This is a genomic window from Streptomyces sp. NPDC001219, assembly GCF_053597915.1.
Genome location: NZ_JBSFJF010000022.1, coordinates 56469 through 113006, shown reverse-complemented (window position 1 = coordinate 113006; position 56538 = coordinate 56469). Strand labels below are relative to the sequence as shown.

The window sequence follows — 56538 nt, the reverse complement described above, 5'->3', positions numbered from 1 at the left end:
GATCAGGAACCCACGGTTCCGGCGAGTTCGGGACCCGAGAGACCCGAGCGGCCGGGTGAGCGGGGCGGCGAAGCCGCTCCGGTGGAGCTGCGGGCCGACTGCATCGCGGACTCCGCGGGCGGCCTCACCTTCGACCTGAACGCCCCTCAGGACCTGCACACCACCTGGAGCGCGGCGCTGGTGTTGCGGCTGCGCGGCGGCGACGGCGCGGACGACGAGGTGCGGCTGCCGCTCGGGCCGAACGGCGCCGGGCGGCTGCGTGCCGTCCTGCCCAGCACCGTGGCGCTCGCCGAGGGCCGCTGGAACGCCTACGCCGACCTCGGCGACGGCCGGGACCCCCGGCGCCTGCTGCCCGGTGTCAACGACCTGCGGTCGCTGGTGGACCGCCGGCCGCTGGCGGGCATCGGCCGGCTCGGGGTGCGCATCCCGTACGCCACGAAGTTCGGCAACCTCGCCCTGCGCAGCTGGCTGCGCGGCCCGCACGCCGAGGCCGGCGACATCCGCGTCGCCCCCGACGGCATGACGGTCTCCGGCCGGCTCTACGGCGCCGCCCCGGCCTCCGGTGCCCGGGTGGAGGCCCGCGCGCGCCGTACCGGGGCCGCCCCGGACACGGCCCCGGTCACCGTCACCGTCCCGCTGACCGTCGAGGGCGTGGACTTCACCTTCACGCTGCCCTACGAGGAGCTGGCCGGGCGGTGGGAGCAGGGCAACGAGCCGTGGGACCTCTGGCTGCGCCTCGCCGAGGGCGTCCGGCCGGTGCGCATAGCCCGTCTGCTGGACGATGTCGCCGACAAGAAGCAGGTGTTCAGCTACCCGGCGCTGCCGGTGCCGGCCGCCGCGGGGGAGCTGAGGATCGGCCCGTATTACACCCTCGACAACGACCTGGCCCTCCGGGTCGCCGGGCCGGCCGGGAGCTGACGGGGCGGCGGCCGGGTCCCGGTCCGGTATCGAGGACCGCGGCTGTCCGCAAGGACTGGGAGACTCGGGCCATGTTGGAGACCTCGGCACGCCTGCTCCGCCTGCTCTCCCTGCTGCAGGCCCACCGGGAGTGGTCCGGCGCGGAGCTCGCCGGCCGGCTCGACGTCACCCCGCGCACGGTGCGCCGGGACATCGACCGGCTGCGCGAGCTGGGCTACCCCGTCCACTCCACGCCCGGGACGGCCGGCGGCTACCGGCTCGGCGCGGGCGCCGAACTCCCGCCGCTGCTGCTGGACGACGACGAGGCGGTGGCGGTCGCGGTCGGGCTGCGCACCGCCGCGTCCGGCGGCGTCGACGGCATCGAGGAGGCGTCGGTACGGGCGCTGGCGAAGCTGGAGCAGGTGCTGCCGCACCGGCTGCGGCGCCGGGTCGGCGCGCTGAACGCCGTCACCGTGCCGATGCTCGGCAGCGGCGGCCCCCGGGTGGACCCCGACGTCCTCACCGAGCTCGCGCACGCCTGCCGGGACTGCCACCGGTTCCGCTTCTCCTACACCGCCCATGACGGTGCGGTCTCCCGCCGCACCGTGGAACCGCACCGCCTGGTCTGCGCCCGGCGCTACTGGTACCTCGTCGCCTGGGACGTGGACCGCGCGGACTGGCGCACCTACCGCGCCGACCGCATCACCCCCACCCCGCCGCACGGGCCGCGCTTCACGCCCCGTACGCCACCGGCCGAGGACCTGGCCGCGTATGTCGCCCAGGGCATCTCCACCCGCGTCTACTCGACCCGGGCCACCGTGCTGCTGCACGCCTCGCTGGAGCAGGCGGCGGAGCGCGTCAGCCCGGCCGCCGGCGTGCTCGAGGCGGTCGACGAAGGGCACTGTCTGCTGCGTACCGGGGCGCACAGCCTCGAACTGCTGGTGCTCCACATCGTGCTGACCGGCTTCGACTTCGAGGTCCGGGAGCCGCCGGAGCTGCTCGGCCGGGTCCGGGAGATCAGGGACCGGCTGGGCCGGACGCTGGCAGCGTCACCGGCTGCTTCCCCACCTCCGGATGGTGCAGATCGAACGCCGGGGACTCGGAGCGGATACGCGGAAGGGTCGTGAAGTTGTGCCGGGGCGGCGGTGAGGAGGTCGCCCACTCCAGGGACCGGCCGAAGCCCCAGGGGTCGTCCGCCGTCACCCTGGCGCCGTAGCGGGTGGTCTTCCAGACGTTGTAGAGGAACGGCAGGGTGGACAGGCCCAGCAGGAAGGAGCCGATGGTGGAGAAGGTGTTGAGCGCCGTGAAGCCGTCGGCGGCCAGGTAGTCGGCGTACCGCCGTGGCATGCCCTCCACCCCCAGCCAGTGCTGGACGAGGAAGGTGGTGTGGAAGCCGACGAACAGCGTCCAGAAATGGATCTTTCCCAGGCGCTCGTCGAGCATCTTGCCGGTGAATTTCGGCCACCAGAAGTAGAAGCCCGCGTAGGTGGCGAACACGACCGTGCCGAAGACGACGTAGTGGAAGTGGCCGACGACGAAGTACGAGTCGGTGACGTGGAAGTCCAGCGGCGGTGAGGCCAGGATGACGCCGGTCAGGCCGCCGAACAGGAAGCTCACCAGGAACCCGATCGACCAGAGCATCGGCGTCTCGAACGACACCGAGCCGTGCCACATGGTGCCGATCCAGTTGAAGAACTTCACCCCGGTCGGCGCCGCGATCAGGAACGACATGACGGAGAAGAACGGCAGCAGCACCGCCCCGGTCACGAACATGTGGTGCGCCCAGACCATCACCGACAGCGCCGTGATGGCCATCGTCGCGCCGATCAGCATGACGTAGCCGAAGATCGGCTTGCGCGAGAAGACCGGGATGATCTCGGTGATGATGCCGAAGAACGGCAGCGCGATGATGTAGACCTCGGGATGGCCGAAGAACCAGAACAGGTGCTGCCACAGCAGCGCCCCGCCGTAGCGGGCGTCGAAGACCACCGCCCCGAACTGCCGGTCCGCCTCCAGGACCAGCAGCGCGGCCGCCAGCACCGGGAACGCCATCAGCACCAGGATCGAGGTGAAGAGGACGTTCCAGGTGAACACCGGCATCCGGAACATCGTCATGCCGGGCGCCCGGAGCACGATGACCGTGGTGATGAAGTTGACGGCACCGAGGATGGTGCCGAAGCCGGCGAGCGCCAGGCCCATGATCCACATATCGGCGCCGACCCCGGGGGAGCGGACCATCGAGTTGAGCGGGGCGTAGGCCGTCCACCCGAAGGCCGGGCCGCCGAACGGTGTGAGGAAGCTGCCCAGCACGATCAGCCCGCCGAAGAGGAACAGCCAGTACGAGAGCATGTTCAGCCGCGGGAACGCGACGTCGGGCGAGCCGATCTGCAGGGGCATGATCTCGTTCGCGAAACCGGCGAACGCGGGGGTGGCGAACAGCAGCAGCATGATCGTGCCGTGCATGGTCAGCGCCTGGTTGAACTGCTCGGCGTCGATGATCTGCAGTCCGGGCCGGGCCAGCTCGGCGCGCATCACCATCGCCAGCAGCCCGCCCACCAGGAAGAACCCGAACGCGGTGATCAGGTAGAGGTGCCCGATCTTCTTGTGGTCGGTGGTCGTCAGCCAGTCCACCAGCACCGAGCCGCGGCGCCGCGCCCCGGAGGGCCGCACGCGCGCCTGCCCGGTGTCCGTAACCATCCGCTGCACCTCGTTCGTCGACGGTGGACTGGGGACCGGGACATGATGCGCGCGCGGGGGACGCAGTGCGAGAGGGCGCTCCGGTCCGTTCCGGTGGCATCCGGCGGGGCGGTGGACCGGGAGCGCCCGGAAGGGGGTGAGCCCGGTAAGCGGGGGGATGGGCGATGTGCGGGAAATGTGTGTGGAGTGTGTCTCATCGGCCAAATTCCGGTCGACCGATAAAGGGCGCCGGGTAAAGGCGATCCGGAACTGGCGGGGGATTGTTTTTGGACGGCGCGTCGCGTTGACCGGACGGTTCGTGTCCGTTAGCCGTCCGATCCGGGCGTGAATTCGGGCCGGTTTATTTTCCACCCGGTTGCGCGGTCACGCGGCGCGTACGGGTGACGGAAGTTCCGGCAAACGCCGCCGGGACCGCTGTGACACAAGTGTGACCAAGGCCGGACGGGGGAGTCACCGGGGTGTGCGAGGGCGGGCCTTCCACCGGCCGTCGCGGGCGCCTACGGTGGCTGTCATGGACGTACCGAACCTCCCCGACAGCCCTCAGGACGACATCGAGGCGTATGTCGGCCTTGCCCAGCAGGACGCCGAGGAACAGGCGCGGGCGCGCGGCTGGACCACCGTCCGCTCGCTGCCGCCGGGCGCGATCATCACGATGGAGTACCTGGCCGGCCGGCTCAACTTCGAGGTCAAGGACGGCGAGGTGCACCGCACCTGGCAGGGCTGAGCACCGCTGACGACGACGAAGGCCCCGGCCGCTCCTGGGAGCGGCCGGGGCCTTCGCTGCGGGGGAGAGGTGTGCGTACCGGCCCCGCGGCTCGTGGGGCGGTCAGCCGCTCCCGTTGCGGCCGCGCCCGGACGTCGGGCTCAGCGGCGTGGTGCGCGGGGCGCGGTCCGCGTGCGGCGGCCGCCGGCTGCCCGCCGGGGTGGCCGGGGTGCGCTCCGAACGGATGGAGTACGGGCGCGACGGGTGGTGCGGCCAGCCGTCCGGGGTGTGTCCTGAGGCGGAACGGCCGCCCGTACCGGCGGAGATCGTCTCGCGGACGAGCGCCTCCCCGTCCGAGGCGAGGCGCTGCCGGGACACTCCCGGGGCCAGCGCGCCGGCCGGCAGCGGGCCGCGCAGCGAATCGGGGCGCAGCCGCAGCCACAGCCGCAGCAGGATGCCCATGAGGCGGTCCTCGAACCAGGTGATCCCGGGCTCCAGCCAGGGCAGCGCCAGCAGCACCAGCAGCCCCGCGGCCCAGCCGAGCAGCACATCACTGACCCAGTGCGTGCCCAGGTAGACCGTGGTCATGCCGACGCCCAGGGCGCCCAGGGCGGCGATCACCGACAGCGTGCGGCGGCGCAGCGAGGTGGTCGCCAGGTAGGCCAGCACACCCCAGGTGACCACGGCGTTCGCGGTGTGGCCCGACGGGAATATGTCGCCGCCGAGCCCCATCTCGTGGGAGCCGACCACGGTCGCGTAGTGCGGGCCGAGCCGGCCCATGCCGATCTTGGCGGCGCCCACGGTGATGTTCAGCAGCAGCAGCGAGGCGCCGAACACCAGCAGGGGGTGGAGGTTGCGCTGACGCCAGCAGCGCCAGCCCAGCCAGGCGGCCACGGCCACCGCGGTCGGTCCGCGCTGGCCCAGCACCACGAAGTAGTCGAGGAAGGCATGGATCTCCGGCCACTGCTTGTAGGGCCGGAAGAACATGACCTGCCAGTCGAGCGTGACCAGCCATGAGGTAGCCAGCACCCCGGCCACGATCGCGAAATAGACCGCCACGGTCCCCCAGAACAGCCACATGCGGGTCCGGGTCATGCTGGGCGGTCGGACGCGATCGGTGGGGCGCTCCTCCATCTGGTCGAGCTTGTCATCGGTACGCACTCAATCGACGTTACCGCGTGTGATGTAGGTGCTTGGTCAAACTGTGCGCTTTGTAATGACGATGTGATGTGGAATGCGTCTCAAACGGGGCTTCGGCGCAGGGATTTGGAAGCGAATTCGCGGCGATTTCCAATGGCTCCCCGCCGTGCGCGTGTCGTCGCGTCGAGCGCCTTATCCGCTTTTCCGCTCCGGAGTTTATCGGCTATTCGCTCGCGGGCCGTCCCGCGTTTCCCGCGGGTGCTCACGAGGTGAACTCACACGGTCGCACAGAGTGACCACACGGCTCACGGCGGGCCGGAACCGTTCAGCCAGAACGCCCCGTAGACCGCGGAGCCCGTCGCCAGCAGTCCGATGGCCAGCCAGGGCCACGCCCGGCGCCACCGCGCGAGGGCCGCCGCCAGGGGGAGCAGCAGCGGATAGGCCGGCATCATCAGCCGGGGCTTGGAGCCGAAGTAGCCCTTGGCGGTCAGCGCGAGCAGCAGCACCGTCCCGCCGTAGACCACCAGCGGCAGCGGCTGCCCCTGCCGTACCCCGCGCACCTGGAGCCAGATCACCAGCCCGACGCCCACGAGCAGTCCGGCTCCCGCCGCGAACACGGGCCCCGACAGCTGCTGCCAGACGAATGAGGCGAACGCGATCCCCCCGTCGAAGCCGTTGCCCCAGCCCTCCTGGACGTCCAGATAGCCGGTGAAGGAGCCCTGGTACGCCGCCACCCACAGGAAGTAGCCGCACCAGCCGAGCGGGGCGAGGAGCACGCCGGGCAGCAGTCCGGGATGCCGCCGCGCCGCCGTCCGCAGCGGTGCCCCGCCGGCCCGCTCCCGCCACAGCGTCACCGCCGCGGTGATCCACACCGCCGCCACCACCGCGGCACCCACCGGCCGGGTCAGCCCGGCCAGCGAGGCCAGCACCCCGGCCGCCACCCAGCGCCCGGTCAGCACGGCGTACAGCCCCCAGGCCGCGAGCGCGGTGAACAGCGACTCCGAGTACGCCATCGACTGCACGATCCCCACCGGCAGCGCGGCCCATAGCGCCGCGAGGGCGACCCCGGCCCGCGGCCCGTGCAGCCGCTCGCCGGTCGCGTACAGCGCCCAGGCCGCGGCCGGCGAGGCCAGCCAGGACACCACCATCCCGGCGTCGGCGGCCGACAGCGGGGAGAGCGCCGACAGCCCGCGCTCCAGCCAGGGCAGCAGCGGGAAGAAGGCCAGGTTGGAGTGCACCTCGCCGTTGGGCAGCGCGACGGTGAAGCCGTAGCCCTGCTCGGCGACCCGGGTGTACCAGAGCGCGTCCCAGCGGGCGGTCAGCAGGGTGTGCCAGCTCCGGCCCCCGGCCGCCGACCAGAGGGCGAGGACGACGATGCCCAGCAGCCGGATCGCCGCGAACGCGAGCAGCGCGGGCGCGGCCCGGCGCAGCGCGGCCCGGACGGCGGTGCCGTCGCACCGGGCCCGGCCGGGAACGGCGGCGGGGGCAAGATCGTTCATCGGGACGATTATCCAGGTGGCCGAAGAACGACTGCCGACGGCGGGTGGGGGAACGCGTGACGCTGCGATGAGCGTCTCATCGTGAGGTGAGCCACGCGGCACCGCACGGGACTCGCGTAGTCTGAGCGTCTCAACTCGCCCGTGCCGCCGGTTCGCCCGGGGCGTTTTCGCGCCCTGTTCCGTGGCCGCGAGAGCATGACTGGAGGTGCTATGTCCGGGACGACCGCGTCCGGCAGTGGACGGACGGCTGGTGTTCCCCGGCTCTCAGGCGGCGGTGTGAACCGCTGGACCGTGCTGATCGTGCTCTGCGTCAGCCTGCTCTTCGTCGCGCTGGACACCACGATCCTGTACGTCGCGGTGCCCTCGGTCACCGAGGACCTGCGGCCGGGACCGGTGGAGCTCCTCTGGATCGTCGATGTCTATCCGCTGATCGCTGCCTCGCTGCTGATCCTCTTCGGCACCCTCGGCGACCGCGTCGGCCGCCGCCGCGTCCTCCTCCTGGGCTACGGGCTGTTCGGCCTGGCCTCGGCCGCCGCCGCGCTCGCGCCCAACCCGCAGACCCTGATGGTGGCCCGCGCCCTGCTCGGCATCGGCGGCGCCATGATCATGCCGGCCACGCTCTCGATCCTCCGGCAGGTCTTCCCCGACCGGCGCGAACGCGCGGTCGCCATCGGCGTGTGGAGCGCGGTGGCCGCGGTCGGTGCCGCGGTCGGCCCGGTCCTCGGCGGCTTCCTCGTCGAGAACTTCTGGTGGGGCTCGGTCTTCCTCATCAACATCCCGATGATGGCCGCGATGCTGCTGATAGGCCGATGGCTGCTCCCGGAGTCGCGCGGTGAGCGCAACGGCCCCTGGGACGTCATCGGCGCGATCGTGGCGGCCCTCGGTGTGCTGGGGATCGTCCTCGGCGTCAAGCGGATCGGCAGCGGTGCGGCCGTGGTGGGCCCGACCACGCTGCTGCCCATCGTCCTCGGTGTCCTGCTGCTGGCCGTGTTCGTCCGCCGCCAGCGCCGGCGCAAGGACCCGCTGATCGATGTGCGGCTGTTCGCGGTGCCCGCGTTCGGCACCTCCGTGGTCTGCATCGTGCTGGCCATGCTCGCCCTCGTCGGGCTGCAGCTGATCGCCGTGCAGTACCTCCAACTCGTGCTCGGGCTGAGCCCGCTGGAGACCGGGCTGCGGATGCTGCCCCTGGTCTTCGCCGCGATGGCCGCCGGCCTCACCGGCTCGAAGATGCTGCAGGCCCTGGGGCCGCGCGCGATGGTCTCCCTCGGCTTCGTGCTGACCGCGGTCGCGGTGCTGTGTCTGACCGCGATGAGCAGCGAGGACCGCCCCTGGCTGCTGTCCCTGGGCTTCGTGCTGCTCGGCTTCGGCTTCCAGTCCACGCTGTTCGGGGCCTACGAGTCGATGCTCAGCGAGGCCCCCGCCGAGCAGTCCGGCGGCGCCGCCGCGATCGGGGAGACCTCCTACCAGCTCGGCGCCGGTATCGGTGTCGCGCTGCTCGGCAGCGTCATGAACGCCGCCTACGCCCCGGGTCTGAACCACGTCGACGGCGTCCCCGCGCGGGCCTCCGCCTCGGCGGCGCACTCCCTCGGCGAGGCCTACAAGGTCGCCGCCGGCCTGGGCGGAGCCGCCCGTGCCGCCCTGCGGGAGGCCGCCCGGGACTCCTTCGTCCGCGGACTGCACATCACCCTCGTCGCCAGCGCCGTGCTGCTGCTGGTCGGCGCGGGGATCGCGCTGCGGCTGCCGCGCCGGGCCGCGGAGTCCACGGAGCGGGCGGAGGCGGACGGTGAGCCCGCCCCGGGCGAGGGCATGGGCGGCCGCGGCAGCAGCGAGCCCGCCCCGGCGCGCTCCGGCCGCTGACCCCGGCCGTTCCGGCCGGGGCCCACCGGGCGTTCCCGTCCCCGTCGCGCGGCGGTGACCCTTGCCGCGCGACACCACGGGCCGTACCGTCGGAAAGCAAATAACTACCACTGCTAGTTTTTCGCGCTGATCCGCCGGAGGCCCCGCCATGCCCGCACAGCCGTCCTCAGAGTCCGCAGCGTCCCCGGCGCGTGCGCCGTTCGACCCCCGCGACCCCCTGGGCCTCGACGATCTGCTGACCGACGAGGACCGCGCCGTACGGGACACCGTCCGCCGGTGGGCCGCCGACCGCGTGCTGCCGCAGATCGCCGACTGGTACGAGCGCGGCGAACTGCCCGGCATCCGCGAACTCGCCCGCGAACTGGGGTCCCTCGGCGCGCTCGGGATGTCGCTGAGCGGCTACGGCTGCGCGGGCGCCTCCGCCGTCCAGTACGGCCTGGCCTGCCTGGAGCTGGAGGCCGCCGACTCCGGTATCCGCTCGCTGGTCTCCGTCCAGGGCTCGCTCGCCATGTACGCGATCTGGCGCTTCGGCTCCGAGGAGCAGAAGCAGCAGTGGCTGCCGCGGATGGCGGCCGGCGAGGTCATCGGCTGCTTCGGCCTGACCGAGCCCGACATCGGCTCCGACCCCGCCGCGATGCGCACCCACGCCAGGCGCGACGGCGGGGACTGGGTGCTCAGCGGCCGCAAGATGTGGATCACCAACGGCTCGGTCGCCGGTGTCGCGGTCGTCTGGGCACAGACCGACGACGGCATCCGCGGCTTCGTCGTTCCCACGGACACCCCCGGGTTCTCGGCCCCCGAGATCAAGCACAAGTGGTCCCTGCGCGCCTCGGTGACCAGCGAACTCGTCATGGACGACGTACGACTGCCGGCCGACGCGGTGCTCCCGGAGGTCACCGGGCTGCGCGGCCCGCTCGGCTGTCTCAGCCACGCCCGCTACGGCATCGTCTGGGGCTCCATGGGCGCCGCCCGCGCCAGCTTCGAGGCGGCGCTGGACTACGCGAGGACCAGGGAGCAGTTCGGCAGGCCGATCGGCGGCTTCCAGCTCACCCAGGCCAAGCTCGCCGACATGGCGGTCGAACTGCACAAGGGCATCCTGCTGGCCCACCACCTGGGGCAACGGATGGACGCGGGGCGGCTGCGCCCCGAGCAGATCAGCTTCGGCAAGCTGAACAACGTACGGGAGGCGATCGAGATCTGCCGCACGGCCCGGACGATTCTCGGTGCCAACGGGATCTCCCTGGAGTACCCCGTCATGCGGCATGCGACCAACCTCGAATCGGTGCTCACCTACGAGGGCACCGTCGAGATGCACCAGCTCGTGCTGGGCAAGGCGCTCACCGGTCTGGATGCCTTCCGGTGAGCGGCCTCGCCCGCTGAGCGGGACGCCGCACCACCCGGGGACCGGTGTGCCGGTGGCGGTTGCCGCGGGCGCCCGGACCCCCGGCAGGACACACGCGGGTCGTGCTCAACTCTGGTTGAAGAAGCCGCCGTTGCGGTGGGCGCGGGCCTCACCGCTGACCACCCGGTAGTCGGCGGGGGTCAGCAGGAACACGCGGGTGGCGACCCGCTCGATCGAACCGCGCAGCCCGAACGTCAGGCCGGCCGCGAAGTCCACCACCCGCTTGGCGTCGTCGGACTCCATGGCCGTCAGGTTGACGATGACCGGGACGCCGTCCCGGAACAGCTCGCCGATGCCGCGGGCGTCCCGGAAGCTCTCCGGGGAGACCGTGGCGATGCGGGTGCCCTGGTCCTGGGCGGCCTCGTCGGCCACCCGGACCCGGGGGTCGGTGACCCAGGGGTTGTCGCCCGAGTCACCGGCATCGGGTCCCTCGGCGTAGTCGTCGTCGTAGTAGCGCTCGTCATCACTGTCGTCGACGAGGCCAAGCCAGGCACTCGCCTTACGCACCGATCCCATTGACGCCTCCTCTCACCCGCGGTCTCTGCGTGTCCGCCCCTATCGTCGTTCATGAGGCGGAGGGTGTGCCAAGTGGATAGCCGCCGCACGGGGGGTTCGTGACACATCTGGTGCAAAGGGGGTGGCGCAGCATCAGGTCACGCGCCCCGTAACGAAACTGACAGTACGACGAACATCACGGTCGGTACTCTATCGGGTGAGAGGGGTCGGGCGCGCGGACAAAACGGAGCGGACTCCCGGGTCGGTTCATGCACGGGACCAGGGCAAATGCCAAGGGCTTCGGCGGGGGCCCGCGGGATAGCCCGATGATCGGGAGACTGGCCCATCGGAGGGGTGTTGACGCGGCGGCGGATTCCGACCTGTGTCCACCGGACCCGCTTCCCTCGAAAGTTGCCCAGGCCGATTGTCGGACGATGCCGGCCGGAATCCGGTGTTCCGGGCGGAGTTCGCGCCCCCCTTCCGGGGCGCAGGGCGCCACTCCTGACCCCCGTCTCAGTGGATCTCCGGCGGACTGATCCGGGAGGTCTTGATGGCCGAGGGTCCGGTGCCCCATTTCTTCAGGATGCGGCCGTAGGCGCCGTCCTTCCGCAGCCGGTTGACCGCGGCCCGGACGGCGGGCGCCAGCGGGGTGCCCTTCCTGAACGCGAAGCCGACGTCCAGCCGCTGGAACTCGTTGAGGAAGCGCAGGTCCGGCTGCTGTTTCACCGCGTAGCGCAGCCCGTTGACGGTCCGCGGGCGGCGGCGTCCCGTTCCAGGGCGTCGAGGACCCGCCGGGCCAGCCCGCGGCGGCGGTGCGCGGAGTGCGTCCAGATCCGTTTGAGCTCCGCGGTGCGGGCGTCGTGGCGGCGGTAGGCACCCCCGGCGACCGGGCGGCCGTCCTCCAGGAGCAGCAGGAACGCGCCGCCGGGCGGGGCGAACTCCTCGGCCGGGTACTCCCGGCTCAGGTCGACGGGCTTCCCGTACGGGTGCGGTACTCGTGGGTGAGTTCGTCCAGCAGGGGACGGGCGAGCGGGTCGCCGACGGTGGTGTGCCGGATCGTCAGACGGGTGGCCGGCAGCGGGCGGGGTGCGGCGGTCACCGGGCCGGCTCCGGGGCGCGGTGCGGCAGCGGGGGCGTGGCGGCGGGACGCCGTGGGTCGGGGGTGGGCAACTCGCCGTATATGCAGGGGAGTGCAGGGGGCCGCGAGAAGTCATCGACAACGGGCGGTACGGGAAGGTGCTGGCCCGCTGGGGACTGACCGGCGAGCGGCTGAGGACCGTGCAGATCAACCCGCCGAGCCTGCTCCGGACCGCCAACTGACCGGCCCCCGGCGCAGAAAGGAAGGCCCACCCATGCCCCTGCCCCCACGCCCGCTGTCCCTCGACGTCGCGCTGGACGCCCCGCGGCGGACCGGCGCCACGGCGCCCCACGAGGCGGCCCCTTATGACGCGGCGCACTTCGTGGCGCTCGCCCGGCTCGCCGAGCGCGGCACCCTCGACTTCGTCACCCTCGGCGACAGCTTCGCCCGCCCCGGACTCGACGCGCTCGCCGTACCGGCCCGGGTCGCACCCGGCACAGCGGCGCGGAGGCCGGCCGGGCCTTCTGCGCCGACGTCAAGGGGCGGCTCGCGGCGTACGGCCGGCGGCCCGAGGACCTCACGGTCATGCCCGGGGTCACCGTCGTCCTCGGCGACACCGCGGCCGAGGCCCAGGAGCGGGCCGACGGCATCCGCCGGCAGCAGGTCTCCCCGCAGCAGGCCCTGCTGGCGGCGGAGCAGATCTGGGGCGTCGACCTGTCCTCGTACGATCCCGACGGGCCGCTGCCGGACATCGATCCGGACCCCGGCGGCGAGCTCGCGCAGGGCCGGGTGCGGATCGCCGACCCGAAGGCCGTGGCGGACCGGTGGCGGGCGCTGTCGCAGGCCAAGGGCCTGTCCCTGCGCGAGACGGTCATCGAGGCGACCGGCCGGCAGTCCTTCATCGGCACCCCGGAGGCCGTCGCGGCGGAGATGGACTCCTTCGTGCAGACCGGCGCCGCCGACGGCTTCATCCTGGTGCCCCATCTGACGCCCGGTGGTCTGGACGCCTTCGTCGACCGCGTCGTCCCGCTGCTCCAGGAGCGCGGGGTGCACCGCACGGAGTACTCCGGCAGGACGCTGCGCTCACACCTGGCGGAGGGGCGGAACCGCGGCGTGCACTGATCCGTCCAACCCGCGACCGAGGGGGTCAGCGCCGCCCCGGCAGCCGTCAACAGGGCTGCCGGGGCGGAGTGTTGGGGAGGTGGCGGTGTTGCCGCCGGGTGTCAGCCGTGAGACATCCGTGCCGGACTCTTGCGCTGCGGGGGTGGCGCGCCCGACACTCCGCTCAGCGCTTGTCAGGGGCACGCTGAAAATGAACGTGCGGATTCCCGCGTGCCCTTCGGCTGCGCCTCACGGGCTGCCCACCGGCGGCCCCCCGATCCCCTCGGAGGAATCAGTGAGGAACGCGCGCACCATCCCCCACAGCGGCGTGGCGAGACGTACCCGGCTGATCGCCGTGGCGTCCGGACTGGTGGCCGTCGGTGCCATCGCCATCCCGTCCGCCAGCGCACAGAACCCCGCCCCCGCACAGAAGTTCAGCGCCGCCCAGCTCAGCGCCGCCGGCCAGGCGGTCCGTGCCGCGGACGTCCCCGGCACCGCCTGGCGGACCGACAGCGCGACGGGCACCCTGGTCGTCACCGCCGACCGCACGGTCTCCCGGGCGGAGATCGCCCGGATCGAGCGGGCCGCGGGCAGCAACGCCGACGCGGTCCGCATCGACCGCATCGCGGGCGCCTTCCGCAAGTTCATCTCCGGCGGCGACGCCGTCTACGCACCCAGCTGGCGCTGCTCGCTCGGCTTCAACGTCCGCAGCGGCAGCACCTACTACTTCCTGACGGCCGGTCACTGCACCGACGGCAACCCGCCGTGGTACACCAACTCCTCGCACACCACGAGCATCGGTCCGACCGCCGGCTCCAGCTTCCCCGGCAACGACTACGGCATCGTGAAGTACACCAACTCCTCCGTGGCACACGCCGGCACGGTCGGCAGCCAGGACATCACCAGCGCCGGCACCCCGGGCGTCGGCCAGTCGGTCACCCGCCGGGGCTCCACCACCGGCACCCACAGCGGCAAGGTCACCGCGCTGAACGCCACCGTCAACTACGGCGGCGGCGACATCGTCTCCGGACTCATCCAGACCACGGTCTGCGCCGAGCCCGGCGACAGCGGCGGCCCCCTCTACTCCGGGACCAAGGCGCTCGGCCTCACCTCCGGGGGCAGCGGCGACTGCACCTCCGGCGGCACCACGTTCTTCCAGCCCGTCACCGAGGCACTCAGCGCCTACGGCGTGAGCGTCTACTGACGCCGGCGGGCTGAGGCCGTACCGGCCCGGGAACGCGCATCCCGGCTCCGTACGGCAGGCACCCCGCACCCCACGCCGGACCCGGCTCCGGCGGCACGAAGGGCCCCCGTCCGCCGGCGGACGGGGGCCCGGCCGCGTCCGTCCGCCCCGAGCCTCGACCGCCTTCCAGACCCGGGCATACCATGGTAAGTGGCGTGATCCGGACATGTGCGGCACATCTTCAGGGAGCCGTGATGGTCGAAGAACTGGTGGCGGCCGGGGTGGCACTGGCCTCCGTGGGCGCGGTGTACGTCATGGCGGCGGCGCGGGTGATCAAGCAGTACGAACGCGGTGTGGTGCTGCGGCTGGGGCGGCTGGCGTCCGAGGTCCGGGAGCCCGGTTTCACCATGATCGTTCCGATCGTCGACCGGTTGCGCAAGGTCAACATGCAGATCGTCACGATGCCGGTCCCCGCCCAGGAGGGCATCACCCGCGACAACGTCACGGTGCGCGTCGACGCGGTGGTCTACTTCAAGGTCGTGGACGCCGCCGACGCGGTCATCCGGGTCGAGGACTACCGCTTCGCGGTCTCGCAGATGGCGCAGACCTCGCTGCGGTCGATCATCGGCAAGAGCGAGCTGGACGACCTGCTGTCGAACCGCGAGAAGCTCAACCAGGGCCTGGAGCTGATGATGGACAGCCCGGCCATCGGCTGGGGCGTGACCGTCGACCGGGTGGAGATCAAGGACGTCTCGCTGCCGGAGACGATGAAGCGGTCGATGGCCCGCCAGGCCGAGGCGACCCGCGACCGGCGCGCCCGGGTGATCAACGCCGACGCCGAGCTGCAGGCGTCGAAGAAGCTGGCCGAGGCCGCCGAGGCGATGTCCGACCAGCCCGCGGCGCTGCAACTGCGGCTGCTGCAGACCGTGGTGGCGGTCGCCGCCGAGAAGAACTCCACCCTCGTGCTGCCCTTCCCGGTCGAGCTGCTGCGCTTCCTGGAGCGCTCCGGGCTGCAGGCCCAGGCGCAGACCGAGGCGGCCGAGGCGGAGCGGGTGGGCGCCGAGCGGCCGCCTGCCGCAGCGCCGCCCCGGACGCCCCCGCCCGCCGTCGAGCACGGCGCGGAGGGTGACCTCCCGCCGGCGCTGGCGGACCTCCCGCCGGTGGAGGACCTCCCGTAGGAGCCTCGCGGAGCGGAGAGCCCGCTGCCCGGAGGCGGCGGCTCCCGTGAGGCCGGGGCGGGAGGCCTTGCGTCCCCGCCCCGATGTCCGTCCAAGCGCCGTATGTCCCCCTTGATGGGGTACATACGGCCTTTTCAGGGGCCCGGGGGGCGGTTCCCGGCCGGTGTTTTCCGGCCAGCTATAGTCCTCACACATTGCCGTCCGCCCGGTGTCCCGTGCGTCCGCTGATGTCCGCACGCGGAGCCGAGGTGCGCGGATGTCGGTGTGGCCTTCGTGTGACGAATTGGTGAACTCCCGCGGAGGAGACCGGAACTCGGTCTTGTGCGCGAGTGTGGCGGATGGGAATACTCGGCTCACCTTGGCATGGACGCGACTCCTCGGGGCGCAGTTTCCCGGGGCGGACCGGTGCCAGTCCCGACCCCCTCACTCTCCGGGCCCGGACAACTCCCCACGGTTTCCGGGTTCTTCCCCCACGGGAGGCTCTGACTTGAAGCACCGTCGCATACCCAACCGGCGCGCCGTCCTCGCGGGTGCGGGCGCGCTCGCCCTCGCCGCCACCGCCACCGTCACCCTCGCCAACGCCAACGCGTCCCAGGACCCGGCCCCCAAGCCGGCGCTCGCCAAGCTGACCTCCGCGGCGGCGACCACCCTCGCCTCCCACCTCAAGACGGACACCGCCGGTGCCTTCTACGACGCCAAGGCCAAGAAGCTGGTGGTCAACGTCGTGAACGAGACGGCGGCCAAGGCCGTGCGGGCCAAGGGCGCGGAAGCCAGACTCGTCAAGCACACCTTCGCCCAGCTCGACTCGGCCCGGAAGACGCTGAAGTCGAAGGCGACCATCCCCGGCACCTCCTGGGGCATCGACCCGCAGAGCAACAAGGTCGTGGTGACCGCCGACCGCACGGTCAAGGGCACCAAGCTGGACCGGCTCACCAAGGTCGCCAAGGCCCTCGGCAGCAAGGTCGAGGTCCGCCACAGCAAGGGGGAGTTCAAGCCCTTCATCGGCGGCGGCGACGCGATCTTCGGGAGCGGCGCCCGCTGCTCGCTCGGCTTCAACGTCGTCAAGGACGGCCAGCCGCACTTCCTGACGGCCGGCCACTGCGGCAACGACATCAAGAGCTGGTCCGACAAGCAGGGCGGCTCGGCGATCGCCACCACCGAGGACTCCAAGTTCCCCGGCGACGACTACTCGCTCGCCAAGTACTCCGGCGACACCGCGCACCCGAGCGAGGTCAACCTCTACAACGGCAGCACCCAGAAGATCACCAAGGCCGCGGAGGCCACCGTCGGTGAGAAGGTGCAGCGCAGCGGCAGCACCACCCAGGTGCACGACGGCACCGTCAAGGCGCTGAACGCCAGCGTCAACTACCAGGAGGGCACGGTCGAGGGCCTGATTCAGACCGACGTCTGCGCCGAGCCCGGCGACAGCGGCGGCGCGCTCTTCGACGGCGAGACCGCCCTCGGCCTCACCTCCGGCGGCAGCGGCGACTGCTCCAACGGCGGCGAGACCTTCTTCCAGCCGGTCACCGAGGCCCTGGAGGCCTACGGCGCGGAGATCGGCTGACCCGCAGGCACACCCCGCACCGGCCCGGCGCACGGTGCCCGGTCCCGGACCCGCTCGTGGTCCGGGACCCGGCACCGTCCCGCGGCGCTCAGCCGCCCGGGGCCGTGTCCCGGCCGTCGCCCGGCCCGAACGTGGCCAGGGCCTCCTCGGCCGAACACCGGGCCCGGACATAGGTATCCGCCCACGCGGCCGCCGACGGAGAGTCCGATTCCCGGGCGATCCGGGCACAGGCCGCCTCGTGATCGAAGGCCGTATGCCGCAGTGTGACCGCTCCGCCGCCCGGCCCCAGCAGCGCCCAGTGCGCGCCCGGTCTGCCGTACGGCATGCCGACGCTCCCCGGATTGACCACCAGCCGTCCGTGGGTGAACCGGACGAACGGCATATGGGTGTGCCCGCAGACCACCGTCCGCACGGCATCGGGCACCCCCTCCAGAACCTCCGCCCAGCGCTCGGGCCGGGAGTCGACCAGCGCGACCTCGGTGTCGTCGCGCGGAGTGGCGTGACAGAACAGGACCGGCCCGAGCCCGGCCACCTCCAGCGTCGCGGTGGCGGGCAGCGACCCCAGGAAGTCCAGCTCGTCCGGGCCGAGCCGGCCGGCCGCCCAGGCGTCCATCGGGTCCCCGGGCACGGCCCCCGTCCGGGTGGCGGCCATCTCGCGGTCGGCGTTGCCGCTGATCCACACCGCCCGGTCGCCGAGGGCGCGCAGCCGCGCCAGGGTCTGGCGGGGGAGCGGCCCGGCGAGCAGATCGCCGGTCAGCACGATGCGGCCGGCGGCGCGGACATCCGGTTCGTCGAGCACCGCCTCCAGCGCCGGCAGCACGCCATGGATGTCGGAGAGCACCGCGACGCCCGCGCCGGTGCTGGTGGGGGAAGGGTCCATGCGCCGAGCGTAGGGACCGTCGACGCCCCTTCGCACACGAAATCCCCGGGCACCGCCGTCCGGTGCCCGGGGATCTGAACCGTGGTCCGGTCAGAAGTTGAAGACCGAGCCGAGACCGTCGGCCATCGCGCAGGAGTTGGCGAAGGTGTAGGAGTACGAGACCCGCTTGCCCTGCCACACGCCGTCGGCGGTGACCACGAAGGGGTTCCACTCCCTGGTGCACAGCGGGTCCGACGCGGCGGTGGTCACCGCGTTGAAGTCACCGGCCACCGTGCGCAGTTGGTCGCAGGCGGCTTTCGGGTTCGGGTGACTGCCGGTCGCTCCCGGCATACAGCTGAGCGTCACGGCGCGCTGCACCGTGGCGGTCGCGCGGCTGTCGCCCTGACCGGTCGTCAGCACCAGTGCCGTCGGGGCGTAGAGCCCGCCGGTCCGCGTGGGCTGCGCCGGTGCGGCGACGGCGTGCGCGGTGGTGGCGAGCGTGCCCAGAACCAGCGCTGCGCCAAGCGCGACCGCCCCAGTGATGTACCGCATGACGAACACTCCCTTGCTCGAAGGTGCAGATACCGGACGGGAGTCTGGCCCAACCGCACCCCGAAAGCACCCCGATCTAGCAAGGAGCGATCGCTTTGAGTCGTTAGGTGAAAGCTCAGAGTAATGGCGCGAACCGGCCGGGGGTGGTGCGGGACGGCCGGGGGAGAGCTGTGCGCGGCCAGCGGGGATGGCGCCTCCGGCATGCCCCGGGCAAAGGCCACTCGGCCACGGAACGACGGAATCCGGCCGCCGACCGGTCGTTCGGGCGGGTTTGGATCTCCGGCGATTGGCCGAAGAGGGGGGCCGGAGGGACCCTCCGTGCTGCCCCGGGCGCCCGCGACGGTAAGAACCGGCCGCCCGCCGGTCGCCTTACCGGCCCGTGATGCCCGTCGCGCCGCCCTCCCTCACCGCCTCCGGCCGCCCGCCTCCGCGCCCTTCCCGTCGCCCCGGCCACCCGGGTCCCCGCCGTTTTCCCGCCCGTTCGCCGCGTATGCCCCGCACGCCACGTCCAGTTCCGGCAGCCCCGCCGTCAGCGCCCGCAGGGCCCGCACCGCCAGTGCGGCGGGCCCCCGCGGCCCGTCCGGCGCCGCGTCTCCCGCCGCCCACTCCTCCACCGCGACCCGCATCGCGGTGTTCGCGGCGGCCGCGGCCAGCCGCACCTGGAGCGGGCCCGCGCCGGTCAGCCGCGCCAGCACCGGCCGCAGCGCCTCCTCGGAGTCGTGGTGCACCCGGTGCCAGGCCGCGCGCAGCGCCGGCTCGCCCGGCGCCACCCGCAGCAGCCCGCGGGTCCAGCGCAGCGCCTCGGTCGCCGGCTCGTCGGCGGGCGTCAGCGACCGCCGCGCCGCCCGCTCCAGCACCTCGCGCACGGGGAGCGCCTCCGCGTCCGCCGGGGGCGTCGCCAGATCGTCGAGCCACTCCCGCACCCCGTTGGCGAGCAGCGGCACCACCGCCTCCTCCTTGGTGCGGAAGTAGCGGTAGAAGGTGCGCAGCGCGACCCCGGAGGCGCGGGCGATCTCGTCGGCGGTGACGGCGGCGCCGCGCTCCGCGAACAGGGTCGCCGCGGTGCGGGCGATCTCCAGCTGGGTCTCGGCCTTGCGCCGCTCGGTGAGCGAGGGGCGGGACGGCGGGGCGGTGCGGGGCGCGGTCGGCATGGCGCCAAGTCTACGGAGCTGTGACAGACCGGCACGTCAGGCGAGAGTGGCATGACGTGCCACGGCCGCGTTAGCGTGCTCGGGCACCTCGTCGAGAACGGAGCTGGACCATGAACCGCTTTGACGGACGCCGCGCACTGATCACCGGAGCCGGCTCGGGCATCGGCCAGGCCACCGTCCACCGCGTCCTCGCCGAGGGCGGCCGGGTGGTGGCGGCGGACATCGACGCCACGGGGCTGGGGATCACTGCCGACCGCGCCGCCGCGGAGGGCACCGACGGCCGGCTGGAGACCGTGGTGCTGAACGTGGCCGACGAGGCCGCGGTCCGCGCGGGCGTCGCCACCGCGGTGGCCGGCCTCGGCGGCCTGGACGTCCTGGTCAACGCGGCCGGCATCCTGCGCGCCGCACACACCCACGAGACCGGCCTGGACCTCTTCAACCAGGTCCTCACGATCAATCTGACCGGCACCTTCCTGATGATCCGTGAGTCACTGCCCGCCCTCCTGGAGGGCGAGTCGCCGGTCGTGGTCAACTTCAGCTCCACATCGGCCTCGTTCGCGCACCCGTACATGTCGGCGTACGCGGCGAGCAAGGGCGGCATCCAGTCCATGACGCACGCCATCGCCAGCGAGTACAGCAAGCAGGGACTGCGCGCGGTGTGCGTGGCACCGGGCTCCATCGCCAGCGGCATGACCAGCGGCCCGGTACCGGGACTGCCCGACGACGCCGACATGTCCCTGTTCACCAAGCTCTTCCCCGCCATAGGCGAGGGCTTCGCCGGCCCGGAGACGGTCGCCGGCGTCATCGCGATGCTCGCCTCACGGGACGGCGCGTTCATCACCGGCACGGAGATCCGCATCGACGGCGGCACGCATATGTGAGCGGGGGCGGGGCCGGGCTTCTCCTGCGGGTCTCACGGCTGCGGGGGGGAGGGCGGTCCGGTATTCACGAGGCTGACCTGGGCAGAGCCAAGCCTGCCTGATCAACTTGCCGACTGCCCGTTCAAGTCCGCCGCTGGCTGCCTGTGCCCCTGGCATCTGGCACGGATCTGGCACGGCCCGGTACGGTCGATCGCATGATCTCGGACCCCGGCTCGAGTCCAGACACTGCAGGGGAGTTCACGGCGGAGGGTGTGGCAGCCGTACTCCGCGAAGCGTGCGAAGAGGTCCGGATCGATGCTACCGGGGCGCAGTTGCTGCGGCTCGGCTCGAACGCCGTGTACCGACTGCCGTCCGCTCCGGTGATCGTTCGCATCGCACGTGATCCGGATTCGGCAGCGGACATGGAGCGGGCCGTCCAGGTGGCCCGCTGGCTTGAGTTGCAGGACTACCCGGCGACGAGAGTGCTGTCGGGCGTGCGTCAGCCGGTGTCGGCCGGCGGAAGATCCGTCACGTTCTGGGAGAGCGCCCAGGACCGTGAGGAGTATGCGACGGTGAGCGAGCTGGCAGATCTGCTGCGACGGCTGCATCGGCTTGAGGAGCCTGAGTCGCTGCGTCTGCCGTACTTCGACCCGTTCGCCAAAGTATGGTCCTCCCTTGCGGCCCTTGACGGTGTCTCGCAGGATGACGCGGCGTTCCTGGAGCAGCGGGCGGGGCGACTGAGCAAGGAGTACGACCGGCTGGACTTCGTGCTGCCGTGCGGCCTGATCCACGGCGACGCCAACGTCGGCAACGTGCTGCGGGACCGCAGCGGCCAGGCCATCATGATCGACCTGGACGGCTTCTGCCTGGCACCGCGGGAGTGGGACCTGATCCTCACGGCGATCTACCACGACCGTTTCGGCTGGCATGGCCGGAGTGACTACGAGGGCTTCGTCCACCACTACGGATTCGACATCATGAACTGGCCCGGCTACGCGGTGCTGGCTGATGTCCGTGAGTTGATGATGGTGCTGTGGATGGGCCAGCAGATCGGCAGCAGCGAGAAGTCTGCCACCGAGTTCAGCCGCCGGATGTACGCGCTCCGTACCGGGGGCAGTCGGCGGGACTGGAGCCCCTTCTGACCTGACGGCTACGAAGCCGTCAGCGCTTGCCCGCTTGCGATCCACAAATGGTGTTCCGCGGCCTGCTCATGGAACTCGCGGACGGACGCGGTAGGCCCTGTCGCCGCGAGGTGTTGGCGGAACTCGGCAAGGTAGGCGACGCATCGGGTGGACCGGAGCTGTTCCCCGAGATCAAGGGCGTCCAGGGCGACGTTGCAAGCTTCCTCGGCGTCACCGACATGGAGGTGGGCGTCGGCCAGGACCATGGTGGCGAAGAAATCGCTGCGGACGTGGCTGCCGCTCATGGCGTTTCCCGCGTGGGAGACGGCCTGACGAGCGCTGCGTACGTCGCGGAAACAGTGGGCGGCTTCCGCTGCCAGTTCGGCAGCGTCGAAGTAGGTGATCCACTCGGGTTCGTCGTCCGTGTTGCAGCTCTCCAGCGCGTTGGCGGCTGCGACGAGCGCACCTTCGCACGCGTGCCGGTCACCGGTGCGCGCCAACGCCTGAGCCTCCATCGCGTGGAACTGCGCTCGCAGGGTCGGAGTGGCAACAGCGGAGATACCCATCAGAGCAGCGCGAGCGAGAGTGGCGGCGTGAGTGAACTGGCCCAGGAACGTGGCCTGGTGGCTCATCGCGGACAGGATGCTGCCCGCCAGGCGCCGATCGTTGCCGTCTTGGGCGAGCCTGAGCGCCTGGAGGAAGTACCGCTGTGCCAGCCCGTGCTGACAAGCGTCGTACGACATCCAACCAGCCAGCAGGGTGGCTTCGGCGACGGTTGAGAACAGGGCGCGGCCAACCGACTCGGTGTACCGGCCGGAAAGCAGAGGCGCTACGTCCCGGCTGAGGTACTGGATCACGGACTGCCGGGCATGGTCTCCGCCGAACCGGTCATCGAGCTGGGCGAACATGTCGCAGGTCGACTTGATCATCGCGACGTCGGAGAGGCCCACACGAGGCCCTCGGTCACCCAGCGCCGTGGGGAACGCTGCCTCCGGAGCAACAAGCCACCGTAACGACGCTTCGCTCCATGCGGGCTCGGATGCCTGGGCCCGAAGTAGGGGGTCGTAGCCGTTCAGGTCCGCCCGCCAGAGTCGGTCCACGTTCGCAATGGCAGCGTCGGGGCTGGCGGGATAGCCGGCGCCCAGGAGGGCGGAGTCCTGGCCGGTGAGGTGGCCCAGCCCCAGTTCAGCGGAAGACATTCCCAGGGTTTCGCACACCACCGGGCCGTAGAACTCATCCGGAGCACTGTGGCCGTTCTCCCAACTGGCGATGCGCCGCTTCACGCTCGCGTCGGCCGGCAGCGACTGGCCATGGCGAGCGGCGACTTGGCGTAGTTCATGAACCAGCCGGGCCTGACTCCAACCGCGGCTCTTCCGGGCGTGCAGCAGGAGGGGACCGAACGACGTCGACATCGATTTCGTGGTGATCGCCTCCCCGGACGACGTGGGCGAAGTCCGTTCCTGCCCCTGAACCTATGGAAGTGGAACGCGTCGCGTGGCGACTCCGGTGGATTACCCGCGGTTCAGCCCCTGATGGGGGATGACGCGACCGTGCAATGCCCGTCATCCCCCGTCACCTCTCGTCATCTGCCCAGCTCAGGGCGTCGCGCAGCAGTCTGGTGGCACCGCGGCAAAAGCGCCGCCCGAGTAGCTGACCGAGGTGGGATGACGTGCTGAGGATGACGAGGCGAGGCATTCAGTGGCTGTCCGCCGTCGCTGACGATCCAGTGATGTGCCGGGCACATTGGGCGGATGACCCCAGGCGCCCGTACGCGCTGCCGACCGGGCGCTTCTTCGACGTGGTGGTCATGAGCCAGCGGTTGGGCATGGAGACCTTCGACCAGTTGGTACGCCGCGAAATGCCGCTCGGCCCGGTCATGATGGACCGTCGCGCAAAGCAGATCGGGTTTCTTCTGTCGTCCAAGTCGCGGGCCCGCTTCGCGCGTCTCCTGTCCCTGGAGACGGCCACCCCGCCCGAGTACACCTATCTCGACGCCGGCTCCTGCGTCGTCGTACCCGGCCCGATGCCTATGGCCGATGACCGCCACCAGTGGCTACGCGCGCCCACTCGTCGCCCTGAGGCATCCCCACTGCGCACGGTGTCGCTAGCGGTGATGTTCGTGGCCGCATCGGCCTTGATCGAACGAGCAGACGGCTATGCCGAGCAGTACCCAAGCCCCGAAGCGGAACGGCCCGAGGGCTTGAGCAGGTGAGCGACCGTGCCCAATGAAGAAGATCCCGAGGACGCCGCCCGCTGGTCACCACTGAAGACAAACGAGTGGCCCGCGGCCCGCAACGCCACCACCGCGCTGCGGGACGTACTGACCGCAGCCGGCATGGCACGCGACTTCCCCTACCTCCGTGCCGACCTGAACGCCTTCGGCCACGGCCTCATCGAACTCGGCCGAGTCTCACCGGAGACGGCGAAGCGCCTGGCGGAGCTGCTGCGGCGGGCGTTGCTTTGCTCCCGTGGTTTCGAAGAGGCAGGTGACTCGTGCACTCGCGAGACGGACTGACCGATAGCAAGGAGTAGGTGGGTGACGTGACGGTGTTCGGCGATGGCTATGGCGGAACATGCCGACCGTCAGGGACAGTCCGTTCCTCCGGAGGCTCCAGCCGCGTAACGCTTCTCCGAGTCAGCCGCCCGGCGGTCTTCGGCCGACCGGGACCGGCGCCCCAGCACCGCAGCCCGGACGAGCCGAAGACCTGGACACCGCTCTGGGGCCCATGTTCCCCTCGTCGTATCCGCCGCATACGCGGCGCATGCCCCCGGCAGGATTCGAACCAGGAGATCATTCGGGCGATCCGGTCATCAGGGGTGCGGCTGTCCTTGCCTACTTACATGGTGTGCATCTGGTTCTCCTGATCCGGCAACGTGCATCAGCGTTGCCGTCAAGAACTGCTGTCAAGAGGGGGTCTCGTCCTTCTTGCGGAAGATCGACAGTGCCAGGGTGAGCAGGGTCCCGCCCACCGCCCAGGCCGACAGCACCAGGAGCGGGCCGGTGATCGCGTTGCCGCGGAAGTAGGCGAGGGAGCGTGCCGCCCAGGTGCCCGCGCCCGGGGGGAGGGCCGGGCCGATGGCGTGCCAGAACGGGGGGAGCAGTGGGTAGGGGTAGGCGCCGCCCGCGCTCGGGTTGCCGAGGATGACGATCAGCAGGATCGCCAGGCCGATGCCGAGGATGCCCAGCAGGGCCTGGCAGGCCAGCGTGGTGGCGCCCACCGCGAAGACGGTCAGGGCGCCCAGGCCCCACAGCCCGAGGAAGGTGCCGGGCAGTGCGCCGAGGACCGGCCCGACGATGATCGTCCCGGCCAGCCCGGCGGCGAGCGCGTACACCGCCAGCGCGGCCAGCCGGATGACCGCCCGGTGCCCGTTCGAGGGGCGTGCCCCGGCGCTGATCGCGAGGATCGCGGCGCACAGATAGCCGCCCACGCACCAGCCGACGACGAGGTAGAAGGACGACAGGCTGCGGCCGTCGCCCGGGGCGGCGGGGAGTACGTCGACCGTGCGCACGGTGCGGTGTCCGGCCTTCTCGGCGGCGCGGACGACCTGGTCGACCGCCTGGGAGAGGGAGGCGCCGCCGCCACTGGCGACCAGCAGCCGGTCGGTGTTCCCCCGCGGGTCGACGATCAGCGCGCCGTCGAGGGTCCGGTCCGCGATCCGCTGCCGGGCGGCCCGTTCGGAGGGCACCGGGCGCGCGTCCAGGGGAGAGCCGGGCAGCCGGTCCAGCTTGGCCACCAGCTGTGCCCTGGTCTGCGCGGGGGCGACGACGCCGAGTGGCACACCGTCCGGTTCGGGGTGGTGGAAGGCGCCGGTGTACGACGTGATGAACGCGATCATCAGCCCCAGGACGCCGAGCACCAGCAGCGAGGCGTGGGGCGTCACCGCGCTCTTCACCTCCCCGAGGAAGGTGGTGCGGGTGCCGTCGTCCGTCGTGGCCATGCCTCGCTCCTCGCCACACGTCGGCGGCCGGTCCGGTGCTTTGGTGCCCTTATCTTCCGGTTGGCGACAGAGGTCCGCAGATCGGTGCGGCTGATCGGCGGACCGGTGGGCGGCCCCTCGGCACGTCTTCGTACGAATGTTCGATGAGCGGGTTATGGTGGAGAGGAGGAACGGGGGACGCAAGGTCAGCCGGGGGCGGGTGAGGTGCAGGAGGTGCGGATGCCCGGGTTCACGCATCTGCACACCGCTTCGGGGTTCTCCCTGCGCTACGGCGCCTCCCACCCGGAGCGGCTCGCCGAGCGGGCCGCCGAGCGGGGGATGGACGCCCTCGCCCTGACCGACCGGGACGGGCTCTCCGGTGCCGTACGGTTCGCCAAGGCCGCGGCCGACGCCGGTGTCCGCCCGCTGTTCGGCAGCGAACTCGCCGTGGCGGAACGGGAGGCGGCACCCACGCCCACCGCACGCCGCCGCACCCCGGTGCGCGGCGGCGCCTTCCTCGACGAGTCCGCCGCCCGCGCCGTCTTCCTGGCCCGCGACGGGGCGGCCGGCTGGGCCGCCCTGTGCCGGCTGGTCTCGGCCGCCCACGCCGGGCAGGGCGAGCAGCCCGTCCTCCCGTGGAGCGCCCTGGAATCCGTCACGGACGGACTGACCGTGCTGCTCGGACCGGACTCCGAGGTCGGCCGGGCGCTGGCCGCCGGCCGCCCGGACCGCGCCACCCGGCTGATCGCCCCCTGGCGCGAGCTGTACGGCGAGGCGCTGCGCCTGGAGGTCGTCGACCACGGCCGGTCCGGCAGCGGACCCGGCTCCCCGCGGCTGGCCGCCCGCACCCTCGGCTTCGCCGTCGACCAGGGCCTCCGCGCCGTCCTGACCAACGCGGTCCGCTACGCCGACCCCGGTCAGGGCCCGGTCGCCGACGTCCTGGACTCCGCCCGCCGGCTGGTGCCGGTGGACCGGCGCCGCCCCGAGGCGTGGGACAGCGGGGAGCGCTGGCTCAAGGACGGCGCCACGATGAGCCACACCGCCGAGCGGATCGCCGAGGCGGCCGGCTTCCGGCGCGACCTGGCGCACCGGCTGCTCGCCATGACCGAGGAGGCCGCCGGGGAGTGCCTGGTCGACCCGCAGGACGACATCGGGCTGGGCCGTGTCCACTTCCCCGAGCCGCGGCTGGTCGGCGCGGGCCACCGCACCGCCGCCCGGGTGCTGCGCTCGCGCTGCGCCGCCGGGATGGTGCTGCGCGGCCACGACCACGACCGTGTGCGCTGGGCGCGGCTGCACGACGAACTGCGCACGATCGAACGGCTCGGCTTCCCCTCGTACTTCCTGACGGTCGCTCAGGTCGTGGACGACATACGGAAGATGGGCATCCGGGTCGCGGCCCGCGGGTCAGGCGCCGGGTCCCTGGTCAACCACCTCCTGGGCATCGCGCACGCCGACCCGGTCGAGCACGGGCTGCTGATGGAGCGGTTCCTGTCCGAGCGGCGGGAGGCGCTGCCGGACATCGACATCGACGTCGAGTCCGCCCGCCGGCTGGAGGTCTACCGCGCGATCTTCGACCGGTTCGGCGCGGAGCGGGTGGCCACCGTCTCGATGCCCGAGACCTATCGCGTACGGCACGCCGTACGGGACGTGGGTGCCGCCCTGGGCATGGACCCGGCGCGGGTGGACCGGCTGGCCAAGGCCTTCCCGCACATCCGCGCCCGGGACGCGCGGGCGGCGCTGGCCGAGCTGCCGGAGCTGCGCGGGGTGCGGGAGGCCGGCGGGGAGCAGCTGTGGCCGCTGGTCGAGGCGCTGGACGCGCTGCCGCGCGGGATCGCCATGCACCCGTGCGGGGTGCTGCTCTCGGACGCCACGCTGCTGGACCGCACGCCCGTCGTGCCCACCAGCGGCGAGAGCTTCGCCATGTCCCAGTTCGACAAGGAGGACGTGGAGGACCTGGGGCTGCTCAAGCTCGATGTGCTGGGCGTGCGGATGCAGTCCGCGATGGCGCACGCGGTCGCCGAGATCGGCCGGGCCACCGGGCGCCGGATCGATCTCGACGACCCCGCGCAGGTGCCGCCCGGCGACGACGCGACCTACGACCTGATCCGCTCGACCGAGACGCTCGGCTGCTTCCAGATCGAGTCACCGGGCCAGCGCGACCTGGTCGGCAGGCTGCAGCCCGCCACCTTTCACGACCTGGTCGTCGACATCTCCCTCTTCCGGCCGGGGCCGGTCGCCGCCGACATGGTGCGGCCCTTCGTCGAGGCCCGGCACGGCCGGAAGCCGGTCCGCTATCCGCACCCCGACCTGGAGGAGCCGCTGCGCGAGACCTACGGGGTGGTGGTGTTCCACGAGCAGATCATCGAGCTGCTGCGGATCATCACGGGCTGTGCGCGGGACGAGGCGGACGAGAAGCGGCGCGCGCTGTCCCACCCGGAGCTGCAGGGCCGGGTGCGTGCCTGGTTCGCGCAGTGCGCCGAGCGGCGCGGGTACGCGCCCGACGTGATCGCGCGCACCTGGGAGATCGTCGAGGCCTTCGGCTCGTACGGCTTCTGCAAGGCGCACGCGGTGGCCTTCGCGGTGCCCACGTACCAGTCCGCCTGGCTCAAGGCGCACCATCCCGCGGCCTTCTACGCCGGGCTGCTCACCCACGACCCGGGGATGTACCCGAAGCGGCTGCTGCTCGCGGACGCACGGCGGCGCGGGGTGCCGGTGCTGCCGCTGGATGTGAACCGCTCGGCGGTCGCTCACCGAATCGAACTGGTGTCCGGTGCGGGCTCCGGTGTGGGTTCCGGTGGTGACGGCCGGGGGGACCGCTCCGCGGTCTGGGGGCTGCGGCTCGCGCTCTGCGATGTGCACGGGATGAGCGAGGCCGAGGCGCGGCGGATCGAGGCCGGGCAGCCCTACCGCTCGCTGCAGGACCTGTGGCAGCGGGCCAGGCCGAGCCGCCCGGTGGCCGAACGCCTCGCCCGGGTGGGCGCGTTGGACGCCTTCGGGGCGAACCGCCGGGACCTGCTGCTGTACCTCGCCGAGCTGCACCACCAGGGACGGCGGGCGCCCGGCGGCCAGCTGACGCTGCCCGGCCGGACCCTCGACGGGGCGGACGCGGAACCCGTCGACGCGGTCGAGCCGGCCGGGCTGCCCGACCTCGATGACGTCGAACGGCTCAGCGCCGAGCTGGGCGTCCTCGGCATGGACGCCTCCCGCCATCTGATGGCCGACCACCGGGAGTTCCTCGCCGAGCTGGGCGCGCTGCCGGCCCGGCTGCTGCGCGACGCCCGGCACGGTGAGACGGTGCTGGTCGCCGGGGCCAAGGCGGCCACCCAGACACCGCCGATCCGCTCCGGCCGCCGGGTCATCTTCACCACCCTGGACGACAGCACCGGGCTGGTCGACTGCGCCTTCTTCGACGACAGCCACGCGGCCTGTGCGCACACGGTCTTCCACTCCTGGCTGCTGCTGGTGCGCGGCACGGTCCAGCGGCGCGGCCCGCGCAGCCTCAGCGTGGTCGGCGCCGCCGCCTGGAACCTCGCCGAGCTGGTCGAACTGCGCCGCGAGGGCGGGCTGGAGGCGGTCGCCGCCCGGCTCGCGGCGGAGCCGGACACGGGGGCGGCCACGGGGGACACCCCGGAGGCGGGGCCGGACGCGGCGGGGTCGGACGCGGCGGGGTCGGACGCGGCGAAGCCGGGCCGGGGGCCGGGCCAGGAGCCCGGTGCGGACCGGGAGCCCGAGCCGGCCGCCGCCCCGGGCCGCACCATCCGGCTGGAGACCGGCTACGAGATGCACCCGTGGGCCGACCTCCAGCCGCCCGGCGAACGCGCCGCCACCGGCCGGAAGCTGTGGCACTCCAGCCCGGGGAGCGCGGGATGACCCCCGCGCCGCGGCCCCCCGCCGCACCGCCGGACGCCTCCGGTGCCCCGCGGCGGCCGGGCCTGCTCCACATACGGTTCCGGACCGCCGACGGCACCCCCGTGAGCGCCGGGTGCTTCGAGCAACTGCTGGGTCTGCTGGGGCGGTTCACCCCGGTGGTCGAGGCGCTGCCGCCGGACGCCGCACTGGCGGACGTCCGCGGTGCGCTGCGCTACTTCGACCGGGACGCGGCGGGCCTCGCCGAGCTGGTGCGGCTGCGCGCCCTGGCCTGGCACGGCGTGCGGTGCACGATCGGGATCGGCGCCAACCCGCTGCTCGCCCGGATGGCGGCGCAGGGGGCGGCGCCCGGGGAGATCCGGGCCGTCCCCGACGACACCGGCACCGTCGCCGCGTTCCTCGACCGCCGGCCGGTCTCGGCGCTGCACGGCGTCGGTCCGGCGACCGCGCGCGCCCTGAGCGCCTACGGGCTCGACAGCATCGGCCGGATCGCCGCCGCACCGCCCGCGACACTCCAGCGCATCCTCGGCGCCCGGACGGGCCGGATCGTGTACGAGCGGGCCCGCGGTATCGACCCGACGCCGGTGACACCCAACGCGGCGGCCCGCTCGATGGGCTCCGAACACCGCTTCGCCCACGACGAGTTGGACCCGGCCCGGCGCCGCCGGGCGCTGCTCTCGCTCGCCGACGGCCTGGGGGCGCGGATGCGCGGGAGCGGGCAGGTGGCCCGCGCGCTCACCCTCACCGTCCGCTACGCCGACCGCTCCACCACGACCCGCACCCGGCGCCTGGACGGGCCGACCGCGCACGGGCCCGCGCTGACCGAGGCGGCCTACGCGCTGCATGCCGCGCTCGGGCTGCAGCGGGCGCGGGTGCGGTCCGTGGCGCTGCGCGCGGAGGATCTGTGCCGCGCCGAACGCGCCGTGCGGCAGCTGACCTTCGACCCGTCCGACGACAAGGCGCACCGCATCGAGGCCGCCGTCGACCGGGCCAGGGCACGCTTCGGGCCCGCGAGCGTACGGCCCGCTGCGACCCTCGGCCGGACCGCCCGCACCCCACCGCCCCCGGGCGCGAAGCCCTCCGGCCCCGGCGCCCCCGGGCCTCAGCCGTAGAGCCGCTCCGCGTACTGGGGGCCGTAGTGCCGCTCCAGCTCCTCCAGCGGCATGTCCTGGGCCTCGAGGCCCTTGACGATCCGGGCCCGTGAGGGCAGCGCGTCCGGCTGCCAGGTCTCCGGCTTCCACAGCTCCGAGCGCAGGAACGCCTTGGAGCAGTGGTAGAAGACCTCCTCGACCTCCACCAGGAGCGCCAGCCGCGGGCGATGGTTCTTGACGACCAGCTCGTCGAAGAACGGGGCGTCGCGCAGCAGCCGGGCGCGGCCGTTGATGCGCAGGGTGTCACCGCGCCCCGGGAGGAGGTAGTTCAGCCCGACCTGCGGATTGGCGAGGACGTTCATCCAGCCGTCCACGCGCTTGTTGCCGGGGCGGTCCGGGATCACGAGGGTGGTGTCGTCCAGGACGTGGGTGAAGCCCGCGGGGTCGCCCTTGGGGGAGGCGTCGCACCTGCCCTGCGCGTCCGCGGTGGCTATCACGCAGAACGGCGAGCGGGCCAGCCACTGGCGGTCGAGGTCGTGCAGCCGGTGGCGGGTCTTGTGCGCCGCGTGGGCGCTGGGCTCACCGAGCAGCTCGCGCAGCTCCGCCGGCGACTCGATCTCCACGATCCCGGTCAGGTCCGCCGTTCCGGCCGTCTCCATCGGTGATCCCCCTCATGTCACGTTCCCGGTCGAGCAGTTGACGACTCTACGGGACGGCACTGACAGCCGCCCCGGCCGCGACGGACGGGGCGTCATACAGGCACAGAAACGGTGCGCCGCACCCCGGGCGTCCGGTGAGGGTTGTGTGGCGCTTCCTTCACCGTCACACCGCTGGTCCACCGCGCTTACCCAGCCGTAACTTACTTGTCAGTCAACTGCGTTGGCCCTTGCGATCCGGATCGCGTGAACGGCTCACCGAGCACTTCGGAGTCCCCTCACCCCGCAAGGAGCATCGTATGAAGCTGCGCTGGTCAAGAACGCTCACCCTGCTGCCCGCCCTCGCCCTGGCATTCGGCGCCACCACCGTCCCCGCTGCCGCCGCCCGCCCGTCCTCCGCCACCCCACAGGCCGGGGAGGCGGCGCACCGCACCGCCGCCGGCAGCGGTTGGAACAACTACTCCTGCAAGCCCTCCGCCGCCCACCCGCGGCCGGTGATCCTGGTGCACGGCACCCTCGGCAACTCCGTCGACAACTGGCTCGGCCTCGCGCCCTACCTGGTGGCCCGCGGCTACTGCGTCTTCTCCCTGGACTACGGCCAGCTGCCCGGCGTCCCGTTCTTCCACGGCCTGGGCGCGGTCGACGCGTCCGCCGGGCAGCTCGCCGCCTACGTCGACCGGGTGCTGGCCGCCACCGGCACCGGGAAGGCCGATCTCGTCGGCCACTCACAGGGCGGCATGATGGCGCGGGTGTACCTGAAGTTCCACGGCGGCGCGGGCAAGGTGAACACGCTGGTCGGGCTGGCCCCCGACAACCACGGCACCGATCTCAACGGTCTGACCCGTCTGCTCGACCACTTCCCCGGCGCCAGGAAGTACCTCCACGACCTGACCCCCGGGCTGGCCGACCAGATCGCCGGCTCCGACGTCCTCAACCGCCTCAACGAGGGCGGTGACACCCTCCCCGGAGTGCACTACACGGTGATCGCGACCAAGTACGACGAGGTCGTCACGCCCTACCGGAGCGCGTTCCTCGACGGTCCCGACGTCCGCAACGTGGTGGTCCAGGACCTGTGCGCGCTCGACCTCTCCGAGCACGTGGCCATCGGTCTCGTCGACCGCATCGCCTTCCACGAGACGGCCAACGCCCTCGACCCGGCCCACGCCACCCCGACCACCTGCGTGTCGAACTGACCGGAAGCCGGCCCGGCCCGCCGCCCCGGCGGGGCCGGGCCGCGCTCCGTACCGGGGGTGCCGGTCAGTCGATGGCCAGCAGGGCCTCGGTGCACCGCTCCGCCAGGTCCTCGGCGTGCGGGGGCAGCGGTGTGCCGCCACGCAGATGGCGGCGCACCAGCGACAGCGGGAGGTCGACGGCGGCGAGCGTCACCCGGTCGAAGCCCTCCCTGCCGTGCAGCCCCAGCGCCCCCGCGAGCGCCGCCAGGGCGGCCCGTACCCGCATGTTCCCCTCCTCCGCGCGCACCAGATGCGCGTCGGACCAGTCGTCCCGCCCGAACTCCCGGGCCCCGTACAGCAGCAGCGCCGCCTCGGCGGGGTGCGCACGGCTCCACGCCACGACGTGCCGGGCGGCGGCCCGGCCCCCGGCACGCGGGTCGTCCGAGGATTCGAGGGCCTCGAAGTAGCCCGCCTGGAAGCCCTCGACGGTGCGCAGCCACACCTCGGCGAGCAGCGCCGTGCGGCCGGGGAACCGGTGGTAGAGCGAGCCGCTGGGCGCGCCGACGGCGGCCGCCACCGCCGACATGGTGACACCCGAGGGCCCGGACTCGGCCGCCAGCCGTACGGCGGCGTCGAGGAGCTGCGCGGTGTCGAACCGGGATGGCCTGGCCATGTTCTGGAGGTTACTCTCCACTATATTGGAGATGCGCCTCTAGAACGGGGTGCGGACGGCTGTGGAAGGGCGCGAGGGGGGCTGCGACGTGCACGAACGGGCCGGTACGGGCACCGTGGCCCGGTCCGCCCGCCGGAGCCGCCCCGTCCGGACGCCGTGCCGCCTCACCGGGTGACGCGGCGCAGCGTCAGGAAGCCGACGGCCGCGCAGGCGAGTCCCGCGGGGATCAGCAGCAGCCGTCCGGAGAAGGCCAGCACGGCCGCCGTCAGCAGGGCGCTCAGGCACCCGCCGCACCACAGGGGAGTGCGGCGGGGCAGCAGCACCAGTGCGGCGGCCAGGCCGGCGAGGGTCACCGCCGCCAGACAGGTGGCGGTGGCCCTCATCAGGAGATCCAGGTCGGCGCCGCCGAGGCCCGCCGCCGCGCCCACGAGCCCGGCCGCCCCGCCGAGCACCGCCAGCGACCGCCGCGGCACCTCGCCCGGTGCCCCGCCCTTGGCCAGCGCGCGCGGCGCCGCCCCGTCCCGGGCGAGCGCCGCACCCAGCCGGGAGGCCCCGGCCAGGTACGAGTTGACCGCGCCGAAGGTCAGGAAGAGCGCCGCCACGGCGGCCACCGGCCGCGCGGCGCCGCCCACACTCCGGATGAGCAGCTCGGTCAGCGGGGTGTCGGTACGGGCCGCGGCCGGCCCCAGCACACCGATCGTGGTCACCGCGAGCCCCAGGTAGAGCACGGTGATGACGGCGAGCGTACGGCGCGTCACCCGCGGCAGGTCCCGCCCGGGGTCGGCGAACTCGCCCGACAGATGGCTGGCCGCCTCCCAGCCGGCGAACGCGAAGAACAGCACCCCGGCCGCCGACCCCACCGAGGTCCAGCCGCCGGGCAGGAACGGGGTGAAGTGGGCGGCGGACACCTGAGGGGCGGCGGCCAGCACCGTGCCCAGCAGCACCACCGCCAGCAGCCCGCCGAGCAGCAGCTGCACCCGGCCCGACATCCGCAGGCCCACCGCGTTGGAGACCAGCGCCACCGCCACCACCACACCGGCCACGACGACCGCGCCCGTACCGCCCCAACCGGCCGCGCCGGCCGCGTACTTCCCGCCGATCCAGGCCGCCGAGACCACCCCGATCGGCACCGCCCCGTAGAACCACCACCCCACCACGGCCGCCGCCCGCGGCCCGATCGCCCGGTGCACATAGGTGGCCACGCCGCCGCCGTCGGGGAACCGTGCGCCGAGCGCCGCGAACGAGGCGGCCACCGGTACGCACAGGGCGAGCAGGACCACCCAGGCCAGGACCGAGGCGGGGCCGGCCGCGGCGGCGGCCAGGGACGGCAGGGTCAGGACGCCGGGGCCGAGGACGGCACCGGCGCACAGCGCGGTACCGCTGCCGACGCCCAGCCGCCGTACATCCGGTCGTCCGGATGGGGGAAGCAATGTCTGTTGTACGGTCACAGTCGCCGAACGTAACCGTTGGATTGATCAAAATGGGTTCCCGCCGAACATAATTCGGCAGCTGCGGCACCATGGGGGTCATGGACGACATTGATTCGGCGATTGTCCGCGAACTCCAGCGCGATGCACGGCAGACCAACCGCGACCTGGCCCGCCGGCTGGACATCGCGCCCTCCACCTGCCTGGAGCGGGTCCGCGCCCTGCGCGCCCGGGGAGTGATCACCGGCTATCGCGCGACCGTGGACCTGCGGGCCCTCAACCGGCCGGTCCAGGCGCTGCTCACGGTCCGCATCCGCCCGATGAACCGCGAGGTCATCGAGCGCTTCAAGGCCTTCCTGACGTCCCTGCCCGAGGTGCTGAACGTCTATGTCGTCGCGGGCGGCGACGACTTCCTCGTCCATGTCGCGGTCCCGGACGTCGACCGGCTGCACGCGCTGCTGATGGACCAGGTGTTCAAGCGCCGGGAGGTCGTCGACTGCCGCAGCTCGGTCATCTACCAGCATGTCGCCAACGACATCATCGAGGCGCTGCCGCCGAACGGCTCGTGACAGGGCGACGCCGCCCCCGACGTGACGAAGGGGACGGCGTCGCCTCCCGGACGCGGCCGGGTGCCGGACTCAGGCGCGGTGCCGGGAGGCCCTGCGGCGGGTGGTGGCGAACACGACCCCGGCGCCCAGGGCGAGCACGGCGGCGCCGCTGACGGCGAGCGGAGCAGTGGAGCTGTCGTTACCGGTCTCCGCCAGCCGCTGACCGTCGACCGGCTCGGAACTCCCGTTGGCGTGCGGGGCGTTGGCCGCCGCAGCGTCCGCGTGGGCCGGTGCGCCGGCGGACTTCGGCCGGGCGCCGTTCTTGTGGTGCGTGGTGCCGCAGTCGTCGTCGTGGTGACCCGTGCCCACGGTCGACTTGGAGGCGCCGTCCTCGATCTGGGATTCGCTCGGCGCGGAGGCGGTCGGCGCGGGCGCCGCCTCGGACTTGGCGGTGGTACCGCCGGCCTGCTTGCCGAAGACGACGTCGGAGCAGGTGTAGAAGGCCTCGGGGCTGTCCGACCGCTGCCAGATGCTGTAGATCAGGTGGCGCCCGGACCGCGCCGGCACCTTGCCGTCGAAGACGTAGTCCCCGTTGACCATCTTCGGGTCGCTGACCTTCGCGAACGGCTTCGACTCCAGGTCGGACCACTTCAGCGGCTTCTTCGGGTCGTAGCCGTCCTTGGTGAGGTACAGCTCGAAGTAACCCGCGTGCGGCGCGGTGCCCTTGTAGCGGAAGGTGTGGTTGCCCGCCTTCATCGGGGACGACGGCCAGTCGGCGCGGGGCAGGTCCAGGCCCTTGAACTCGGGGCTGTTGGCGCTGCACAGCTTGCCGTCCGGGATACGGGTCCGGGACTGGCCGCCCGCGTTGCCGTCCCGTACGCCGTTCCAGTCGTAGAACGCCTGGGCCCCGCCCGCCTGCACGGCAGCCTTGCACGCCGCGGACTCCGGACTCTCGGGGCCCTCCGCGTAGCAGGCCGACACCCGGCTGACCGGGTCCGTCATCGAGCCGTGTGCGGCGGCCGGGCTCGCGGTGAGCACGGTGAGCGCGAGCGGGGCGATACCGGCCAGGGCGATTCCGGTGGCCTTGCGACGAGCGGTCATGGTGGGGGTCTCCTTCATCAGGTGCGTCGAGCGGGGGTGGCGGGGGAGCGGTGGGGGGTCGGGACACAGCACGCCGGCGCCGCCCCCGGTGCCGGCGCCGGCGGTCTGCGACCCGCCTTACGAGAAGCACGCTAGCCGCGCTGAACAGCGGTTTTGGGGGCTGAAGGGCGATCCTGAAGATCCTTATGGTCGCTTTAAGGAGCCGCTAAGCGCGCCCTCATGCAGGCGGGGAGGAAACGGGCATCGCCGGGTGGCGAGCGGCGCCCGGACCGGTGGCCGGTGTGTCCCGGGGGAGTCGATGCCGGTGTCGCGTGCGGCTCTCGGGCCGTGCGGGCAGCGGGAGTTGTGCGTGGCGGCAGGAGCCGTCAGTGGCCTTCGGTGCCGGTGCCGGTGGTGTCGGCCGGGCCGCCGAGGTCGTCGAGGCCGTCGAGGAGCGCGCCCACGTCGGGTGCCGGTACGACTCCGGGCGCCGACCGCAGTGGCTGCTCGGCCCAGATGATCTTTCCCTGGGGGGTGTAGCGGGTGCCCCAGCGCTCGGCGTACCGGGCGATCAGGAACAGGCCCCGGCCGCCCTCGTCGGTGGTCCGCGCGTGGCGGAGGTGCGGGGAGGTGCTGCTGCTGTCCGACACCTCGCAGATCAGGGCACGCGCCCGGATCATCCGCAGGCCGATCGGCCCGGAGGCGTGCCGGATGGCGTTGGTGACCAGTTCGCTGACGATCAGCTCGGTGGGGAAGACGAGGTCCTCCAGGCCCCACTCCGTGAGCCGGGCGGCGGCGGACCGGCGGGCCTGCCCGACCGCGGACGGGTCGGCGGGGATCTCCCAGGTCGCCAGCTGGGCCGGCGCCAGCGCCCGGGTGCGTGCCAGCAGCAACGCCACGTCGTCGACCGGCCGGCCGCCCGGCAGACCGCCGATCACGGTGTCGCAGAGGTCCTCCAGCGGGGCCTGCGGATCGGCCAGGGCGGTGCGCAGCCGGGTGATGCCCCCGTCGAGGTCGAGCGCCTTCCCCAGCAGCAGACCGTTGGTGTAGAGGGCCAGCAGACTGCCCTCCGGCAGCGGCAGTTCGACGGATTCGAAGGGCATCCCGCCCAGCCCCAGCGGCGGCCCGGTCGGCAGCTCCAGCAGCCGCCCGTCGCCCCCGGGGGTGATGAGCAGCGGTGCGGGGTGGCCGGCGCGGGCCAGCGTGCAGCGGCAGCCGACCGGGTCGTAGACCGCGTACAGGCAGGTGGCCCCGAGGACACCGTCGTCGGCGTTGGCGTCGTGGGCGACCCGGTTGAGCATGTCGTCCAGGTGCGCCAGCACCTCCTCAGGGGACAGGTCCAGGTCGGCGAGCGCCTGCACCGCGGCCCGCAGCCGCCCCATGGTGGCCGCGGCGTGCACCCCGTGGCCGACGACGTCGCCGACCACCAGCGCGACCCGGGCACCGGACAGCGGGATCACGTCGAACCAGTCCCCGCCGACGCCGCTGAGCGAGTCGGCCGGCAGATAGCGGTAGGCCGCCTCCACCGCGCACTGCTCGGGCAGGTCGTGCGGCAGCAGGCTGTGCTGGAGGGTGAGGGCCGTGGTGTGCTCGCGGGTGTACCGGCGGGCGTTGTCGATGGACATCGCGGCGCGGGTGACGAACTCCTCGGCGAGCACCAGGTCGTCGGGCTGGAACGGCCCGATGTGCTGCCGGCGGGCGAACGTGGCAGCGCCCAGGAAGACACCGCGCGCCCGGAGCGGCACCACCATCAGCGAGTGGAAGCCCAGCTCCCGCAGGTGTGCCATCCGGAGCGGGTCGTCGGCCGCCCGGTCACCCGCGGCCGGGTCCAGCGTCTGGAAGAGCGCGGAATCGCCCGCGACGAGACCCGGCACGACGGGCCCCGACGCGGGGTAGACGGCCGCCTCCCCGATCGTGACCACCGCCTCGGGGCAGCCCTCGCGCACCGACTGCTGTCCCGCTCGGCGCATGGCCAGCAGATCCGCGGCACCGACCGGGTCGGGCGCCGGCTCCTCCCCGGAGAGCAGCGCGTCGAGCAGGTCGACGGTGACGAAGTCGGCGAGCCCCGGAACCGCCGAGTCGGCGAGTTCCTGGGCGGTCCGCCAGACGTCCAGGGAGCTGCCGATGCGCTCACCGGCCCGGTTCAGCAGCGCCATCCGCTGCCGCGACCGGTAACTCTCCGTGACGTCGAGGACCATGTAGCAGACACCCAGCACTTGCCCGGCCTCGTCCTCCAGGCGGAAGAACGAGGTGGAGTAGGCGTGCTCGCGCTGCGGATCGGACTGAGGGCGCCCCAGGTACTCGTAGCCGACCGAGGGGGTGCCGGTGCTCAGCACCTTGCGCATCTCCGCCTCGATGGCCTCCACGGCGAGGCCCGGCTGGATGTCCCCCAGGCGCTTGCCGAGGCGCTGCTCGCGGCTGGTGCCGCCCATCTCCTCCAGGGCGTTGTTCAGCCACACGAACTGGAGATCGGGGTTCACCATGGCCACGCCGATCGGCGACATGCCCAAGATGCCCTCCAGGAACGAGCGGCTCGCTCCTGACCAGGGCGTCTGGGTCATCTCGGCGGCGAGGACGAGGCGCGTGGAGTGCTCCTCGGCGACCATCAGCGGCAGTATCCGGAACTCCAGGTCGAGCCGGTGGCCGTCCTTGTGCCGTACGGCCTCCAGCCCGCTCCAGCCCTCCGCCGCCGCCAGCCGGGACTCCCACCTGGCGTTCTGCTGCGCCCCGGGGGCCAGCCCCGCGAACAGCTCCGCCAGGGGCCTGCCGACGGCCTCCGACACCGCATAGCCGAGCAGCCGCTCGGCCCCCCTCGTCCAGCCCCGCGCCACCCCCGCGCGATCGGCCATCACCACGGCCGTCCGCGTGAGGTCGAAGACGCCGTCCCCGGAGAGACGGCCGCTCTGGGAGGCACACATATGACCGGTCCAATGCCGGTCCCACCGTGCGACGGGCGCTCTCTCACGGCGCCGCGGCCGCACACGACCGGCCTCTCCACGGTAACCCCTCACCCTGGCCGGGCGCTCTCCCCGGCGCCCGCCGCCGGCCCGCGCGGCCGGCCCGGAACCGGTGTCCGCCGCCGTTGTCAGTGGGTGCTGCCACCATCGGCACATGAGCATCGACACACCCGCCGACCCGTCCCGTCAGCTCCCTGCCGCACCGCTCAACCCACCTGCCGCCGAGGGGGAGTCACCGCTGCCGACCGCCGACGCCGCCTACTGGGAGGCGGCCGCCGCCTCCTTCGACGACGAGCCCGACCACGGCCTGCGCGACCCCGTCGTCCGTGCCGCCTGGGCCGCCCGGCTGCGCTCCTGGCTGCCGTCCCGCCCCGCCGCCGTCCTCGACCTCGGCTGCGGCACGGGAAGCCTGTCCCTCCTCGCCGCCGAGCAGGGCCATCGCGTCCTGGGCGTCGACCGCTCCCCGGGCATGACCGCACGGGCGCGCACCAAGCTCGCGGGCCATGACGCCGCCTTCGTCACCGGCGACGCGGCCGAACCACCGGTGGGAGAGCGCCGGTTCGATGTCGTCCTGGTACGCCACGTCCTGTGGGCCCTCCCCGACCCCGCGGCCGCGCTGCGCCACTGGGCCGGCCTGCTCACCCCCGGCGGCCGGCTGGTCCTGGTGGAGGGCCGCTGGGGCGAGGCCGCCCCGATCGGCATCCCGGCCACCGAACTCACCGCCCTCGTCGAGCCGTTGGCGGCGCGCACGCACCTGGAGAGCCTGACGCACGACCCGGCACTGTGGGGCAAGGAGGTGACCGACGAACGCTATGTGCTGACAGCCGACCTCCCCCGTAGGCCGGTACCGGCTCAGCGGACGGCCCGCTGAACGTCCCCTCGGGGCACGCCGGGGACGGCGACGCCCGGCCCGGCGCGCCGTCGCCGATGGCGAGGCCGCCGGAAGCAGGGCGATCGAAAAGTGTTTGCGGCCGGATGCCGCCACCGGATAGATGTGGCCGCTGGACCCCGCCACCAGGGCGGAGGGGCCGTGACAGCGAGAGGAGGGATAAGCCCGTGATCCCCATGATCAACGCGCTGGTGTCCTCCCGGGGGACGGACCGTCTCTGACCCCGGAGCGGACGGGGCGCCTTCACCGGAGCGTGCCGTGACCGTGAAAGCGAACGACCTGACCCTGCGCCCCCTCACCGGGCGCGAAGAACTCGACCTCTTCTCCCAACTCCCCTACGTCCTCAACGAGGAACTGGCGGACGACCTCTCCGGCGGCCGACGGCGGCCGGAGTGGATGTGGGTCGCCCTGCGCGGTGACCGCCTGCTGGCCAGAGCGGCCTGGTGGAGCCGCTCGGCCGGTGACCCACCACTCGTCCTGGATGTCCTCGACCTCGACGACAGCGCCCCGGGCCCCGCTCACCTGGACATCGCGGTGCGACTTCTGCGGACCGCGATGGCCGCCACCCTCCCGCACGGTTCCCGTCCCCCTGAGTACAGCCGTTTCGTCCCGCCGGACTGGCGTGCGGACGCGGTGCGGAGACAAGCCGTCGAAGACCGCATGACGGTCCTGGAGCGAACCGGTGCCCGGCTCTTCGTCGAACGGCTGCGCCTGGAATGGCGTCCGGAATCGCCCGTTCCCGAGCCCAGTGGACGCCTCGTCTTCCGGCCGGTCCGCGACAGCGAGGAACTCGTGGCACTGATGGCCTCGGTTCTGGACGGGACGCTGGACGCACACGGCCGTGACGACCTCACCCGGATGTCCGCGCACGAAGCGGCCGTCCGGCACTACGAGGACGAACTGGCGCGGTACACCAGCCCGCGGGACTGGTGGCGCGTCGCGACCCTGCCCCACGGCGAGCCGGTGGGGTTCGTCATCCCGGCCCGCAACTCCTACCACCCGGTCATCGCCTACCTCGGGGTCCTGCCCGCACACCGCGGCAACGGCTACATCGACGACCTCCTCGCCGAGGGCACCCGAATCCTCGCCGCGCAGCACGTCCCCCGCATCCGCGCGGCCACGGACCTCGGCAACCTCCCGATGGCGCACGCCTTCCGGCGCGCCGGCTACCGCAACTTCGAGCGGGCGATCACCATGACCTGGAGCTGAGGGCGCACGGGTGGGAACGGCGGGCCGGCCGCGCGGCTCTCGCGCCCTACGGCGTGAGCGCCGCTCGCGAGGCGGCCCGCCGGCGCCCCTATTCGGCCGCCACGATCCGCTCGACCGCCGCCGTCACCAGTTGTTCCCGCTCGGCCTCCGTGAAGACGTCCGGCAGGGTGAGCTGTTCGACGATCAGCCAGTTCAGCGTCAGGATCAGCAGCTTGACGGCCATGGCGTCGCCGGGGAGGCCGGAGGCCTCGTGGTAGGTGACGTTGGCGTCGACGTCAGCCCGGACCCGCTCGGTGAGGACCCGGCGCAGTTCCGGGCGGCGGGTGGCCTCCAGGCGGAGTTCGAGCAGCGCGAGGTAGCCGGTGCGGAAGGAGGCGATGCGGCCGACGAGTTCACGCATCAGCTCCACATAGGTGTCCCGGTCGCGGCCGGCCGCCTGCTGGCGGGCGATGGTGGCCTCGTCGGGCCGGAGCCGCTCATAGACCCGGGCGCCGGCCTGGGTGAGCAGGTCGTCGCGGTTGGCGAAGTAGTTGGACGCGGTGCCGACGGGTACCGCGGCCTCGGTGTCCACCGCCCGGAAGGTCAGGCCGCGGGCGCCTTCCCTGGCCAGCACCTCGATCGCCGCATCGACGAGGGCGGCACGCCGCTGGTCGTTCCGTCTCGCCATTGCCACCACTCCAGGTGTCGTCCCGTCCTGACTTCAAACCACTTCGGGAAGAGTACTGCGTGTGGAGTTATCAACCTGCGGGTGGGCGGCGCCCCGGCCGTCCCTCCCGTGCTCGTTTGCCACCTCTTTTCCGCTGTACGGGGCGCCGTTTGCCGCCGCTTTTCCGGAATCCGGCGTGCGCGTGGCCCGTTCCGGGCGCTCCGGGGCGGTTTGAGTGGCCGCTACAACTACCCGGGCGTACGGTGCGTGCCGCCGGACCGCCGCCTGGACGTCGCGGTCCGCCGCCCACGAAGGAGGAGCCGCGAGCATGTGCGGAATCACCGGATGGATCTCCTACGACAGCGACCTCACCGGGCAGCGCACCACCCTGGAGGCGATGACCGGGACGATGGCCTGCCGCGGCCCGGACGCGGCCGGGCTCTGGCTCGACACCCACGCCGCGTTCGGCCACCGCCGGCTCGCCGTCATCGACCTCGACGGCGGCGCACAGCCCATGACCGTCACCCACGACGGCCGCACCCTGCTCGTCACCACCTACAGCGGCGAGGTGTACAACCACCGCGAGCTGCGCGCCGAACTGGAGCGGCTGGGCCACACCTTCCGCACCCGCAGCGACACCGAAGTGCTGCTGCACGCCTACCTCCAGTGGGGCGAGGCGTTCGCCGACCGCCTCAACGGCATGTACGCCTTCGCGCTCTGGGACCCGCGGACCGAGCAACTCCTGCTGATACGCGACCGGATGGGCATCAAACCGCTCTACTACCACCCCACTCCCGACGGGGTGCTGTTCGGCTCCGAGCCCAAGGCGATCCTCGCCCACCCCTCCGTCCGCCCCGCCGTCGACGCCGAGGGCCTCGCCGAACTCATCACCTTCACCAAGACCCCGGGCCACGCCGTCTACAAGGGCATGCGCGAGGTACGCCCCGGCCATCTCGTCCGGGTCGGCCGCGGCGGCCTCACCGTCAGGCGCTACTGGGCGCTCACCGCCCGCGAGCACACCGACGGCCTCGGCACCACCGTCGCGCACATCCGCGACCTGCTCGATGACATCGTGGACCGCCAGCTGATCGCCGACGTGCCGCTGTGCACCCTGCTCTCCGGCGGCCTGGACTCCTCCGCCCTCACCGCACTCGCCGCCCGGGCGCTGACCGCCCAGGGCCGTGGCCCGGTCCGCTCGTTCGCCGTCGACTTCACCGGCCACACCGAGAACTTCCGGCCCGACGAGCTGCGCGGCACCCCCGACGGGCCGTACGCCCACGCCCTGGCCGCACACGTGGGCTCCGAGCACCACGACATCGTCCTGGACACCGCCGCCCTGACGGACCCCGGCCACCGCGCCGCGGTGCTCACCGCCCGCGATCTGCCCAACGGCTTCGGTGACGGCGACACCTCCCTCTACCTGCTGTTCCGGGCCGTCCGCGAGCGGTCCACGGTCGCGCTGTCCGGCGAGTCCGCGGACGAGGTCTTCGGCGGCTACCGCTGGTTCCACGACCCCGGAGCCGTCCACGCCGACACCTTCCCCTGGATCGCGGCGGGCCTCTCCGGCCGCTTCGCCGGGGGCGACGGCACCCGCGAGGTGCTGCTGGACCGCGGCCTGCTGGCCAAGCTCGACCTGCCCGGCCACACCTCGCGCCGCTACCGCGAGGCGCTCGCCGAAGTGCCCCGCCTGGACAGCGACACCGGCCTCCAGCGCCGGATGCGCGAGATCAGCTATCTGCATCTGACCCGCTTCGTACAGATCCTGCTCGACCGCAAGGACCGGGCGAGCATGGCCGTCGGCCTGGAGGTCCGCGTGCCGTTCTGCGACCACCGCCTCGTCGAGTACGTCTTCAACACCCCCTGGTCGATGAAGACCTTCGACGGCCGGGAGAAGTCGCTGCTGCGCGCCGCCACGCGGGATGTGCTGCCCGACGTGGTGGCCGACCGGGTCAAGTCCCCCTATCCCAGCACCCAGGACCCGCGCTACCAGGAGGCGCTGCGCGGCGAACTCACGGAGCTGGCCGCCGACCGCGCCGCGCCCGTACGGCCGCTGCTGGACTCCGGCGCCCTCACGGAAGCCACCGCCCGCGCCGCGACGCCCGGCCTCCGCCCCGGGGCCGAACTCGTCCTCGGCATCGACGCCTGGCTGCGGACCTCGGGCACCACCCTGGAGCTGTGACCCTCCCCGAGGCGTGACCCCTCCCGCGCGGCAAGACCTCCCGGCCGACGGGACCTTCCGGGAGACGGACCTTCCGGCGGACGGGACCTCCCGTCACAGCGGGCGCTCCTGGCGCACAATGGATGCGACAAACACGCGCACCGACGGGTACGCGTACGCGCACGCACCCCGGGGACTCCCCAGGGGTACGGGCCGTCGCGCATCCGCCCGCCCCACGACCAGCACCAGGAGCGCCACCGTGTCCCCGCAGAACTTGACCCTCACCATCGATCCGGCGGCGGACGCCGCGCCGTTCGAGCAGGTACGCACCCAGATCGCGGATCAGGCCAGGGACGGCGGCCTGCCGGTCGGCTACAAACTCCCCACCGTCCGAGGCCTCGCCGAAGACCTCGGCCTGGCCGCCAACACCGTCGCCAAGGCCTACCGCGCCCTGGAGACCGACGGCGTGATCGAGACCCGCGGCCGCAACGGCAGCTTCATCGCCGCGGCCGGCGAGGCCGCCGACAAGGAGGCCGCCGCGGCCGCCGAGACCTACGCCCGCCGCGCCCACCGCCTCGGCCTCGACCACCACGCCGCCCGCACGGCCGTCGAGAACGCCCTGCGCGCGACGTACGGGGCCGACGCCTGACCCGCGCCCGCAGAGTCGCCGCCGGACCGTGCCGGCGGGGGCGGCCCCGGCCCCTGCCCGCCGCCCCGGCCCCTGCCCGCCGCCCGGCACCGGACCGCCCCCGAGCCGGCCGCCTCCCCGCACCCGCCCCCTGCTTGACCGCACCCCAGCCACCTCCACCGCCCGAAGGAGCCGCATGCCCAGCAAGCAGGCGCTCGTCCGCCGCCCCGGCCCCCGCCTCGCCGAGGGGCTGGTCACCCACATAGACCGGCGCCCGGTCGACTCCGCCCTCGCCCTGCGCCAGTGGGAGTCCTACGTCCAGGTGCTCCGCGACCACGGCTGGCACACCACCGAGGTCGCCCCCGCCGACGACTGCCCCGACGCGGTCTTCGTCGAGGACACCATGGTCATGTTCCGCAACGTCGCCCTGCTCGCCCGCCCCGGAGCCGGCCAGCGCCGCCCCGAGATCCCGGACGCCCGCGCGGCCGTCGAGGCGCTCGGCTGCTCCGTCAACGAGGTCCGGGCGCCGGGCACCCTGGACGGCGGCGACATCCTCAAGGTCGGCGACACCGTCTACGTGGGCCGCGGCGGCCGCACCAACGCCGAGGGCGTCCGCCAACTCCGGGCCGCCTTCGAGCCGTTGGGCGCGCGCGTGGTCGCCGTACCGGTGAGCCGCGTACTGCACCTCAAGTCCGCCGTGACCGCCCTCCCGGACGGCACCGTCATCGGCCATCCGCCCCTGGTCGACGACCCCGCCGTCTTCCCCCGCTTCCTGCCCGTCCCCGAGGAGTCCGGTGCCCATGTCGTGCTGCTCGGCGGCGGCAGGCTGCTGATGGCCGCCGGCGCGCCGCGCAGCGCGGAGCTCCTCGCCGACCTGGGGTACGAGCCGGTCCTCGTGGACATCAGCGAGTTCGAGAAGCTGGAGGGCTGTGTGACCTGCCTGTCCGTGCGGCTGCGCGAGCTGTATGCATGACGGGGCATCATCCCCCGGCGCGTCGTGCGCCTGCCCGGACCGCACCGTCGGCCGTGCCTATCGTGGCGCCATGAGCAACCTCGACCTCAGACCCGCGCCCAGCCTCTGCGGCGGCACCGGCCGTACGGGCCCGGTCCGCGACGTCCAGCCCGGGAAGCAGGTTCCCCTCGGCGAGAGCACCGTCGTCCGCCGACTGCTGCCGAACCTGGGCCGGCGGATGATCGGCGCCTGGTGCTTCGTCGACCACTACGGCCCCGACGACATCGCCGCCGAGCCCGGGATGCAGGTGCCGCCGCATCCGCACATGGGGCTCCAGACCGTCAGCTGGCTGCACGAGGGCGAGGTGCTGCACCGCGACAGCCTCGGCAGCCTCCAGACCGTACGGCCGCGGGAACTGGGCCTGATGACGTCCGGCCGGGCCATCGCCCACTCCGAGGAGTCGCCACACGGCCACGGCCCGTTCCTGCACGGCGCCCAGCTGTGGGTGGCACTCCCCGGCGAACACCGCCACACGGCCCCGTCCTTCGAGCACCACACCGACCTGCCGGTGGTCAACGGCGGCGGGCTCTCCGCCACCGTCATCCTCGGCGAACTCGCCGGCGCCACCTCACCCGGCACCACCTACTCCCCGCTGGTCGGCGCCGACCTCACCCTCACCGCCGGCACGGACACCCGCCTGCCGGTCGACCCCGACTTCGAGTACGCGGCGCTGACCATCTCCGGCGAGAGCGAGGTCGACGGCGTCCGGCTGGCCCCCGGCGCCCTCCTCTACCTCGGCTGCGGCCGCACCGAGTTGCCCCTGCGCGCCGACTCCCACAGCTCCCTGATGCTCCTCGGCGGCGAACCGTTCGAGGAGAACATCGTCATGTGGTGGAACTTCGTGGGCCGCTCCCAACAGGACATCGAGGAAGCCCGCACCGACTGGACGACGGGCTCCCGCTTCGGCGCCGTCCACGGCTACGACGGCGACCGCCTGCCCGCCCCCGAACTCCCACCGGTCGCACTGAAGCCGCGGGGGAGGGTGCGGTGAGGCGGGGGCCCTGTGCCGAATCCACCGGCAGGACATCACCCGCCCGCCGCCGCGTCAGTCCTCCCCGACCCGCGCTCCGGCGGCTCGCGCCAGCGCCCGCGCCCCGGGGCTGACGCCCCGCTTGCGGGGGGACATCCGTGAGTCCGTCGCCTCCCGCTGGGCGACCTGCAGGAGGTTCCGCGGCCCGGGGGTCGCCATGACGCCCAGGTACCGGGGATCGCCGGCGAACCACGCGGTGGTGACCTGCCCGGACTTCACCGCGCGCACCCAGAAGTGCCGTCCCGTCCCGATGACCCCGCCGAACCCGAGGCCCACCGTCTTCTCCGGCCGCTCCGGGTTCGGCACGAGGAACTGGGTGCTGCCGTTCTTCTTCGACCTGACCTCGGCGATGCCCGCCTGCCACGGATAGACCCGCAGCACGCGCCGCATCCCCATCAGGGAGGAGGCCGCGACCGCCGCCAGCAGGGCGTACCAGATGCCGACGAACAGCACCGGCATCCACACCACCAGCAGCCAGGCCGGCGTCATGACGACGGCGAACAGCCAGGCGGGGAAGCCCGCCATCCAGCCCAGCACGGCGGCACACCGGAACAGCGCCGTACGGCGCCATGCCCGGCGGGTGGCCGGGTCCTCCCAGGCTGTCTTTTCGTGCACTGGAGACGTCCCTTCCGTCATCACAAGTCTCCGATCAGCCGAACACGTCTCGTGCGGCTGCGACTTCCCGGGCCTCCGGCACCTGCTCGCGCAGCTGCGGCGGAAGTGGGTTGTCGAAGCTCACCATGCGGGCGATGCCGTAGAACATGTCACGGTAGTGCGCATGGTCGGATGCGGCCGTCGTGCTCAGCGCGAGCACAGCAACACGGAGGCCGTCGGGGTGCGGGAGGTAGCCGGTCATCTCGAAGACCTTCTGTCCCTCCCGCTCGTTCAGGCTCTCCACCACGGCCGCCGGGCCGCACGGCAGGTCGACCAGTTCGGCGTCGCGCGCCCCCGACGAAGCCAGGGCAGCCTTCGCCGCTGCGAGCTTCGGCGGAGCCCAGGGGATTTCTTCCCAGTTGATCAGGAACACCGAGTGCAAGACGTCGCCCGACTCGTCGTGGTGCATCCCCATCGAGAGGTGGACGGTGCCGTTCTGCGCCAGCAGGCCACCCATCGCCCGCGCCTCATCCATGCTGGAGCGGAACGACTCGTACTGCTCCTCCGGTACCAGTCCGGCGAGCAGCTCGAGACCGTCCGTCGCCCCGGTGTCGGGTGCGTCCGAAACGGGATCCAGCGGCACCTCGACGAAACCGGGCGGCAGGGCAAACCAGATGTCGCACTCGGCGCTCATCGCCGATCCGGCGACGGCGAACTCATCCATGATCTCGTCAGTGGCGGGCATTGAACAGCACCTTCAGCGTCTTGAATGCAGTAGATCCGTTGCCGGCACCGTCGAAGCTGCCGGCCCGGGCGCCGTCCATGCCAGTGCCCACATTGTTGACGGTGTCGTTGTCCAGTGCGTCGATCAGGTCCTTCGCCGTGCCGTACGTGCCGGTGGCGGCTCCGGCGCCGGCGACACCGATGTCGATCATCTGCCCGGCCCTCTCCGGGTTGGCGGCGCCCTTGACCGCCCAGGCGGTCAAGGGGTTCTCGGCCGCGGAGATCCGGTTCGCGGCGAGCCACGTCTTGCTTCCGGCGCTCGCCAGATGGTCGGTGAGGGACAGGGCCTCGCCCGCCGCGCCGGCCGAGCGGGCCGCTCCGTTGATGCCGCGCGCCACGGCGCCCACTCCGGGCACCATGCCCAGCGTGTCCCCCGCCACCCCCACCGCATTGCTCCAGAAGTCGGCGTCGAACTCGCCCTTGGTGAACCCGTCCGAGAGAGAGGCACGGACGGCGGGGTCCGACAGACGCGAGGCAAGTGTGGCCGCGCTCGCCGTCGCGGCGACCAACAGGAAGGCCACGCCGATGGGGCCGCTCAGGATCAGTGCGAGGAGACCGGCGATCGCGGCCACCGTGCCCAGCACATCCGTGAGGTTGTCGTCCAGCCAGTCCATGGCCTTGCCGAACCAGCCTGGCTCCTCAGGTGCCAGCTTGTCCGTCGCATCCCGGATCAGGGTGGCCTTGTCGCGTGCCGTGGAGGAGTGCTCGCCCTCCAGCTCATGGGCGCGCCGTTTGATGGATGAGAGATGGTCCTGCGCGTCGGTGACCGCGTCTCGTGCATCGTTAAGCGCCGTGGTGGCCTTGTCCAGCCGGGCCTGTGCGTTCTGCAGCGACGCTTCGTCGTCGAAGGTCTGGTGCGCAAGCTTGAGGTCAGGGTTACCGCTGGCGCTCTTCTCCCGGTCCTTGGCCGCGTCGAGCTTGTCCTGTGCGGCCTTCGCCTCGCTGTCCAGCTTCTTCGCATCGCCCTGATAGCCGTGCAGAGAGCGGCTCCAGCTGTCCAGGGCGTGCGCGGCCTTCAGCAGGGAGGTGTGGGCCTTCTTCAGGTTGTCCGGGAGTGCACCGTCCAGCTCCTCACGAAAGGCGACAGCCGCGTCGCCCTCCCACGAGTTGCCGGACTGCAACTGCTGCACCAAGCCGTGCGCCTTCGCCAGGGTCTCCGCCGAGGACGCCAGCTTCGACTTCAGGGCCGAAACGGCGGCGACGTTCCCGGGGACGGGGTTAAAGCCCAGGTGGGGGTATGACTGTGTCACTTCGCTCCCGCCTTGCCCGCGGCCTTCTTGAATGCCTCTTCCAGCGCCTGCTCGACCTCTTCGTAGTTCTCCTTGGTCTTACTCACCGCTTCGGTGAGCTTCTTGGTCTGCTCGGCGATCTGCTCGGAGCCGTACTTCCAGTGTTCCTGGAAGTCGTTGCAGGCTTCATCGAGCTCGTCGGTGCCCATCCGGTCAGACGTCGTCTGGTTCATCAGCTTGCGCACGCCGTCAAGCGATTCATGAGCCTTTTTGAGCGTTCTCATGAAGTCACCAAGCTCTCCAGTATCGACCGAGAACTTCTCTCCCACGGGATCGATCCCCCCTACAGCTGGCTCTGGCATACGGCGCGCCGGTCACATCGGCCTACGTGTCCGAAGACCCTACATTCAACTGATGAAGGGACGCTCTTGCTCCGTTGTCATTGGTGCCTCACGCCGACACAGTCAGGTCACGGGGCAGCCTGCCGAATGTTCATCGCGAGGCAGCGCTCGGCTGCCGAACCTCGCTGCCACCAGAGTGTGGTGCGAAATCGGCACATTGGTTGGAGATGTGCTGGAACTTCGTCCGGCGGTGGCAGGGGAATGCCAAAGGGGCATGGGAATGAACCATGGTCTCGCCCTGCGATGCTGTCATGGTCATATCAGTGCGCGTGTTCCCGAGTTCTCCCTGTGCCCCTGAACTGCATTGTCGTGCTCGTTAGTAGGCGGCATGCGCCATGAGTGAATCACTGCCGAGAGATGCCCACATTTCCCCGTGTTTGCCAGATTTGCGGACTGGCCACGCCTCGAAGCGGAACCCTCGACAACGCGCCGAAGGCGTGGAAGGTGTCTTCTGCACCCTTACCGACGCCAGTCAACCCGCACGGTGGCGGTCCAATCGAACTCCTCCAGCCCCAGGAATTCATCGTGGTGTGAGCTGGTGACTTTGACGGCATCGAAGCATGCGACCGTCCTTGGGAATCGGTGCCTTGGCGGCATCTGGGGGAGGGAGGAGCGGCGGGTGGAGCCCCGCAGTACCAGGCTCAGGCGCGAGAGAAACCGCTGCGGAAGGTGCACTCGTGGAGGCGGAGTGTGGCGAAGCAGACGTCGCCGGCGCACCGACCATGCCGCCGGCGCCCTTCGGCCAGTGGCCGTGGATGCCGATGGCCGCCCGGTCCTTGCCGTTGCCGTCGGAAGGGTGCCCACCACTGGGCGGAGTAGCCCCGCTCGTGGCGTTGACGCAGCAGAAGGCCTCCTCGATGCCGCCGTCGCGGTCGAGGGTTCCAGGTCGCGGGGTGAGCCGCACGCATGGGCCGCCAGATGTGCTCGCTGAACAGGTCGGCCAGCGGTTCTTCTCGACGCGCAGCAGGATCAGGCCCAGCAGCTGGGTATCGATGCTGCGGTAACTGGCCCTGCTGCCGGGGGCGTAGGTCAGGGCGTGGTCGTCGATGGTCGGTTCTCCCTGCTCGTTTCATACGGGAGGGGCCCGAGACGGGCGGACTGGTCTGGACGCCGAAGTCGTCCGTTCCGGGGGCTTGTTCACCGCGGCTGGTCAGCACGTGTCGATGACGAGTGTGCGGTGGATGAGGGAATGCGGTTCAGGGGGAGAGGTGCGGCTGCTCTCCGCTCGCCGGTCGGCGGCCCTGTGTGGGAGCCGCTTGTATGGCGGCGAGCCAGAAGGCTTCCGGCAGGGAAGTAAGGACGGAAGTGTCTTCCCGGTCAGCCCGCCGGCTCCGCCCACGTAGCGATCCGCACGGCCGCATCGACAATCACCTCGGGCGACAGCCGCATCGCCTGCTTCCTGCCCGCCATAGCGAGGCACAAGTCTGCCGTGCTCCGGGCTGTCCTGCTTCACGGGGCAAGGAGGAATGAGGAATGCCGGCGCCGGTCGTGGCTGACTGCGCCGGACCCGGCCGGGAGTGGCTCCGCTCGCCACCCCGTCCCGCTCCGCTCACCCACACCTCACAGATACAACCCCGCATCCGCCCCCGAGTCCTGGGGCGGGACCGAGGCGGGGCGGGTGCCGCGGCGTAGTGCGTAGAGTTCGGCGAGGGTGGCGCCGTCGCGGGAGATGTCCTGGTCGGTGCCGAGCCAGCGGGTCGCTTCGGTGCGGCTGAGCGGGCCGACCTCGATGCGGGCCAGGCAGCGGCCCGGGCGGACCACCGCGGGGTGCATCCGTTCCAGGTCCTCGTTGGTGGTGACGCCTACCAGGACGTTGCGGCCCTGGCCCAGCAGACCGTCCGTCAGGTTGAGCAGCCGCGACAGGGCCTGCCCGGCGGCGTGTTTGGCCTCGCCGCGGATCAGTTCGTCGCAGTCCTCCAGGAGCAGCAGCCGCCAGCGGCCCTTGCCGGTGCTGTCGTCCTCGCCGATCGCGATGTCCATGAGATAGCCGACGTCGTTGAAGAGCCGCTCCGGGTCCAGGACGCAGTCCACCTGGCACCAGTCCCGCCAGGAGCGGGCCAGGGTGCGCAGGGCGGAGGTCTTGCCCGTCCCCGGCGGGCCGTGCAGCAACAGCAGCCGGCCGGAGATCTCGTCGGGTGCCACCTTCATCAGCCGGTCCATCGCCTCGGCCACCGGCGCCGTGTAGTTGGGGCGGATCTCCTCCCAGGTGGCCGCCGAGATCTGCCGGGACGTGCGGTGGGGGCCGCGGCGCGGGGAGAAGTACCAGAAGCCCATCGGGACGTTCTCCGGCCGGGGTTCCGGTTCGTCCTCCGCCCCGTCGGCGGCCTGTCCCAGCACCTTCTCGGCGAGGTCGTCGGTGACGGCGGTGACCGTCACGTCGGCGCCGTGGTTCCAGCGGGAGACCAGCAGGGTGAAGCCCTCGCCCTCGGCGAGGACGGCGCTGCGGTCCTCGTCCTTCGCCGAGCGCAGCACCCGGGCGCCGGGTGGCAGCAGGGTCAGCCCCGGCCGCACCCGGTCGACGGACCGGCTGCGGGAGTACGGCTGCTCGCCCTGGGCGAACCGGCCCAGGAAGAGCGCGTCGACGACATCGGCGGGCGAATCGCTGTCGTCCATGGTCAGCCGGAGCGGAAGGGACTCTTCCGTGGCGGACGGCTGGACGTGATCGGCACACATGCCGTCATGATCCGTCACGGCGGCCCGCCTCGTACACGGATTATCCCGGCGTTTCCCCGCGGCCGGGCGGCACGGTGCGCGGGACGGCCGTGCGCCGGTGCAGGGCCCGGGGGCTGAGGGTGACGGGCCGCCCACAGACGGCGCAATGACGGACCGTCGGGCGCGCCGTCCGGAGACTGGGAGGACGTGCCGCGAGGTGAGGTGACCGCCGGAAGGAGCCGCGTCCGTGGAGCCGCCGAGCGGACCACCCCTGACGGTGATCATGGTCTGTCTGACCGTGGCGACCGGGATGCTCGACGCCGTCAGCTTTCTGGCGCTCGGTCAGGTCTTCACCGCCACCCAGACCGGCAACCTGCTCTTTCTCGGCTTCGGTATCGCCGGGCAGGGCGGGCTCCCGGTGGTGACGACGATCGTGTCGCTCGGCGCCTTCGTGCTGGGCGCGGCGCTCGGGGCGCGGATGGAGTCCACCCTGGCGGCACGGGAGTACCGGTGGTTCCCGACGGCGCTGACCGTGGAGGCGGCGCTGCTGGCCGCCGCCGCGGTGGCGGCGTGGGAGTCGGGGCCGGCGCCGGGCCTGCCGCCGGGCCGGCGCGGTGTCGCCATCGGCCTGATGGCGCTGGCGATGGGCATGCGGAATGTCACCGCCATGCGGGCCGCGCCGGCCGACCTCACCACGACCGTGGAGACCCGGGCGATGACGGCCCTGGTCAGCGGGTCGCGGGTGGGGCACGACGCGCGGCTGGGGTACGGCAGCCACGCCGTGGGCCGCCGGACGCTCTCGGTCGCCGCGATGTTCGCCGGCGGTCTCCTCGGCGCCGGGCTGCTGGGACTGGGGACCCGTCCGACGCTGGTGATCCTGCTGGTGGCCGTCTTCGTGGCGGCCACCGCCTTTCTCGTACCCGGCCTCGCCCGCCGTCAGCAGCGGAACGGGAAGGGGGAGGGGAACGGGGAGGGGAAGGGGTGAGCGGCCGTCAAGAGCGCGGGCGGGACAGGGCGGCCGGGTCGGCGGCGGCATCGGGCCACCCTCGGGGAGGTCTCGGCGACGGGTGTCGCGGCGGGGAGGGGAGGGTGAACATCCGCTCGGATCGGCGGATTTGCCGTGAATCGCGGAATGACTTTTGGCATGGACACTTCCGGCTACCCGCGAGTCTTGCTACGACAGATGTGGCAGAGATCCTGCTAAGGGAGGTTCCATGAGACTGTCCCGATTCGCGGCCTTGACGTCCGCCTTCTTCGTCACCACGGCGCTCGCGCTCACCGGCGCGAGCGCCGCCGCGTCCGCCCAACTCCCCACCGCCACGGGCTATGTGGCCCTCGGCGACTCCTACTCCTCCGGCGTCGGGGCCGGCAGCTACGACAGTGGCAGCGGTTCCTGCAAGCGCAGCACCAAGGCCTACCCGGCCCTCTGGGCCGCCGCGCACTCCCCCTCGTCCTTCCGCTTCACCGCCTGTTCCGGCGCCCGAACGGGTGATGTTCTCAGCGGCCAGCTCGCACCGCTCAGCGGCTCCACCGGCCTGGTGAGCATCAGCATCGGCGGCAACGACGCCGGATTCGCCGACACCATGACGACCTGTGCGCTCCAGGGCGAGAGCGCCTGCCTGGCCCGGGTCGCCCAGGCCAGGAGCTACATCACCACCACCCTGCCCGGCCGGCTCGACGGGGTGTACGACGCCATCTCCGAGAAGGCCCCGGCCGCGCATGTGGTGGTCCTGGGCTATCCGCGCTTCTACAGGCTCGGCGGAAGCTGCATCGCCGGCCTCTCCGAGAAGTCCCGGGCCGCGATCAACGCCGCCGCCGACCACATCAACGACGTCACCGCCAAGCGGGCCGCCGACCACGGCTTCACCTTCGCCGATGTCAACGCCACCTTCTCCGGCCATGAGCTGTGCTCCGGCAGCGCCTGGCTGCACAGCGTGACCTTCCCCGTCCTGGAGTCCTACCACCCCACCGCCGCCGGCCAGTCCGGCGGCTACCTGCCGGTGTTCGCCTCCGCTGCGTGACGACCCGTACGCCGGGCGCCGGGGAGAGGCCGTGATCCCGGTCTCTCCCGGTGCGCTCCGGCGGTCCGCCGGGGGACCCGCGGGGTGGCGCCCGGATGTCCGACGGTTGCTCAACTCGCCCTGCTCCGCGCCTTGTACGTGACATTCCGTATGGTGTTCGTCAACGTCAGAGCGAGGCAGGTGAATCCGGTGACCGGTCTGCACGCGTGTCCGCCGAGAGAGATAGGGTTACCCTGCCCGGGCCGGGTGCCCTCATAGGGTGGGGAGAGTCATGGAACAGATAACAGTGCGTAGCAGGGCGCGTGTCCCTGCCATCAACTGCCGGAGCAGCGCGTCCAGTGCGCGTCTCGACCGTCATCTCGCGGTACTGGGTGGTCCCGCCATCCCGCATCGTGAGGTGGAGGGCGCGACGTCGCTGATGCAGGAGCTCACCGCGCGCGATCACTCGCGTACGAGGAACGGCCGCGGCGCGAGGGTGTCGCTGTTCGCACCGCTGCGCAGGCTGCGGCGCTCGCTGTTCGGCGGGCACGGCTGATCCGCTGCTGAAAGCGGCATCCCGGGCGATCACCCCGTCCCGGCGCGGCACCGCGGTCCGATCGTTCATCAGGCCCGGGGCGCCGGTGCCACACCGGTGTGCTCGCCGGGGCGGGAACCCTCGCCCCGGAGATGCCGTGCCCCGCTCACCCCTTCGCCCGGCCCCGTCCCCACCCGGCCGGTCGTACCACTCCCCACCACCCGTCGCCCGTGCCGCGACGGGTGTTCTGCTGTGCGGGGCCGCCGTCCGACGGCCGTGGGCCAGGTATCCGCCCGAGCACTACAGCAGGGCGAACTGCCCCTCCGGGCCCTCCTCGTGGTGATCGAGGACGGAGGCCGGGCGGTGCGCGGAGACCGGCGCCGGAAGGATGCCGGCCGCCCGCAGCTCACCAGCGGTCACCTGCGGGGCGTCTCCCGTGCGCTGCCTCAACTCCTCGCACCGCGGGCGGAGTTCGGCCAGCAGGGCCAGTACGGTGATCAGCTCCAGCAGCTCCGAGGTCCACTCCTGCGGCCAGCCGTCGGGGCGCAGCGCGGCCAGCGAACCGGCCTCGGGCGGTTCCGCTCCCGCGCCGGTGCGCTCGGCGTACCACGCCGCAAGGACACGGACACCGCCCGCGTGGACGTCCCAGGCGCCCGGCGGCACCGGCGAGATCCGGCCGCCGCCGAGGAGCAGCGCCTCCTCCTCCGGGTCGTAGCCGAGCGCCTCCGGCAGCCCGCGGTCGGGCAGCGCGGAGCGTACGTACGGGCGCCGGCCGCCCGGCATCCGGGGCCGCTCGCCCGCCCGCCCGCCGTCCGCCCCGTGTACGTGGGCGCCGCGGGTGGTGAGCCACAGCAGCCGTGCGCCGAGCGCGACGCCGCGGTCCCAGAGGTCCGGGTCGGTGGTGAGCGGGACCGCGCAGCCGTCGGGGGAGTGCTGGGCGCTCGCGGCGAGCCAGGCGAGCAGGTCCGTCGGGGCCACCGGGCGGTCCAGGCGGCGGCCGAGCAGCGCGAGCAGGCCCGGGGCGACGTTCGGCTCCCGGCCGCCGGGCCGCCGGTAGAGGGGGCGGATACGTCCGGGGCGGCCGCCCGGCGACCGTCCGTCCGGCAGCAGCGCCGAGCAGGTCACGGCGGGGCCGGGCAGCTGCGGTACCTGCCCCCACTCGACCGCGAACAACTGCCGTGCGTCCGCGACCCGCCACAGCTCCGGGCGCGCACCGTCGATCAGCCGGTGGTCGGGCAGCAGCCACTGCTGGTCGAACGGGCCGTGCAGAATCCGCACCGGTTCCGGGCAGGGCCCGCCCGCCCGGTACAGCCGCCCGGTCGGGGTGGCCTGGCCCGGCAGCTGGCCGACGGCGGAGTGCAGGGTCCGGGCCCGGGACGGCCGGAACAACCGCTCGCGTTCCGCCGCGTCCTCGGCGGCCACCAGCGCCGCCCAGCGGGCGCGCAGGGTGGCCCGGTCCGGCGCCCGCACCCAGGAACGGCCGAGCCGCAGCGGCGCCACGGACCACGGCATGAGATCGGACAGCCGTGGCGCGTCCTGCTTCGCCGTCACGCGGAGCCCCTCCCGGACCGTTCGGTTGACCCCGGCATGGTATCCAGCGCCCCGGCGGCCGCACCGAATCCGCAGGCCATACCACTCTTCCAGGACGGACACAGGCGGTCTTCCGCTTGCTGATCTTGACGGAGTACGGTCCTGGCCGTACGCCCGACCACGCGGTGCGGACCGGCTCCGCCCCGTGCGCCGGGACCTGCTCAGGGGAGGACCGTCATGACGGACACCACCTCCTCCACGCCGGAACGGCGCGGGGGAACCCCGGTCGGCGGCCGGGCCGCGGCACGGCTGGACCGGCTGCCGCCGACCCGGTGGCACCGCCGCCTCACCCTCGTCGTCGGGATCGGCGCCTTCTTCGACCTCTACGAGATCTTCCTCGGTGGGGTGCTGGCCGCGGCCCTCGCGGAACGGTGGCACCTCGGGCACACCGCCACGTCATGGGTGATCGCCTCCGGCTTCCTCGGCATGTTCGTCGGGGCGAACGTGCTGTCGGTG

The 56538-nt window shown here is 72.5% G+C and carries 47 protein-coding genes and 4 pseudogenes (2 of these 51 running past the window's edge); 28 read left to right on the top strand and 23 right to left on the bottom strand.

The window, feature by feature from the left end:
• Together ACWC9R_RS17180 and ACWC9R_RS17175 are read left to right on the top strand one after the other, a co-directional pair.
• Positions 1-918: the 3' portion of a hypothetical protein gene (locus ACWC9R_RS17180; protein ID WP_450732354.1), read on the top strand. The gene continues 60 nt to the left of window position 1, outside the view; only the last 918 of its 978 coding nucleotides appear in the window; its start codon lies off the left edge, out of view; the stop codon is at positions 916-918.
• 71 nt (positions 919-989) lie between these two features.
• Positions 990-2024 (top strand): helix-turn-helix transcriptional regulator, encoded by a 1035-nt coding sequence (locus ACWC9R_RS17175; RefSeq protein WP_450732352.1) that lies wholly within the window; start codon positions 990-992, stop codon positions 2022-2024.
• Here the strand turns inward: ACWC9R_RS17175 and ctaD are convergent.
• Positions 1915-3594, bottom strand: a complete 1680-nt coding sequence (gene ctaD, locus ACWC9R_RS17170; RefSeq protein WP_450732351.1) for an aa3-type cytochrome oxidase subunit I — start codon at positions 3592-3594, stop codon at positions 1915-1917. The two genes, ACWC9R_RS17175 and ctaD, sit on opposite strands and share 110 nt — an antisense overlap.
• A gap of 511 nt (positions 3595-4105) precedes the next feature.
• On the opposite strand from ctaD, the gene ACWC9R_RS17165 reads away from it, so the two are divergent.
• Complete coding sequence (locus tag ACWC9R_RS17165) at positions 4106-4318, top strand: I78 family peptidase inhibitor (RefSeq protein WP_450732349.1); 213 nt, start codon at positions 4106-4108, stop codon at positions 4316-4318.
• A 102-nt stretch (positions 4319-4420) separates the two neighbouring features.
• Here the strand turns inward: ACWC9R_RS17165 and ACWC9R_RS17160 are convergent, their stop codons facing one another.
• A complete protein-coding gene (locus ACWC9R_RS17160) occupies positions 4421-5458 on the bottom strand; it encodes a phosphatase PAP2 family protein (RefSeq protein ID WP_450732347.1) in 1038 nt (345 codons plus the stop codon).
• 284 nt (positions 5459-5742) lie between these two features.
• Entirely contained in the window at positions 5743-6936 is a 1194-nt protein-coding gene (locus ACWC9R_RS17155) for a hypothetical protein (RefSeq protein ID WP_450732345.1), read from the bottom strand.
• Between the two features lie 210 nt (positions 6937-7146).
• Between ACWC9R_RS17155 and ACWC9R_RS17150 the strand changes: the two genes are divergently transcribed.
• On the top strand, positions 7147-8793 hold the full coding sequence (locus ACWC9R_RS17150; RefSeq protein ID WP_450732343.1) for an MFS transporter: 1647 nt from the start codon (positions 7147-7149) through the stop codon (positions 8791-8793).
• 148 nt (positions 8794-8941) lie between these two features.
• Positions 8942-10156 carry an acyl-CoA dehydrogenase family protein gene (locus ACWC9R_RS17145; RefSeq protein WP_450732341.1) on the top strand — a complete coding sequence of 405 codons (1215 nt, stop codon included), beginning with the start codon at positions 8942-8944 and terminating at the stop codon, positions 10154-10156.
• Between the two features lie 105 nt (positions 10157-10261).
• Here the strand turns inward: ACWC9R_RS17145 and ACWC9R_RS17140 are convergent, their stop codons facing one another.
• The 3 genes and pseudogenes from ACWC9R_RS17140 to ACWC9R_RS17130 all read right to left on the bottom strand — a co-directional run.
• Positions 10262-10711 (bottom strand): cell division protein SepF, encoded by a 450-nt coding sequence (locus ACWC9R_RS17140; RefSeq protein WP_450732339.1) that lies wholly within the window; start codon positions 10709-10711, stop codon positions 10262-10264.
• Between the two features lie 492 nt (positions 10712-11203).
• Positions 11204-11440: pseudogene (locus ACWC9R_RS17135) on the bottom strand (ABC transporter substrate-binding protein); the annotation flags it as partial.
• Positions 11440-11789 (bottom strand): annotated as a pseudogene (locus tag ACWC9R_RS17130) (GNAT family N-acetyltransferase); the annotation flags it as partial. The pseudogenes ACWC9R_RS17130 and ACWC9R_RS17135, both read right to left, overlap by 1 nt.
• 253 nt (positions 11790-12042) lie before the next feature.
• Between ACWC9R_RS17130 and ACWC9R_RS17125 the strand changes: the two are divergent.
• From ACWC9R_RS17125 to ACWC9R_RS17105, 5 genes and pseudogenes are all read left to right on the top strand, one after another.
• Positions 12043-12267, top strand: a pseudogene (locus tag ACWC9R_RS17125) (LLM class flavin-dependent oxidoreductase); the annotation flags it as partial.
• Positions 12258-12890: pseudogene (locus tag ACWC9R_RS17120) on the top strand (LLM class flavin-dependent oxidoreductase); the annotation flags it as partial. The pseudogenes ACWC9R_RS17125 and ACWC9R_RS17120, both read left to right, overlap by 10 nt.
• 274 nt (positions 12891-13164) lie before the next feature.
• Positions 13165-14073, top strand: a complete 909-nt coding sequence (locus tag ACWC9R_RS17115; RefSeq protein WP_450732337.1) for a S1 family peptidase — start codon at positions 13165-13167, stop codon at positions 14071-14073.
• Positions 14074-14306: 233 nt separating this feature from the next.
• Complete coding sequence (locus ACWC9R_RS17110; protein ID WP_450732335.1) at positions 14307-15230, top strand: slipin family protein; 924 nt, start codon at positions 14307-14309, stop codon at positions 15228-15230.
• Between the two features lie 487 nt (positions 15231-15717).
• Positions 15718-16794, top strand: coding sequence for a S1 family peptidase (locus ACWC9R_RS17105; RefSeq protein ID WP_450732333.1), 1077 nt, complete (start codon positions 15718-15720; stop codon positions 16792-16794).
• An 88-nt stretch (positions 16795-16882) separates the two neighbouring features.
• Here the strand turns inward: ACWC9R_RS17105 and ACWC9R_RS17100 are convergent, their stop codons facing one another.
• The 3 genes from ACWC9R_RS17100 to ACWC9R_RS17090 all read right to left on the bottom strand — a co-directional run bounded on the left by ACWC9R_RS17100 (position 16883) and on the right by ACWC9R_RS17090 (position 19356).
• Positions 16883-17674 carry a metallophosphoesterase family protein gene (locus tag ACWC9R_RS17100; RefSeq protein ID WP_450732331.1) on the bottom strand — a complete coding sequence of 264 codons (792 nt, stop codon included), beginning with the start codon at positions 17672-17674 and terminating at the stop codon, positions 16883-16885.
• Between the two features lie 90 nt (positions 17675-17764).
• Complete coding sequence (locus ACWC9R_RS17095; protein WP_450732329.1) at positions 17765-18205, bottom strand: subtilase-type protease inhibitor; 441 nt, start codon at positions 18203-18205, stop codon at positions 17765-17767.
• A gap of 404 nt (positions 18206-18609) precedes the next feature.
• Positions 18610-19356 carry a TetR/AcrR family transcriptional regulator gene (locus tag ACWC9R_RS17090; RefSeq protein ID WP_450732327.1) on the bottom strand — a complete coding sequence of 249 codons (747 nt, stop codon included), beginning with the start codon at positions 19354-19356 and terminating at the stop codon, positions 18610-18612.
• Positions 19357-19466: 110 nt separating this feature from the next.
• Between ACWC9R_RS17090 and ACWC9R_RS17085 the strand changes: the two genes are divergently transcribed.
• Positions 19467-20237, top strand: a complete 771-nt coding sequence (locus tag ACWC9R_RS17085; protein ID WP_450732326.1) for an SDR family NAD(P)-dependent oxidoreductase — start codon at positions 19467-19469, stop codon at positions 20235-20237.
• A gap of 251 nt (positions 20238-20488) precedes the next feature.
• Positions 20489-21358, top strand: coding sequence for a phosphotransferase family protein (locus ACWC9R_RS17080; protein ID WP_450732325.1), 870 nt, complete (start codon positions 20489-20491; stop codon positions 21356-21358).
• An 8-nt stretch (positions 21359-21366) separates the two neighbouring features.
• Here the strand turns inward: ACWC9R_RS17080 and ACWC9R_RS17075 are convergent, their stop codons facing one another.
• Positions 21367-22620, bottom strand: a complete 1254-nt coding sequence (locus ACWC9R_RS17075; RefSeq protein ID WP_450732373.1) for a hypothetical protein — start codon at positions 22618-22620, stop codon at positions 21367-21369.
• Between the two features lie 395 nt (positions 22621-23015).
• Between ACWC9R_RS17075 and ACWC9R_RS17070 the strand changes: the two genes are divergently transcribed.
• Together ACWC9R_RS17070 and ACWC9R_RS17065 are read left to right on the top strand one after the other, a co-directional pair.
• Positions 23016-23549 carry a bifunctional DNA primase/polymerase gene (locus tag ACWC9R_RS17070; protein ID WP_450732372.1) on the top strand — a complete coding sequence of 178 codons (534 nt, stop codon included), beginning with the start codon at positions 23016-23018 and terminating at the stop codon, positions 23547-23549.
• Positions 23550-23555: 6 nt separating this feature from the next.
• Complete coding sequence (locus ACWC9R_RS17065; protein ID WP_450732324.1) at positions 23556-23852, top strand: hypothetical protein; 297 nt, start codon at positions 23556-23558, stop codon at positions 23850-23852.
• A gap of 389 nt (positions 23853-24241) precedes the next feature.
• On the opposite strand, the gene ACWC9R_RS17060 is transcribed toward ACWC9R_RS17065, so the two are convergent.
• Positions 24242-25276 carry a DUF3533 domain-containing protein gene (locus tag ACWC9R_RS17060; protein ID WP_450732323.1) on the bottom strand — a complete coding sequence of 345 codons (1035 nt, stop codon included), beginning with the start codon at positions 25274-25276 and terminating at the stop codon, positions 24242-24244.
• Positions 25277-25495: 219 nt separating this feature from the next.
• On the opposite strand from ACWC9R_RS17060, the gene ACWC9R_RS17055 reads away from it, so the two are divergent.
• Both ACWC9R_RS17055 and ACWC9R_RS17050 read left to right on the top strand, forming a co-directional pair.
• Positions 25496-29125, top strand: a complete 3630-nt coding sequence (locus ACWC9R_RS17055) for a DNA polymerase III subunit alpha (RefSeq protein ID WP_450732321.1) — start codon at positions 25496-25498, stop codon at positions 29123-29125.
• A complete protein-coding gene (locus ACWC9R_RS17050; protein ID WP_450732319.1) occupies positions 29122-30234 on the top strand; it encodes a DNA polymerase Y family protein in 1113 nt (370 codons plus the stop codon). The genes ACWC9R_RS17055 and ACWC9R_RS17050 overlap by 4 nt, the downstream gene beginning before the upstream one ends.
• Here the strand turns inward: ACWC9R_RS17050 and ACWC9R_RS17045 are convergent.
• Positions 30225-30872 carry a pyridoxamine 5'-phosphate oxidase family protein gene (locus ACWC9R_RS17045; protein WP_450732317.1) on the bottom strand — a complete coding sequence of 216 codons (648 nt, stop codon included), beginning with the start codon at positions 30870-30872 and terminating at the stop codon, positions 30225-30227. The genes ACWC9R_RS17050 and ACWC9R_RS17045 overlap by 10 nt on opposite strands.
• A 296-nt stretch (positions 30873-31168) precedes the next feature.
• Here ACWC9R_RS17045 and ACWC9R_RS17040 point away from each other — a divergent pair, with 296 nt between their 5' ends.
• A complete protein-coding gene (locus ACWC9R_RS17040; protein ID WP_450732315.1) occupies positions 31169-32062 on the top strand; it encodes an esterase/lipase family protein in 894 nt (297 codons plus the stop codon).
• A 64-nt stretch (positions 32063-32126) separates the two neighbouring features.
• Here ACWC9R_RS17040 and ACWC9R_RS17035 read toward each other — a convergent pair whose 3' ends face one another.
• Positions 32127-32714 carry a TetR/AcrR family transcriptional regulator gene (locus tag ACWC9R_RS17035; protein ID WP_450732314.1) on the bottom strand — a complete coding sequence of 196 codons (588 nt, stop codon included), beginning with the start codon at positions 32712-32714 and terminating at the stop codon, positions 32127-32129.
• Positions 32715-32878: 164 nt separating this feature from the next.
• Entirely contained in the window at positions 32879-34162 is a 1284-nt protein-coding gene (locus ACWC9R_RS17030) for an APC family permease (protein WP_450732312.1), read from the bottom strand.
• Positions 34163-34242: 80 nt separating this feature from the next.
• Between ACWC9R_RS17030 and ACWC9R_RS17025 the strand changes: the two genes are divergently transcribed.
• Entirely contained in the window at positions 34243-34710 is a 468-nt protein-coding gene (locus tag ACWC9R_RS17025; RefSeq protein WP_362608204.1) for an Lrp/AsnC family transcriptional regulator, read from the top strand.
• Positions 34711-34779: 69 nt separating this feature from the next.
• Here the strand turns inward: ACWC9R_RS17025 and ACWC9R_RS17020 are convergent, their stop codons facing one another.
• Positions 34780-35790 (bottom strand): lytic polysaccharide monooxygenase, encoded by a 1011-nt coding sequence (locus ACWC9R_RS17020; protein ID WP_450732310.1) that lies wholly within the window; start codon positions 35788-35790, stop codon positions 34780-34782.
• A 365-nt stretch (positions 35791-36155) separates the two neighbouring features.
• On the bottom strand, positions 36156-38687 hold the full coding sequence (locus ACWC9R_RS17015) for a SpoIIE family protein phosphatase (protein WP_450732308.1): 2532 nt from the start codon (positions 38685-38687) through the stop codon (positions 36156-36158).
• A gap of 193 nt (positions 38688-38880) precedes the next feature.
• Here ACWC9R_RS17015 and ACWC9R_RS17010 point away from each other — a divergent pair, with 193 nt between their 5' ends.
• Both ACWC9R_RS17010 and ACWC9R_RS17005 read left to right on the top strand, forming a co-directional pair.
• A complete protein-coding gene (locus ACWC9R_RS17010; protein ID WP_450732306.1) occupies positions 38881-39597 on the top strand; it encodes a class I SAM-dependent methyltransferase in 717 nt (238 codons plus the stop codon).
• Positions 39598-39873: 276 nt separating this feature from the next.
• Positions 39874-40824 (top strand): GNAT family N-acetyltransferase, encoded by a 951-nt coding sequence (locus ACWC9R_RS17005; protein WP_450732305.1) that lies wholly within the window; start codon positions 39874-39876, stop codon positions 40822-40824.
• A gap of 88 nt (positions 40825-40912) precedes the next feature.
• On the opposite strand, the gene ACWC9R_RS17000 is transcribed toward ACWC9R_RS17005, so the two are convergent.
• Positions 40913-41491, bottom strand: coding sequence for a TetR/AcrR family transcriptional regulator (locus ACWC9R_RS17000; protein WP_450732303.1), 579 nt, complete (start codon positions 41489-41491; stop codon positions 40913-40915).
• Between the two features lie 307 nt (positions 41492-41798).
• Between ACWC9R_RS17000 and asnB the strand changes: the two genes are divergently transcribed.
• The 4 genes from asnB (at position 41799) to ACWC9R_RS16980 (ending at position 46259) form a co-directional block, all read left to right on the top strand.
• Entirely contained in the window at positions 41799-43649 is a 1851-nt protein-coding gene (gene asnB, locus ACWC9R_RS16995) for an asparagine synthase (glutamine-hydrolyzing) (RefSeq protein ID WP_450732301.1), read from the top strand.
• 238 nt (positions 43650-43887) lie between these two features.
• Positions 43888-44277: a GntR family transcriptional regulator gene (locus tag ACWC9R_RS16990; protein ID WP_450732299.1), complete on the top strand. Its 390-nt coding sequence runs from the start codon at positions 43888-43890 to the stop codon at positions 44275-44277.
• A 175-nt stretch (positions 44278-44452) separates the two neighbouring features.
• A complete protein-coding gene (gene ddaH, locus ACWC9R_RS16985) occupies positions 44453-45229 on the top strand; it encodes a dimethylargininase (RefSeq protein ID WP_450732297.1) in 777 nt (258 codons plus the stop codon).
• 70 nt (positions 45230-45299) lie between these two features.
• Positions 45300-46259: a pirin family protein gene (locus tag ACWC9R_RS16980; protein WP_450732295.1), complete on the top strand. Its 960-nt coding sequence runs from the start codon at positions 45300-45302 to the stop codon at positions 46257-46259.
• Between the two features lie 54 nt (positions 46260-46313).
• Here ACWC9R_RS16980 and ACWC9R_RS16975 read toward each other — a convergent pair whose 3' ends face one another.
• The 5 genes from ACWC9R_RS16975 to ACWC9R_RS16955 all read right to left on the bottom strand — a co-directional run bounded on the left by ACWC9R_RS16975 (position 46314) and on the right by ACWC9R_RS16955 (position 51978).
• Positions 46314-46913 carry a hypothetical protein gene (locus ACWC9R_RS16975; protein WP_450732293.1) on the bottom strand — a complete coding sequence of 200 codons (600 nt, stop codon included), beginning with the start codon at positions 46911-46913 and terminating at the stop codon, positions 46314-46316.
• A 34-nt stretch (positions 46914-46947) separates the two neighbouring features.
• Entirely contained in the window at positions 46948-47637 is a 690-nt protein-coding gene (locus tag ACWC9R_RS16970) for a hypothetical protein (RefSeq protein WP_450732292.1), read from the bottom strand.
• Positions 47624-48925 carry a hypothetical protein gene (locus ACWC9R_RS16965; RefSeq protein ID WP_450732291.1) on the bottom strand — a complete coding sequence of 434 codons (1302 nt, stop codon included), beginning with the start codon at positions 48923-48925 and terminating at the stop codon, positions 47624-47626. Before ACWC9R_RS16965 ends, ACWC9R_RS16970 begins: the two co-directional genes overlap by 14 nt.
• Positions 48922-49233: a hypothetical protein gene (locus tag ACWC9R_RS16960; RefSeq protein WP_450732289.1), complete on the bottom strand. Its 312-nt coding sequence runs from the start codon at positions 49231-49233 to the stop codon at positions 48922-48924. Before ACWC9R_RS16960 ends, ACWC9R_RS16965 begins: the two co-directional genes overlap by 4 nt.
• Before the next feature lie 1632 nt (positions 49234-50865).
• On the bottom strand, positions 50866-51978 hold the full coding sequence (locus ACWC9R_RS16955) for a DUF5925 domain-containing protein (protein WP_450732287.1): 1113 nt from the start codon (positions 51976-51978) through the stop codon (positions 50866-50868).
• A gap of 226 nt (positions 51979-52204) precedes the next feature.
• Here ACWC9R_RS16955 and ACWC9R_RS16950 point away from each other — a divergent pair, with 226 nt between their 5' ends.
• From ACWC9R_RS16950 to ACWC9R_RS16940, 3 genes are all read left to right on the top strand, one after another.
• Positions 52205-52942 (top strand): YoaK family protein, encoded by a 738-nt coding sequence (locus ACWC9R_RS16950; RefSeq protein ID WP_450732285.1) that lies wholly within the window; start codon positions 52205-52207, stop codon positions 52940-52942.
• A 229-nt stretch (positions 52943-53171) separates the two neighbouring features.
• Positions 53172-53978, top strand: coding sequence for an SGNH/GDSL hydrolase family protein (locus ACWC9R_RS16945; RefSeq protein WP_450732283.1), 807 nt, complete (start codon positions 53172-53174; stop codon positions 53976-53978).
• A 271-nt stretch (positions 53979-54249) separates the two neighbouring features.
• Entirely contained in the window at positions 54250-54513 is a 264-nt protein-coding gene (locus ACWC9R_RS16940) for a hypothetical protein (RefSeq protein ID WP_450732281.1), read from the top strand.
• A gap of 279 nt (positions 54514-54792) precedes the next feature.
• Here ACWC9R_RS16940 and ACWC9R_RS16935 read toward each other — a convergent pair whose 3' ends face one another.
• The gene (locus ACWC9R_RS16935; RefSeq protein WP_450732280.1) at positions 54793-56043 is read right to left on the bottom strand and encodes a type ISP restriction/modification enzyme; all 1251 of its coding nucleotides are present in this window, start codon (positions 56041-56043) and stop codon (positions 54793-54795) included.
• A gap of 216 nt (positions 56044-56259) precedes the next feature.
• On the opposite strand from ACWC9R_RS16935, the gene ACWC9R_RS16930 reads away from it, so the two are divergent.
• On the top strand, positions 56260-56538 hold the beginning of the coding sequence (locus ACWC9R_RS16930; protein ID WP_450732278.1) for an MFS transporter. It continues 1113 nt past the right edge of the window; only the first 279 of its 1392 coding nucleotides appear in the window; the start codon lies at positions 56260-56262; the stop codon falls past the right edge of the window.

Bases quoted from the DNA above. Each gene is read 5' to 3' on its own strand.
- ACWC9R_RS17175 (WP_450732352.1), top strand. From the start codon at position 990: ATGTTGGAGACCTCGGCACGCCTGCTCCGCCTGCTCTCCCTGCTGCAG.
- ctaD (WP_450732351.1), bottom strand. From the start codon at position 3,594: ATGGTTACGGACACCGGGCAGGCGCGCGTGCGGCCCTCCGGGGCGCGG.
- ACWC9R_RS17165 (WP_450732349.1), top strand. From the start codon at position 4,106: ATGGACGTACCGAACCTCCCCGACAGCCCTCAGGACGACATCGAGGCG.
- ACWC9R_RS17155 (WP_450732345.1), bottom strand. From the start codon at position 6,936: ATGAACGATCTTGCCCCCGCCGCCGTTCCCGGCCGGGCCCGGTGCGAC.
- ACWC9R_RS17150 (WP_450732343.1), top strand. From the start codon at position 7,147: ATGTCCGGGACGACCGCGTCCGGCAGTGGACGGACGGCTGGTGTTCCC.
- ACWC9R_RS17145 (WP_450732341.1), top strand. From the start codon at position 8,942: ATGCCCGCACAGCCGTCCTCAGAGTCCGCAGCGTCCCCGGCGCGTGCG.
- ACWC9R_RS17140 (WP_450732339.1), bottom strand. From the start codon at position 10,711: ATGGGATCGGTGCGTAAGGCGAGTGCCTGGCTTGGCCTCGTCGACGAC.
- ACWC9R_RS17110 (WP_450732335.1), top strand. From the start codon at position 14,307: ATGGTCGAAGAACTGGTGGCGGCCGGGGTGGCACTGGCCTCCGTGGGC.
- ACWC9R_RS17100 (WP_450732331.1), bottom strand. From the start codon at position 17,674: ATGGACCCTTCCCCCACCAGCACCGGCGCGGGCGTCGCGGTGCTCTCC.
- ACWC9R_RS17095 (WP_450732329.1), bottom strand. From the start codon at position 18,205: ATGCGGTACATCACTGGGGCGGTCGCGCTTGGCGCAGCGCTGGTTCTG.
- ACWC9R_RS17090 (WP_450732327.1), bottom strand. From the start codon at position 19,356: ATGCCGACCGCGCCCCGCACCGCCCCGCCGTCCCGCCCCTCGCTCACC.
- ACWC9R_RS17085 (WP_450732326.1), top strand. From the start codon at position 19,467: ATGAACCGCTTTGACGGACGCCGCGCACTGATCACCGGAGCCGGCTCG.
- ACWC9R_RS17070 (WP_450732372.1), top strand. From the start codon at position 23,016: ATGACGAGGCGAGGCATTCAGTGGCTGTCCGCCGTCGCTGACGATCCA.
- ACWC9R_RS17060 (WP_450732323.1), bottom strand. From the start codon at position 25,276: ATGGCCACGACGGACGACGGCACCCGCACCACCTTCCTCGGGGAGGTG.
- ACWC9R_RS17055 (WP_450732321.1), top strand. From the start codon at position 25,496: ATGCCCGGGTTCACGCATCTGCACACCGCTTCGGGGTTCTCCCTGCGC.
- ACWC9R_RS17050 (WP_450732319.1), top strand. From the start codon at position 29,122: ATGACCCCCGCGCCGCGGCCCCCCGCCGCACCGCCGGACGCCTCCGGT.
- ACWC9R_RS17045 (WP_450732317.1), bottom strand. From the start codon at position 30,872: ATGGAGACGGCCGGAACGGCGGACCTGACCGGGATCGTGGAGATCGAG.
- ACWC9R_RS17040 (WP_450732315.1), top strand. From the start codon at position 31,169: ATGAAGCTGCGCTGGTCAAGAACGCTCACCCTGCTGCCCGCCCTCGCC.
- ACWC9R_RS17035 (WP_450732314.1), bottom strand. From the start codon at position 32,714: ATGGCCAGGCCATCCCGGTTCGACACCGCGCAGCTCCTCGACGCCGCC.
- ACWC9R_RS17025 (WP_362608204.1), top strand. From the start codon at position 34,243: ATGGACGACATTGATTCGGCGATTGTCCGCGAACTCCAGCGCGATGCA.
- ACWC9R_RS17020 (WP_450732310.1), bottom strand. From the start codon at position 35,790: ATGACCGCTCGTCGCAAGGCCACCGGAATCGCCCTGGCCGGTATCGCC.
- ACWC9R_RS17015 (WP_450732308.1), bottom strand. From the start codon at position 38,687: ATGTGTGCCTCCCAGAGCGGCCGTCTCTCCGGGGACGGCGTCTTCGAC.
- ACWC9R_RS17010 (WP_450732306.1), top strand. From the start codon at position 38,881: ATGAGCATCGACACACCCGCCGACCCGTCCCGTCAGCTCCCTGCCGCA.
- ACWC9R_RS17000 (WP_450732303.1), bottom strand. From the start codon at position 41,491: ATGGCGAGACGGAACGACCAGCGGCGTGCCGCCCTCGTCGATGCGGCG.
- asnB (WP_450732301.1), top strand. From the start codon at position 41,799: ATGTGCGGAATCACCGGATGGATCTCCTACGACAGCGACCTCACCGGG.
- ddaH (WP_450732297.1), top strand. From the start codon at position 44,453: ATGCCCAGCAAGCAGGCGCTCGTCCGCCGCCCCGGCCCCCGCCTCGCC.
- ACWC9R_RS16980 (WP_450732295.1), top strand. From the start codon at position 45,300: ATGAGCAACCTCGACCTCAGACCCGCGCCCAGCCTCTGCGGCGGCACC.
- ACWC9R_RS16970 (WP_450732292.1), bottom strand. From the start codon at position 47,637: ATGCCCGCCACTGACGAGATCATGGATGAGTTCGCCGTCGCCGGATCG.
- ACWC9R_RS16955 (WP_450732287.1), bottom strand. From the start codon at position 51,978: ATGTGTGCCGATCACGTCCAGCCGTCCGCCACGGAAGAGTCCCTTCCG.
- ACWC9R_RS16945 (WP_450732283.1), top strand. From the start codon at position 53,172: ATGAGACTGTCCCGATTCGCGGCCTTGACGTCCGCCTTCTTCGTCACC.
- ACWC9R_RS16940 (WP_450732281.1), top strand. From the start codon at position 54,250: ATGGAACAGATAACAGTGCGTAGCAGGGCGCGTGTCCCTGCCATCAAC.